This is a genomic window from Bradyrhizobium tropiciagri (genome assembly GCF_018130545.1).
Taxonomy (GTDB): domain Bacteria; phylum Pseudomonadota; class Alphaproteobacteria; order Rhizobiales; family Xanthobacteraceae; genus Bradyrhizobium; species Bradyrhizobium tropiciagri_A.
Genome location: NZ_JAFCKF010000005.1, coordinates 230687 through 288357, shown reverse-complemented (window position 1 = coordinate 288357; position 57671 = coordinate 230687). Strand labels below are relative to the sequence as shown.

The window sequence follows — 57671 nt, the reverse complement described above, 5'->3', positions numbered from 1 at the left end:
CTTACGCCGCGCTGATAGAGCGCCGCCGAGATCGCGCCGAAGGCGTAGACGCCGGTCAGCACGTCGGCGTGATAGATGCCGCAATAGTCCGGCCGGCTGCGGCCCGGCTGGTAGGCGAGATGCGCCATCTCGTAGCCCGAGGCGGCATGGATCACCGGCGCATAGGCCGGCAATTCCGCCGACGGGCCGGTCTGGCCGTAGCCGGAGATCGAGCAGAAGATCAGCTTCGGATTGATGTCGCGAATAGAGGCATAGTCGAGCTTGAGCCGCCGCATCACGCCGGGGCGGAAATTCTCCACCAGCACGTCGGCGGTCGCGATCAGCCGGCGCACGGCTTCGACGCCGGCCGACGACTTCAGGTCGAGCACCAGACTGTTCTTGCCGATATTGAGCTGGCCGAACGCCGTCGAGCAATTGTTGCGCACCGGCGGCCGCGTCCGCATCGTCTCACCCTCGGCGGGCTCGATCTTGATTACCTCCGCGCCCATGTCGGCAAGCATCCGCGTGCAATGAGGTCCTGCGATCGTGGTCGAAAAATCGAGCACGCGAAGGCCATCGAAACTCCGTGTCAAATTCCCCTCATCGTCGGCGGCTATTGTCGTTGCCAAGGCTTCCTCCACCTTCGTCATTTTGGTTGTTCGGCGTCGCGTGACCCTAGAGCATGATCCGGAAAAGTGGAAACCGGTTTTCCGAGAAGATCATGCTCAAACAACAAGATGAGATCGTGCTGCGCTTCGCGGAAGCGCAGCACGATCTCAAGTGAGCCGCCCGACAGGAAAGCGTCTCGTCCAGACCGGGACCGCGGGCGGTCTTGCATTTTACTCAAAGGCAAATTGGACCCGATCTTGCATAGCCCTGTCTCGGGCTGGAACGAGGGCGCTTGTTGAAGGTCTTATTCGTCACGACGGAGATGGACGATTTCGTCCGCGTGGGCGGGCTCGGCGCCGTTTCCGCTGCACTCCCCCGGGCGCTCCGGCCGTGGAGCGACGTCAGGATCATGCTTCCCGGTTACCGGGATGTGGTCGAGCAATTCACGCATATTGAGATCGTTGGGCAATGCGCAGCGCTTGCCGAGATGCCGGCCTGCTCGCTCGGCCGCGCATCGACCAAAGACGGGCTGCCGGTCTACGTGCTGCTCTGTCCGGAGCTCTACGACCGGCCGGGCAATCCCTACGGCGACGAGTCCGGCCGCGACTGGCCGGACAACGACATCCGCTTCGGGCGCTTTGCCTCCGCCGCTGCCGAACTTGCAGCCGGAACGCTGGACAAGAATTGGGCAGCCGACCTCGTTCACGCCAACGACTGGCAGGCCGCGCTCACACCCGCCTACCTCGCGTGGCGAGACGCGCGGATTCCATCGATCCTGACCATCCACAATCTCGCCTATCAGGGCCTGTTTCCGAAGGACTCGCTGCGGCGGATCGGCGCACCGGAAAGCTCATTCCACATCGACGGGCTGGAGTTCTACGACAAGCTCTCCTTCCTCAAGGGCGGCCTCGTCTACGCCTCGCATCTGACCACGGTCAGCGCGACCTATGCGAGGGAGATCACGTCCGCGGAGCTTGGCTGCGGGCTCGAGGGCCTCCTGCGCGTGCGCTCCGACGCCGACCAGTTGACCGGCATCCTGAACGGCATCGACGAGAGCTGGGACCCGCGCCACTGCGCCCAGCTCGCGCAGCCGTTCGGCGCCGGCGACTGGAAGGGCAAGCAAGCCAACGCCGACTACGTCCGGCGGCAATTCGGGCTTGCGGTCTCGCGCGGGCCGATTTTCGGCCTGGTCGCGCGGCTCGTGCATCAGAAAGGCGTCGACCTCGTGCTGTCGGCCGCGGACGAGATCCTCCAGGCCGGCGGCCAGATCGTGGTCACCGGCAGCGGCGAACCCGCGATCGAGGACGCCCTGGTCGCCGCGCACCGGCGCCGGCCGGACGCGATCGGCGTCATCATCGGCTTCAACGATGCGCAGGCGCGCCGGATCTTCGCCGGCAGCGATTTCACTTTGATGCCGTCGCGCTTCGAGCCCTGCGGCCTCAGCCAGATGTATGCGCAGCGCTTCGGCTCGCTGCCGATCGGCCACCAGACCGGCGGGCTTGCGGAAACCATCGCCGACGGCGAGACCGGCTTCCTGTTCTCCCAACCATCGCCGGAATCCTTCCTCGGCGGTGTCAGGCGCGCCTTCGACGCCTACCGCGCCAAAGATCGCCTCAACGCCATGCGCGCCAGCGCGATGGCCAAGTCCTACAGCTGGGACCTGTCGGCCGCTTGCTACAGCTCGCTATACAAAAAGCTCATCCTGCCACGAGCAGCGGCCTAACGCGCAACGCCTCGCAAGGTTGTGAAGTCGGCCGCTCTGGGATCCCAGGCGCTTCGTAACAATCGGCCTCTACCGCCGAACCTATCCGTGCGATGATGTCGATCCCCAAGGCTGCGTCTAAGGCTACGTCCAAGGTCGCGTGCCTGGACGAGGCTGCATGCATGAAATTGCGAATGATGAACTTTTTGCAAAACCCAATTGCGATGGAGGAACATCATGGACGTCAATGAGGAGCGTCTCAATTCATTCATGGGTAAGATGATCGGTGATGTCGGCGCGGCGATGAACGCCTCGCTGATGCTGCTGGGAGACAAGCTCGGGCTCTACAAGGCTCTCGCCCAGCAAGGACCAATGAACGCTGCGGCGCTTGCCAAGGCAACAGGAACGGCCGGGCGTTACGTTCAGGAATGGCTCTCGGCACAGGCGGCCTCCGGCTACATCGAATACGACAGCGCGACCGGAAAGTTCTCGATGCTGCCCGAGCAAGCACTGGCGCTGGCCGACGAGGACAGTCCGGTCTTCCTCGGCGCGGTAGGAAGCCTTGTCGGCGCGACCTTTCTCGACGAGCCGAAGATCACCGACGCGTTCAAGACCGGCAAGGGCGTCGGCTGGAACAAGCGCAACGAGTGCCTGTTCTGCGGCACCGCCCGCTTCTTCCGCACCAGCTACAAGCACTATCTCGTGCAGGAATGGCTGCCGGCGCTGGAGGGCGTGGTCGACAAGCTGAAGCAAGGCGCTGTTGTCGCCGACGTCGGCTGCGGCCACGGCGTCTCGACGCGGTTGATGGCGGAAGCGTTTCCGAAATCAACCTTCTACGGCTTCGACTATCACGACGGCTCGATCCAGGCGGCGCGGATCGCCGCAAAGGAAGCCGGATTGTCGGACCGCGTCCATTTCCAGACCCATTCCGCCAAGACATTCCCAGCCAACAAATATGACCTGGTGTGCTTCTTCGATTGCCTGCACGACATGGGCGACCCGGTCGGCGCCCTCAAGCACACCCGCTCCACCCTCGCCGATGATGGCACCTGCCTGTTGATCGAGCCGTTCGCCAACGACCGGCTGGAGGACAACCTCAATCCGATCGGGCGGGTCTATTACGCCGCCTCGACGATGATCTGCACGCCGGCCTCGCTGGACCAGGAGGTCGGACTTGCGCTCGGCGCGCAGGCCGGAGAGACCAGACTGCGCGAGGTCGCGCGCCAGGGTGGCTTCTCGCGCTTCCGCCGTGCGGCGGAGACGCCATTCAACCTGATCCTGGAAGCTCGCCCGTAACGCTACAACGCAATTGGACGGCGGCATCACACCGCCGTCCAATGTTCTCAATACTGATCGGATCCCTCGGCGGCTACGCCGTCAGCGCCCTGCTACCAGTCCTGCGATTGCCAGTATTGCTGGCCGCCGCGCCGACGCGGATTGGCGGCTTGCGGATTGCCATAATACGGATTGCCGTACTGGGCCGGCGCTTGAGGATTGCCGTACTGGGGATAGCCGTATTGGGTGCCGGACTGCGGATTCCAGCTGCGCTGGGAGAAGAAGCCGAAACCGTCGTCGCTGCTGGCAACCGGGTAATCCTCATCCACCGGCCGCGGTGTCGGCTTGCGCGTGATGAAACCGCCCTGGGGCTGGTTGCTCAGCACCGCAACGAACTCGGTGCGATAGTTGGTCTCGGCGCTCAGCGGCTCATCCGAGATGATGATCGAGGACCGCGGCACAGCGGTCGGCGCGATGCGGTCCAGCACATCCTGCGGGATGGTGACGCGGTCGAGCGCGTCCTTGGCGTTGTCTCCGTCGTCGATCGTCACCTGGGTCCAGCGCAGGCCGGAATCGTTGCGCGCCATCGCCGTATAGATATGCGTGCCGATCGGCTTGTCCGGATCGCGGATCGTGACCGGAACTTCGATGCTCGAGTCGAACACCTCGCCGCCGTCGGCCCATGGCTTATGGGTGTTGCGCCGGACGTAAAGCTTCTGCGTCGCGCGGCTGATGTAGACCGAGACCGGCTCCAGCGCGAGCTTGGCTTCGGTCGCCGCTTGCTGGGCGTCGGCCTTCTTGGTCTCGGCAGCCTTGAAGGCTTCCTTCGCGGCGGCCGCGGCATCGAGCTTCGGCTTCGCGTCGCCCTGGGCCGCCTCGAACTGGGTGGTCGCTTCCGCGGCCTTGGCGACCGCCTTCTGCTTCAGATCCTCGGCACGCGCCTTGGCCTGGTCGGTCTTGGCCTTGGCCAGCGACTTGTCGGCCAAAGCAACCGCGGCGTCGGCACGGATCTTGACCTGTTCCAGCTTGCGCAGTGACGCCGGCGTGGACAGTGCCGCTTCCTTTGCCGCGGCCGCGGAGGCCTTCTTCGCGTCGTCGGCAGCCTTGGCGGCGTCCGCGGCCTCGCGGGTCAGCTTCTCGGCACGTGCCGGAGCCGCCGCGATCGCCTGCGCGTTGGGCACGAACAGCGCCGGGTGGGTAAAATCGACCGGCTCCGGGTCGTTCGGCGCTATGATCACCCGCATCCCGATCCGGGTCTTGTCGAACAGCTTCTCGGCAAAGTCATAGGGCATCCGGACGCAGCCATGGGAGGCCGCATAGCCCGGCAGCGGCCCGCCATGCAGCGCAATGCCGTTCCAGGTGATGCGCTGCATGTTCGGCATCCAGGCATCGTCGTACATGGTTGAGTGATGGTCCTTGTCCTTCTCGACCAGCGCAAAGATGCCGGCTGGCGTCTCGCGTCCCTTGACGCCGCTCGAGACAGGCGCGCGATAGATCCAGCCGTCGGCGTCGTAGAAGGTGACCTTCTGGGCCTTGATCGACACGATTGCCATGATCGGCTCGCCCGCATTGCGCGGCGCGGTCGCCTCGACGGTCGCCGCCGGACGCTGCTGCTTCGCCGCCACGCCGCCGCTCAGTGACGCGAATGTGACCATCGCAGCGAATGTCACAAAGGTGGGACGCCCCCAACGCCGCATCGCTCCGATGATCTGCGCCGTCGTCGTTCGATTCATCATGCCATTCCTCGGTCGAAATGCCTGCCCGCGCTGCGTCGATCCGTACCAGAGCACGATTTTGGATTGATTAACCGCTGCCGGCATCGGCTCGTTCCAGCAGCAAATCACTCATATATGACGGCGCATGCAGGAGGAAGGGTGCCGCGCGGCCAAAACCGACCCGTGGCCGTCGAAATCCCCCGCCTGGAGGGTAACAGCCGAGAGAGCTATCCTCGCCATCATGCCGTCCGCCGCGTCTCCGGCATCACCAGCCAGATCATGAACAGCCCCAGCGCTGCGACCCCGGCGAGGCCCATGAAGGCGGTGCTGCTGCCGAGCTTGTCGCTGACATAACCGGCCAGCACCGTGCTGAGCGAGGCGCCGATGCCGACCGCGGTGCCGACAATGCCCTGCGCCAGGTTGAAATGGCCGCTGCCGAACGCCACGTCGGCCACGATCAGCGGCACCAGCACGCTGAAGATCGCCGCGGTGATGCCGTCGAATATCTGCACCACGACCAGCAGATAGGGATCACGCACCGTTGCGAACAGCAGGCCGCGGATCGCCAGCGAGGCGAAGGCCAACAGGAGCAATGGCCGCCGGCCGATGATTTGGGCCTTGCGGCCGACCGACGGCGAGCACAGCGCGACGATCGCCTGCGGCACAATGATGCAGGCCGCGATCAGGACCGGCGCCCATTGGCTCGAGCGCGTGGTGACGACGCCCGCCATCAGCGGCAGCATCGCGGCATTGGCCAGCTGGAACAGCATCATCGCGCCGGCGAAGATCAGGAGCGTCCGGTGTCGTACCAGAGTGAAGACGCTGGTGGCGCGCTTGTCGGGAACCTCACGCTTCACCTCACCGTGAGCCTGCGCGATGTCGATCTCGCGCTCGCGAATCCGTGCCAGCGACAACAAGGTCGGGATCGCCAGGATGAAGGTGACGAGGAACACGGAACGGCTCGACAGAAAATAACCGCAAGCGCCCATCAGCGCCGCAGCCGAGCCGCTGCCGAGCGAGGCGAAGCGCGCGTTGCGGCCGAGCCGCTCGCCGATCGCAAGCGGCCCGACCAGGCCGAGGCTGATCGCGGCGATCGCAGGTCCCAGCACGCAGCTTGCAAGCGCGTGCAGCGTCGCGGCGAGCGTCACGACCGGGAAGATCGGCCACAGCGCGTAGGCCAGCGCGGCCGATCCGATCGCAGCGACCGCGCAGCCTGCGACCACCCGTTCCGAGCGCGCCGCGTCGACGATCGCCCCGCCGGGCATCTGGCCGAGCAGGCCGATGATGCCGCCGATCGAGAGCACGAAGCCGATCTCGACCTGGGTCCATTTCTGCGTCGTCAGATAGACCGCGATGAACGGACCGAATCCGGTCTGCACGTCGGCCAGGAAGAAGATGAACCAGTCGAGGCCGCGCTGGCTTTCGCGCGACGGCCCGCGCGGCGGCTCCGGACTGGGCTGATCGGGGACAATCGACACAATGTTGGTGCTGCCGGCTGATCGCTCACCACGATCGTCGCCAACCGTCCCGAATGAAGAGTTCGGACGCGCGACCAGTTTCAGCCCCCTAATGCTCGTAATCCCATGGATGGAGATTGCCGGCCGCGCCCAGCACGATCAGCGGCGTATCTTCCTTGTATTCCGGTGCAGCGCTCACCTGCTGCTTGTTGAGGTCCAGCGTGATGCTGTCGCTCTTGCTGGAAACGCCGGCGAAGCGCAGCGCGTTCCAATCGACCACGATCTTGCGGCTGCCGACGCCAAGGAAGCCGCCGAAATCGATCACCGCGGCGCGCACCTTGCCGTCGCGATCGACGATGACGTCGACGATGCGGCCCATGTCCTCATTGGCGGAGCTGCGTACGTCGCGCCCGAGAATGCCGTGCGCATCGCGCGCGCCGATCACGGTCACCGACGGCGGCGGCGACTCCTTGGCCTGCTCCTTCGGTGCCGCAGGAGCTGCTGGCGGCGCTTGAGCGGCTGGCGGCGGGGATGGCGTCGGCGCCGGCGATACATCGTCCGCGGCACGGACATCTGCGCATGTCAGCAGCATCGCTGCGACCAGCATAATCATGATCCCTGGACGCATCTACCTCTCCCCACGATTGCCTGGTCCATCGCGCCACGACGCTCAATGCGTCAGCACGATCGACACCTGGATCTGGCCACGCGTGCGCAGCACTTCGAGTGACACCTCGTCGCCGTGGCGACGCAGCCGCAGATCGACACTGGACGTGCCGAGCCGGAGGTCGCGCAGCACCACGTCGTTGAGGAATTCCGGCAACCGCGGATCGCGCAACCGGATCTCGCCGCGCACGGTGTCGAATTCGAGCCCGAGCGCGGCCTCCAGCAGCGTGAACGGCGTCGCGCTCGCCCAGGCCTGCGGTGCGCAAGCGACGGGATAGAGCACCGGGCCGCGCCTTCGTTCGCGGCGGAAGCCGCAGAACAGCTCCGGCAGCCGTCGCAACTCCATGTAGCTTGCAGCGTCGAACAATCCCTTGAACAGATGCGCGACCGAATCCTTGAGGCCATAGCGGGCCAGTCCGAGTGCGATCAGCGCATTGTCATGCGGCCAGATCGAGCCGTCGTGATAGGACATCGGGTTGTAGCGCGCCTCGCCTACGGCGACGGTCCGGATGCCCCAGCCCGAGAAGAATTTCTGGCTCATCAGATCGGCGGCGACCCGTCGCGCGCGGTCCTGACTCACCATGCCGGAAAACAAGGTCTGCCCGGCGTTCGAGGTGCGCACCTTGCAGGGCCGCTTGGCGCCGTCGAGCGCCAGCGCATAGGTGCCGAGCTCTTCGCACCAGAATGCCGCTTCGAAGCGCTCGCGCAGCTGCTCGGCCTCTGCATCAAGCTTCGCCGCCTTGTCGGCGAAGCCGAGGATGCGCGCCGTACGCGCGGCGAGCTGCTTGCCGGCGAACACATAGCCCTGCACTTCCGCCAGTGCGATATTGCCCTCGGCAAGCGTGCCGTCGGCGTGGAAGATGGCGTCGAAGGAATCCTTCCAGCCCTGGTTCCGGAGGCCTTGATCGGTGGCGCGCTGATATTCGACGAAGCCGTCGCGATCCGGATCGCCCGGGCCATCGATCCATTGCAGCCCGGCCTCGACCGCAGGCCACAGCTCGCGCAACGTCTCCAGATCGCCGGTGCGCCCCAGATAGAGCCCGGCCAGCAGCACGAACAGCGGGGTCGAATCGACGCTGCCGTAATAATGCGCGAACGGCACCTCGCGAAGCGCGGCCATCTCGCCGCCGCGCATCTCGTGCAGGATCTTGCCCGGCGCGGCATCGGCCAGCGGATCGACCGCCCTGGCCTGGAACAGCGCCAGCCGCTTCAGCACGCCCTTGGCGATGCGGGGATCGACCCACAGCATCTGCAGCGCGGTGATCAGCCCGTCGCGGCCGAACGTCGTCGAATACCAGGGAATGCCGGCATACGGGTAACGGCCCTGCGGCGTTTCCGTCATCAGCATGTTGAGGTCGGCCATCGCCTGGCACAGCACCTCGTTGAAGATGTTGTTCGAGGTCTCGATCGAGGCCGCGCCGGCCGACGAGTTGCGCATCTCGCGGCGATGCGCCAACAACCCACGGAAGAACGGTACCGGTTTCTGCATGATCGGCTTGTTGCAGGACACCGCGACGAACAGCGAAGTGACCTGCGCGGGCTCGAGGTCGAAATGGTAGGTCGCAGCGTTGACCGACAACCGCGTCGGTCGCGGGTCGAAATGCAGCGCGGTGATCCGCGCCTGCTCGTCGAGGCCGCAATATTCCAGCACGACGTCGGTCGGACCGAGCAACTTGCTCGAGCCGATGCCGCGCCGCGACCGCCGCTCGCCGCGCACCTCGAACAAATCGGCGAAATCATTGTCGAACAGCAGCGTGAGATCGAAGCTCGCGGCATGATCGCCGTGGTTCTGCAGGCCGATGCGCTGATAGGCGGTGCCGCGCCACAGGAAGATCGAGCGCACGATGTGCAGCGTGTCCTTCGGCAAGGTCAGGCGGCCGTCACGATAGACGTCTGAATTGGTGAGATCGACCGTCAGCGCCGAATTGTCGTCGCGCATGTTGGAGCCGAGCAGCAGCGGCTGCACGTCCTCCAGCACCATTTCCAGCCGCGCGAGGTAGCGCGTGTCGGCGTTGAACAGGCCATCGGGGCCGCCGGCCGAGGCACCGATATCGCCATGGCTATCGAGCACGATGAAGGTGTCGTCATGCTTGAGCGAGCGCCGCGGCCGGGCTGCGGGCCCGGTCATCGGAATGTAGAACGGCGATTCGGCGACGTGCTCGGTGATGCGAGCAGTGATGATCTGCGTAACGACGTCAGCTGCCATCTGAACCTCTGGCGACCTTGCTTGGCTCAAGTCCCGACTCTCGGTTCGAACGAACGCACCGGAACGCAACGACACGCTTGATGACGCGGGGTCAGGCCGCGCTGGTGGAGAGGCGGCCCATCTCGCGCGCGACCAGGTCGCGGTAGGGGCCCCTGCCCTTCACGAGGATATCGGGCGGACCGTCCTCGACGATCCGGCCGCCCTGCAGCACAACCACGCGGTCGAAGCTGCGCAAGGTCGCGAGGCGGTGCGCGATCGCGACCACCGTACGCCCGCGCATCAGTCGCGACAACGCCTCGCGGATCGCCTCCTCGGAGTCCGCATCGAGCGCCGCAGTGGCCTCGTCGAGCAGCAGGATCGGCGCATCCTTCAGGAAGGCGCGCGCGATCGCAATGCGCTGGCGCTGGCCGCCGGACACCTTGACGCCGCGGTCACCGACGATGGTGTTCATGCCCTCGGGCAAGGTCTCGATGAAGTCGCAGCGCGCCGCAATGGCCGCCCGCAGCACCTCGTCGTCGGTGGCATCAGGCCTTCCGTAACGGATGTTCTCCAGGATCGAACGGTGGAACAGCGAGATATCCTGCGGCACCACCGAGATCGCCGCGCGCAGGCTCTGCTGGGTCACGCGCGAGATGTCCTGGCCGTCGACCGTGATGTTGCCCTGCTCGACATCGTAGAAGCGCTGCAGAAGGGTAAACAATGTTGACTTGCCGCCGCCGGACTGGCCGACCAGCCCGACCCGTTGGCCGGGCTGGATGCGCAGGCTGAAGCGCTCGAACACCTGTAGGCCGCCGGGATAGCGGAACGAGACGTTGTTGAAGGCGATCGCCGCGCCGCTCTTCACCAGCACCTCGGCTTCCGGATGGTCCTTCAGCTCATGCGGCTGCAGCAGCGTCGCCAGCGCCTCGGTCAGGCGCGCGACATGCTGGGTGACGTCGACCAGCGCGACGGCGAGATCGCGAGTGGCGCTGAGGATCGAGATGCCGAGCGTGCAGACCAGCACCACGTCGCCGGTGGTGGCCTGGCCCTGCTGCCAGAGCGAGAGCGCCCAGGCCAGCATCGCGATCGTGAGGATCACGGTCACGCCGGCGTGAACCAGCCGGAGCTTTTCGAGATAACGCAGGGAACGGCCGCGCGCGACGAGTTCCCGATTGACGGTCGCGTCGAAGCGGTCGTGCTCATAGCCGAGGCCGCAGAACGCGCGCACCAACGGCAGATTGTTGATCACATCGACCATCTCGCCATCGACGGCGGCCGCCCGGTTGGCGAAATCGTCATGCAAGGGTCGGCCGGCGGCGGCCATGCGGAACATCGCCACCACCATGGTTCCCGCGATCAGGATCAGCACGGCTGACATTGTCAGGCTTACGGTTCCAACCAAGGTGATCGCGGCAAAGGTTGCGATGCACGGCGGCAACACATTCCATACGAACATGTTCTCGACGGTGAACACCGCGTTCGATGTCGCCGTGATCCGGCTGGTCAACATGCCCGGCAGCCGGTCAGTGAAATAGCTCGGCGCGTGGCCGGTGAGATGACGGAACATGTCGCGGCGCAGGTCGCCGGTGACGCTGACAAAGGTGTAGCTCGCCGTCCAGCTCGCGATCCGCCACATGAAGTTGTCGGCAGCGATCAGCGACATGAGCAGAGCGAATGCCAGCCATACGCCATTCGCGGCCGACGGTCCGGCCGACAACGCGTCGACCAGATTCTTCACGCCGTATTGCGTGCCCACCGAACAGGCAACCGCCGCAACCACGGCCGACAAGATTACAACATGCGACGGAAGCCGCCGGCGCAGATAGCGCAGCACAAAGGGGAACGGACGGTGCGCGTATCCTGACAGATGGTCCATGACGTCCTGCAAAAGCTGTTGAAGGTGAACGAGAAAATTTTAGTCCAAGCTCTCGTGCACGATGACGTGAAGGGCGGCGGTGGGATTCCTTGATGCAGCCATCACTGCGCAACAATTTTGCAACGCTGGCGTCGGCAAAAACGTGTTGGAGCGAGATGGCATCAGCAAGACCACAGTGTGATGGAAGAAAGAAGCGGCAGATCTCTCACACATAAGGAACCTCGCACGTGCGAGAACGTTCCCGTCTTCGGCATGTCCGGTGCCATCAGAGGGCTGAGGGTCTGGTCCACTCACATTACAAACAGGAGACGGAGAAATGCGCATCGCGCAGGTTGCCCCGCTGACGGAGGCTGTTCCCCCAAAACTCTACGGCGGCACCGAACGGGTCGTGCACTGGCTGACCGAAGAACTTGTAACACTTGGACATGACGTAACGTTGTTCGCCAGTGGCGATTCACAGACCTCCGCGAAGCTCGATGCGACCTGGCCGAAGGCGCTGCGCCTCGACGGCTCCGTCCGCGATCCCAATGCGCTGCACATGGTGATGCTGGAGCGCGTCCGGCAGAAAGCCGACGATGAGGAGTTCGACTTCCTGCACTGCCATCTCGACTATTACCCCTGGTCGCTGTTCACCCGACAGCCGACGCCATTCGTGACCACGCTGCACGGCCGGCTCGACCTGCCGGAGCATCAGCCGGTCTTCAACACCTTCTCCAAGATCCCTGTGATCTCGATCTCCAACGCGCAGCGACGGCCGGTTCCGCAGGCGAATTGGGTGCGCACCATCCACCATGGCCTGCCGGAGAATCTGTTGACGCCGCAACCGGCCAAGCAGTCCTATCTCGCCGTTCTCGGGCGCATTGCGCCGGAGAAAGGCGTCGATCGTGCGATCAAGATTGCAACCCGCTGCGGCATTCCGCTGAAGATCGCGGCCAAGGTCGATCGCGCCGACCAGGAATATTACGATGAGTTGATCAAGCCTCAGATCACCAACAATCCGCTGGTCGAGTTCATCGGCGAGATCAGCGACCGCGAGAAGCCGGATTTTCTCAGCGGCGCGATCGGCCTCCTGGTTCCGATCGACTGGCCGGAGCCGTTCGGCCTCGTGATGATCGAGGCGATGGCCTGCGGCACGCCCGTGATCGCCTATAACCGCGGCTCGGTGCCGGAGATCATCGAGGATGGTCTGACCGGCTTCATCGTCGAAGACGAGATCAGCGCAATCTCCTCGGTCGGTCGGCTGTCGACGCTCAACCGCGACGCGATCCGCAAGCAGTTCGAGACCCGCTTCACCGCGCGCCGGATGGCGCTCGACTATCTCGCCGCCTATCGCGGCCTGATGGAAGCCAAGCCGCGTTTCAAGCTCGTGTCGAGCGCCGAATAGAAGGTTGCAGCGGCCGATCGAATGATCCGGCGGGCCGGCCGGCACCATCAGTGCCGGTCCGTCGGGTCATTCGATTGTCAATAATACCGTCACGTTCGGCGGCAACTCCCACACAGTGAAGCCGTTTCCATGCGCGCGTCGCGCGATTGCTGCGATGCACCAGTCATCATGCGTATCCCCATGAGTCCGTCCGATATCGCCTTTGCGATTGCCGGATTACGTGCTCTTATGCGCCTCGCTTGAGCAAAAAATAATAAGCGAGCGGGCGGAGCAACCGTGCCGCGGTCGCACAGGGGGAACGCCATGCCAGGGGACCGCAAGCCATCGGCCATTAATAATGCCGCGCCGACCAACGCCTCACGAACGAAACTGAACCGCCGTAAGTTCCTGGTCAAAACCGGCGGCGTGCTGGCGGCCGGCGCCTTCGGCGCCGTCCCGCTGCGCGGCTGGGCCGCCGATCCGATCAACATCGGCGCGCTCTATCCGAGCACCGGCAGCATGGCGCAGATCGGTATCGGCTGCGTGGCCGCGGCCAAGCTCGCGGTCGACATGGTCAACGAGGCCGGCGGCATCAAATCGCTCGGCGGCGCCAAGCTCAACCTAATCGTCTCCGACGTGCAGAGCGACACCACGGTGACGCGCACCGAGACCGACCGCCTGATCACCGGCAACAAGCTGTCGGCGATCCATGGCTGCTACGCCAGCGCGCTGACCTTGATTGCCAGCGAGGTCTGCGAGCGCGCCCGAGTTCCGATCATCACGGGATCGAGCTCCGACCAGCTCAACAAGGGCCGCAGCTACACCTTCACCCCGTTCGCGCGCGCCTCGCAATTCGCCAAGGCGCAGTTGCAGATGGCGAAGCTTGTCAGCGAACAGGCCAAGGTCGCCGTCATCTTCGAGAACACCGCGTTCGGCACCTCGACCTCGAACGGGCTGAAGGAGCTGGCGCCAGGCGAAGGCGTCGAGATCGTGATGTTCGAGCCGTACTCAGCCGGCTTCACCGATGCCAGCCCGCTGATCAACAAGGTCAAGGCCTCCGGCGCCAACACGCTGTTCTCGCTGTCCTACCTCAACGACCTGATCCTGATCGTGCGCACCGTGAAGCAGGTCGGGCTCGACATCGCGATCAATGGCGGCTCGGGCGGCTTCGTGATGCCGGACTTCTACAAGAATGTCGGCAAGGCGGCCGAGGGTCTGCAAGGCGTCGCGCACTGGAACCACGACGTCAACGAGGATGCGCAGAAGGTCAACGCCGAGTTCAAGAAGCGCACCGGCGAGTTCGCGTTCGAATATGCCGGCGGCCTGGTTGCGCAGACCTTCATGCTGGCCGACGCGCTGGAGCGCGCCGCGTCCGCCGATCCGAAGAAGGTGCGCGATGCGCTGTCGACGCTCGACGTCTCCTCCGGCTATGCGGCGATGGCGCCGGGCGGCAAGGTGAAGTTCGGGCCCGACGGCAAGAACGTCTACGGCCGTCCGGTCGGCGTGCAGTGGCAGAACGCCGATCTCGCCAGCATCTTCCCGAAGGAAGACGCCCGCGCCCCGCTGCTGAAGACCTGAGCGCGGTCGGATCAGATGTGGGAGACACTGGCCCAGGCTGTGATCAACGGCCTGCTCATCGGCGGCATCTACGCGCTTGTCAGCATCGGCGTCACGCTGATCTTCGGCGTGGTCAAGATCGTGAATTTCGCACAGGGCGAGTTCGTGATGCTCGGGATGTATATCTCGTTCTTCCTCGCCACCCAGTTCGGCATCGATCCGCTGGTCTCGCTTGTGGTCTCGATGCCGGTGCTGTTCCTCGCCGGCGTCCTGATCCAGCATTTCCTGATCCGCAGGGTGCTCGGGCCGAACGACATGCCGCAGATCTTCCTGACCTTCGCGCTGTCGCTATTGCTGCTCAATCTCTCGCTGATGCTGTTCAGCGCCAACTACCGCACCGTCCACACGTCCTATTCCGATGAAGCGTGGCACATCGGCGGGCTGTACATTCCGGTGGCAAAGCTGATCGCCTTTGCAGTCGCGATGGCGCTCAGCGGCCTGCTCTGGGTGTTCCTGCACACCACCGATCTCGGCCGCGCGATGCGCGCAGCGTCGCAGAACCGCGACGTCGCGATGCTGATGGGGATCAATCCCAACCGCGTGTTCGCGGTCGCGTTCGGCACCGCGCTGGCGCTCGCGGGCGCCGCCGGTTCGCTGCTGATGCCGTTCTACTCGGCCTATCCGTTCGTCGGCCAGGTGTTCGTGCTGATGGCGTTCGTCGCGGTCGTGATGGGCACGCTCGGCAATGTGATGGGCGCGCTGGTCGCGAGCCTGATGATGGGCGTGGCGGAATCGCTCGGCATCCAGTTCGTCGGCGCCGATTCCGGCCTGATCGTGGTGTTCGGGCTGCTGCTGCTGACGCTTGCCTTCAGGCCGAGCGGCCTCGGCGCCAGGAGGGGCCGCTGATGCAGACCTCAGGCACCATGAAATGGCTGTGGCTGGCGATCGGGGCTGTCGTCATGCTCGCCTTGCCCCAGCTCGTCACCTCGTCGTTTGCGATCGATATCTTCATCCGCATTCTCTTGTTCTCCTTCATCGGCGTCGCCTGGAACCTGATGGGCGGCTATGCCAAGCAGCTGTCACTCGGGCACGCCGCCTATTTCGGGCTCGGCGCCTACACCTCGACCATCATGCAGGTGAACTACGGCATCTCGCCGTGGATCGGGATGGTCGCGGGCGGCGTGGTCGCAATGCTCGCGAGCCTGCCGATCGGTTGGCTCTGCTTCCGCCTACGCGGGCCCTACTTCACCATCGCGACGATCGCGACGGCGCAAGTATTGATGCTGATCTTCCTCAAATTCCGCGACTTCGCCTGGGGCGCCGAGGGCACCACGATTCCGAACCTCGGCAGCGCGCCGCTGATGATGCAGTTCGAGGAGAAGTCGTCCTATTACTACGTCGTGCTCGGCCTGCTCGTCGTCGGGCTCTGGATCACCCACAGGATCGAGAAATCCTGGATCGGCTACTATCTCGTCGCGATCGGCGAGGATGAGGACGCGGCCGAGGCGATCGGCGTCAACGCGCCGAAGGTCAAGCGCGACATCTACATGATCAGCGCCTTCCTGACTGCGCTCGCCGGCACCTTCTATACCCAGTACATCTACTTCATCGATCCGGCGACCGCGTTCAGCTTCAACGTCTCGATCGAGGCGGCGCTGGTGTCGATCGTCGGCGGCATCGGCACGCTGTGGGGGCCTGTGATCGGCACGGTGCTGCTGGAGACCACTTCGGCGCTGCTGCAAAGCTGGCTCGGCAGCTCGGTCGGCGGCATCCAGCTCACGGTCTACAGCCTGATCCTGATGGCGGTCATCCTGTGGCGGCCGACCGGGCTGATCGGGTTCGCGACCGACGTCTATCACCGCTATCTCCGGCGCAAGCCGGCGCGTGCCTGAGGCAGTGGCGATGGCAGAAGCACTGGTCATCAAGGGTCTCAGCAAGCGCTTCGGCGGCCTGCGCGCCGTGCAGGACGTCAGCTTCACCGTGCAAGAGAACGAAACGGTCGCACTGATCGGGCCGAACGGCGCCGGCAAGACCACGAGCTTTCATTTGATCACGGGATTTCACCGCCCGGACTCCGGCTCGGTGCTCGCCTTTGGCCAGGAGGTCGTGGGGCTCAAGCCGCACGATGTCTGCGCGCTCGGGATGGCCCGCACGTTCCAGGTTGCAAAACCGTTCGGCGCGATGACGGTGCTTGCCAATGTGATGACCGGCGCCTTCCTGCGTGACCGCCACGTCGCCGCCGCGCAAAAGAAGGCGCGCGAGGCGATCGAGTTCGTCGGCCTCGGCCCCAAGGAGCAGATACCGGCCAAGGACCTCACCACCATCGACCAGCGCCGCCTCGAGATGGCCCGCGCGCTGGCGACGCAGCCGAGGATCCTGCTGCTCGACGAGGTGATGGCCGGACTCAACCCGGCCGAGATCGACCAGGCGGTGGCGCTGGTGAAAAAACTCTCCGCCAGCGGCCTGACCATCGTGATCGTCGAGCACGTGATGCGCGCGATCATGGCGGTGGCCCGCCACATCGTGGTGCTCGACCACGGCCAGAAGATCGCCGAGGGCGCGCCGAAGGAGATCGTGGAGAACCCAGAGGTGATCCGCGCCTATCTCGGCTCCTACGTGCATCCGCCGGCGCAGGGAGACGCCCATGCTTGAGCTCTCCGGCGTCAGCGCGAGCTACGGCTCGGTCCCCGCCATCACCAATGTCAGCATCTCCATTGGCGAAGGCGAAGCCGTCGGCTTGTTAGGAGCCAACGGCGCCGGCAAGAGCACAACGCTGCGCGCGGTCTCCGGCCTCGTCAGACTGTTCGGAGGCAAGGTCACGTTCGACGGCGTCGACCTCGCCACGCTGCCGCCGTACCGGATCCCGGAGCTCGGCATCGCGCATGTCCCGGAAGGCCGCCAGGTGTTTCCGGAAATGACCGTGCAGGAGAACCTCGAGATCGGCGCCTATACGCCGAAGGCCAAGGCGGATCGGGCGCGCACGATGGAGCTCGTCTTCAGCATCTTCCCGCGGCTCGCCGACCGCAGGAAGCAGCTTGCCGGCACCATGAGCGGCGGCGAGCAGCAGATGGTCGCGGTCGGCCGCGGGCTGATGCTGAAGCCGCGCCTCTTGATGCTGGACGAGCCCTCGCTCGGCCTGGCGCCGGTCATGACCGACGTCACCTTCGAGAAGATCGGCGAGATCCACAAGATGGGCACAGCGATCCTGCTGGTCGAGCAGAATGTCAGCCGCGCGCTGTCACTGGTGCAGCGCGCCTACGTGCTGGAAAGCGGCAACGTGATCATGCAGGGCTCGAGCGCCGAGCTCGCCGACAACAAGCAGGTGCAGGCGGCGTATCTCGGGATTTGAGATACGAGTGAAATTCGTAGGGTGGGCAAAAGCGCAAGCGTGCCCACCACAGCGAGCACGACATGGATGGTGGGCACGGCGCTTCGCGCCTTTGCCCACCCTACGCGGCCTTACGTCACCACCGTCCGCTTTGGCTCGACGATCTCGAACATCCGCGGGAATTCATCCATCAGCATCATCAATTCGCCGAGCCGCAGCGGCTCGCCTGTTACCTTGACTTTCCCGGCGCCGACGGCGTCCGGGAACGTGGTCAGCTTGGCGATGACCTCATCGAGTACGCTGCGCGCCAGCGTGAAGCTCGCATGCGCATCGGCGGCCTGCGCGCCCGCAACGTAAGTCAGCGCCGAATTCTCGAGATTGAGGACAAAGGTCTCACCGGTGTCGGTAAAGCTCCAGTTCAGGACGATGCGCTTGCCTTCGGCCTTGGGGCCGTTGAGGCGGACGCCGAGCACGTCCCAGAGCTGCTCGGTGCGCAGCGCTGCCAGCGTCTCGCGCGGCATTGGCGAGCGGGGCGGAGTCTTCGGCATGCCTTGCCGCAGCTCCTGCGCGCCGAACAGATAGGCGTTGCGCCAGGTCGAACTTTCGGCGGCGTAGCCGAGCTGCTCGAACGTATCGGCCAGCAGCGCGCGGGCAGCCTGATTGTCCGGCTCGGCGAACACGAGATGGCTGACGGCTTGCGCCACGAAGCGGAATTCGCCCTTGGCGAAGTCGCCGGCAGCGCGTTTCAGGATCGCATCGGCACCGCCCATATACTCGACATACTTCTTGCCGGCCTCGACCGGCGGCAAGGCATCGAGATTGACCGGATTGGCGTCGTACCAACCAAGATACTTCTGGTAGATCGCCTTCACATTGTGCCTGATGTGGCCGTAATAGCCGCGGCCGTGCCAGGCGCCCTCGAGACTCTGCGGCAGCCGGATCGTCTCCGCGATCTCGGCCGCGTTGAGCCCGTGGTTCATCAGCCGGATGGTCTGATCGTGCGCGTATTTATAGAGATCGCGCTGCTCGCGGATCATGGTGTCGATCCGCTCGCGCCCCCACACCGGCCAGTGGTGCTGGCCGCACATCGCCTCGGCCTTGCCGCCCCACATCTGCAAGGCTTCGCCGAGATATTTCGACCACGCCAGCGCGTCGCGCACGTCGGCGCCGCGGAACGGCAGCAGGTTGTGGAAATTGTGCGTGCAGTTTTCCGCGAGGTTCAGGAGCTTGTAGCGTGGGATGAAGAAATGCATCTCCGCCGGCGCCTCGCTGTTCGGCGCCATCTGGAATTCGAACTCGACGCCGTCGATCACGCGCTTGTCGCCGGTCGCGATGATCAGATCGGACGGTCGCAGCAACGCGACGCCGCCCGCCGCCATGGTCTTGCCGAGGCCGCAATCGACATGGCCGCGCACGCCCTTGGCGAGGAACGGCCCGAACTGGTACTGCGCGCGGCGCAGCATCGCGGGTCCCGCGATGATGTTCTCGGAGACCGCGTGCTCCATGAAGAAGTTCGGTGCGATGATCGGCACGCCCGCCGCCAGCATGGCATCGTCGAGCACACCGCGGGCGCCGCCCCAATGGTCGGTGTGGGTGTGGGTGAAGATCACGGCGGCGACCGGCCGCTTGCCGCGATGCTGGAAGTACAATTCCATCGCGGCGCGCGCGCCCTCGATCGAGGTCAGCGTGTCGACCACGATGACCCCCTTGTCCCCCTCGATCAGCGTCATGTTGGCGATGTCGAGGCCGCGCACCTGGTAAACGCCCGGCACCACCTCGAACAGGCCGTGATGCATATTGAGCCGCGACTGCCGCCACAGGCTCGGATCGACGGTCGCGGGCGCTTTCTCGTCGGACAGGAAGCCGTAAGGCTCGAGGCTCCAGACCACCCTGCCCTGCGCCGAGGTGACGCGCGCATTCTCGATGGTGCCGAGGAAGCCGCGTGCGGCGTCGTCGAAATCCCTGGCGTCGGCGAACGGCAGCGCCTTCAGCGTCGCCTCGTGCTGCGCGATGACCGGCGCGGATGCCGCCTTTGGACCTTGAGGCGACGTTTCACCTGCATTTGTCTGGGTCATTGCTCAAGCACTCCTCGTCAGACGGTCATCGGTTTCGATCGTGCGTCGCTCAGCGGAACTGCACGCCTTCGAACTGGCCGTTGCTGCGCCAGCCGTCGATATATTTGAAGTAGGCCAATGCACCGGCCGGATAACCCACATTGAGCTTGGCCGCAGGCCCCGGCTCGCGTCCCTCATTGTTGTAATAGCCGGGCGTGCAATCGGGGCCACCGATCATCCGGCCGACCGCAGTCAACAGCAGCTCGACCCAGCGATCCTCGGCTTCCTTGCTGACCTCGATTTCCTTGAGGCCGTTGTCCTGCGCATGCGCGACCATCAGCGCGATGGTCCGCGCCGCTTCGGTCAGATTGTGCGGCACGTTGGAGATCAGATTGGCGCCCTGCGTCGGCTGCACGAAGAACACGTTGGGGAAGCCGTGCACGTGGATACCGTGCTTGCTGCGCATGCCCTGCGCCCAGTGCTCCGACAGCTTGATGCCGCCGCGGCCGGTCAGATCGAAGCCGGCGCGGCGCTTGTACTCGGTGCCGACCTCGAAGCCGGACGCATAGATGATGCAGTCGAGCTTGTATTCCTTGCCCGCGACGACGATGCCGTTCTCGGTGATCTCCTCGACGCCCTTGCCGTCGGTATCGACCAGATGGGTACCAGGGGTGTTGAATGCCTGAAGATAGGCGTCGTGGAAGCACGGCCGCTTGCAGAGCTGGCCGTACCAGGCCTTGAGATCCCTGGCCGTCTTGGGATCGCCCACGATGGTGTCGACCCGGTTGCGGATCTCCTCCATCTTCTCGAAGTCGGAATCCTCGAACACCGCCCGCATATTCTCCACGGTGCGCTGCTCGCGCGGCAGCAGCATCACCTTGGCGCGGATCCGCTTCGACAGATCGGTCCAGCCGTCCTGCACCAGATCTTCCTCGGCCGATCCGCCGGCCTGGTTGGCGGTGAAATTCTCCAGCCAGCGCTGTTGCCAGCCCGGCGTCGCGATATCGGCAAACCAGGCGGGATCGATCGGGCCGTTGCCGCGCACGTCGACCGACGACGGCGTGCGCTGGAACACGTAGAGCTCCTTGCAGGCTCGCGCGAGGTGCGGAATGCACTGGACCGACGTCGCGCCGGTGCCGATGATGCCGACGCGCTTGTCGGCAAGCTTATCCATCAGCGCGCCCGCAGGGTTACCGCCGGTGTAGTCGTAATCCCAGCGGCTGGTGTGGAACGAGTGGCCCTTGAAGCGCTCGATGCCGGGAATCCCGGGCAGCTTCGGCACATGCAGCGGCCCGGTGCCGATGCCGACATATTGCGCGGTGAAGGCATCGCCTCGGGTGGTGCGGATGATCCAGCGCGATTGCGACGCGTCCCAATCAAGGCTCGTCACCTCGGTGTGAAACAGCGCGTTGTCATAGAGATTGAACTGCCTGCCGATCCGTTGGCAATGCGCCAGGATTTCCGGCGCATGCGCGTATTTCTCCGACGGCATGTGGCCGGTTTCTTCGAGCAGCGGCATGTAGACCATCGACGCGGTGTCGCATTGCGCGCCGGGATACCGGTTCCAGTACCAGGTGCCGCCGAAATCGCCGCCCTTCTCGACAATGCGGACATCCTTGACCCCGGCCTCGGTCAGCCGTGCCGCGGTGGCGAGCCCGGCAAAGCCGCCGCCGATGAAGGCGAAGGTGACGTGGTCGGTCTTCGGCCCGCGCTCGACAACCGGCGTGTAGGGATCGTCGAGATAATGCGCGAGCTGGCCCTTGATCTGGAGATACTGGTCATTGCCGTCCGCGCGCAGCCGCTTGTTGCGCTCCTGCTGATACTTCAGACGCAGCCGCTCCTTGTCGATCGCGGAGGGATTCGCGTCTCGGGCTTGCTCGGTCATCGTCATCGGCGGGCGCCTCGCTCCAGCGGTTCTTTGTCCTTATTTCCCGCAGATAAACCGATATCGACACGATTTGCAAATTCATTCCGATATATTGACAAAACAAGCCATCCGAGACCAATATTCCGTATGACAGCATCTTCCCCTGCCGAAATTCAGGCGGATCCGTCCTTTGCGACCACTCTGGCGCATGGGCTCGACGTGCTGGCGGCATTCCGCCGCCACCCCGGGTCGCTATCGAATGCCGAGCTCGCGCTGCACACCGGGCTGTCGCGGCCGACGGTGTCGCGGCTGACCTACACGCTTGAGCAGCTCGGCTATCTCAGGCGCGACGCCAAGGGCCGCTTCGTGCTCGGGCTCGGCGCGCTCGCTGCCGCCTATCCCGTGCTGTCGGCGCTGAAGGTGCGCCAGCTCGCCCGTCCGCTGATGCGCGACTTCGCGACCTATGCCGGCGGCACGGTGTCGATCGCGATGCCGTTCGGGATCGACTTCATCTATGTCGAGACGCTGCGCACGACGGACACCGCGCCACATGTGCCCGACGTCGGCTTCGTCAGCACCCTGGCTCCGACCGCGGTCGGGCGCGCGCTGCTGTCATTGTTCACCGAGGACGAGCTCGGCGGCTATGTCGCGCGCGTCAAGGCCGAGCGCCCCGACGAGTTCGATTACGTACAGAAGCGCACCTTGCCGGACGTCGAATTGTGCCGCGAGCGCGGCTTTGCCGTCTCGCTCGGCGAATGGCGGCGCGAGATCTTCGGCGTTGCCGCCCCGCTCTATCGCACGCCGAGCGGCGAATGTCTGTCGGTCAATTGTGGCGTTCCGTCCTACCGCTTCAGCGCCGAGCAGATCGAACGCGAATGCGGCCCGCGCATCCTTGGCCTCGCGCGAAGCATCCGCGCGCTGGTGGAGGAAGGCTAGCCGGCGCATCGGGCAGCACGGCTAGTCCTGCAACGCCGTCCCAGTATCGCGATAGGCCCACAGGCATTCACGCGGCAAGGCGACCTGTGCCTCGACGCCGACCTGATGCCGCGCGGCGGTGCCGAGCTCGATCGCTTCCAGCCGCTTGCCGAACAGCTCGAGCCCGTAGGCGGTCTGCGTGCCCTGATAGCGGCGGTCGAGCACCTTTGCCGAGAATGTATTGGCGCCATCGGGCCGGCCGATCGCGATATTCTCGGGCCGCAGCGCGACGCGCACTTTCTCGTCAGGCGTAAGCGGCTGGAACAGGGCGACCTCGCCTCGCCGGCCGTCGCCGAAATCGACCGTGCCATATCCATCGTTGCAGGCGACAAGCCGGCCGGCAAGCTCGTTGATGGCGCCGGTGAAATTGGCGACGAACAGATCGGCCGGACGGTTGTAGATCACGTCGGGTGTGTCCATCTGCAACAGCTTGCCGTCGCGCATCACGCCGATCCGGTCACCAAGCACGACCGCCTCGGCCTGATCATGGGTGACATAGAGCGCGGTCATCCCGGTCTGCTTGAGGATGACGCGAAGGTCGTCGCGCAGCCGCAGGCGCAATTTGGCATCGAGGTTCGACAGCGGCTCGTCGAGCAACAAGAGTTGCGGCCGGTACACCATGCTGCGCGCCAGCGCGACGCGCTGCATCTGTCCGCCGGACAGCGCCACCACCGGCCGGTCGGCATAGTCGGACAGACCGACCAATTCCAGCGCCTCCTCGACCATGCGGGCGGCATCGGTGCGTCCGACCGTGCGGTGCTTCAGCGGATAGCTCACGTTCTGCCGCACCGTCATATGCGGCCATACCGCATAGGACTGGAACACCATGCCGAGATTACGCGCGCGCGGCGGCACCAGGATGCCGCGCGCCGGCGACGACACCACGCGCCCGGAAATGCTGATCTCGCCGCCAGTCGGATGCTCGAGCCCGGCGACGCAGCGCAGGGTCGTGGTCTTGCCGCAGCCGGATGGTCCGAGCAGCACCACGATCTCGCCGGCCGGCACGCCAAAGCTGACACCGTCGACCGCCGGACGGCCGATCGCAAACTGCTTCCTGAGATCGCTGACCTCGAGCGTTGCCGTCATCGCCTGCCTCGCCGCCTATTGCCGGTAACCGAACGTCTTGTCCCACTCCGCCACCCACGCCGCATGCAGCTTCACATACTCGTCGAACTTCGGGTACCAGAGCTTGACCACCTTGGGATCGAACCCCTCCGGATATGCCGGCGGATCCTTCAAGGAGGTGAGATTGCCGAGTTCCTTGATCATGAAGGTCTGTCCTTCCTTCGACAGACACCAGTTCAAAAACAGTTTTGCCGCATTGGGATGCGCTGCCGTCTTCGGAATGCCGCTTGCATAGGGATTTACCGGAGATCCCTCCGGCGGAAAGAAGATCTCGATCGGCGCGCCGTCCTTCTTCTTCTGGTAGATCACGTTGTAGAGCAGCGGCGCGATCGCGATCTCGCCGCGCACCAGCGCATCGGCCGTCGGCGCGCCGGAGGGATATAGCACGGGGTGGGTCGCGGCCTGCTTGGCCCAGTAATCCTCACCGAGCACCTGGCGCTCGAACATGATCCGCGTCCACGTGGTGCCGCCGGACTGCGCGAACACCTGCCCGATCAGCTTGTCATATTGCGGCTTGGTCAGATCCATCCAGGATTTCGGTGGGTCCTTCACAAGCTCGGTGTTGTAGCCGATCGACCATGCGATCGTGGCGCGCGGCCAAAGCTTCGGCGAGATCAGCGCGTCCTTGCTGTAGTCGGCCGCATTCGGCGGCGCGTAGTCCTGGAACAGATCCTCGAGCGGCTGCATCAGCGCGCGATCGGAGTGGTCGACGACATCAGCGATCAGCTTGCCGGCAGCGGCCTCCGTTTTCACACGGGTGATGAGCTGGCCACCGGGCGCGCGGACCATTTCGACGTTGATCTCGGGAAAGCGCTTGTTGAAAGCCTTGATCACCTGCTGCTCGATCTCGGCGAAGTTCGCGGTGTAGAACACGAGCTTGCCTTCGGCCTTGGCCGCCGCGATCAGCTCTGCCGATCCGAATTCCTGTGCCCGCGCGGCCGGTGCCAGCGCAAGCGCTGCAACGCCCGTCAAGGCCATTGTGGTGAAGGTTCGTCTATCCATCGCCCATCCCTCCCTCATTTACTATTATCCGGTCCGCGCCACGTTGCCTTGCGCCGCCCCGCGCGACAGCCAGTTGGCGCCGCCGATCAGGACACCAAGCAGCACGGTCTGCACCAGGCTGAAGGCCGCGGTCTTTCCGATATTGCCGCCCTCGTAATAGTCGAGCAGCAGCACCGACATCACCATGGTGTTGCTGGTGTAGAGAAACAACGACGAGCCGAGCTCGCGGATCGCCAGCACGAACAGCAGCGTCATTGACGCCAGCACGCCCGGCCGCGCCAGCGGCAGCACGATCGACGTGATGGTGCCGAGCATGCCGCGGCCGCAAACCCAGGCGGCCTCCTCGAGCTCGCGATGGATCTGCAGGAACGAGGTCGACAGCGCCTTCACCGTGTCGGGCATGAAGCGCGCGATGAAGGCGAGCGCCAGAATCCAGATCGTGCCGTAGAGCCCGCCGGGCACGCCGATCCAGGCCCAGAGATAGGCCACGCCGACCACGAGCCCGGGAATCGCGACCGGCAGCGTCGAGATCAGGTCGATGGCGCCGCGCCCGGCGACGCGGGTGCGATGGATGGTGTAGCCGATCGCAAAGGCGAGCGCGCCACCGACAACCGCCGTGATGATTCCGACCTCGAGCGCGTTGTAGATCGACTTCAAGGTCAGCGGATTGTCGAAGATACTCTCGAAATGCATCAGCGAGTATTGCCGCATGTCGAAGAGAGCAGCGGCGTCGCGGATGAACATGAACTTGCGGAACGCCGCGACGATCAGCGCCAGCGACGGCAGCACCACCACGATGAGGAGATAGATGACACCGACGGCGAAGGTCAACCAGCGCCACGGCCCGAGATCGAGGCTGCGCGGCCGGAACGCCTTGCCGGCGACGGTCGTGTAGCTGCGCCCGCTGAGCAGCTTCTGCTGCAGATAGACCAAGAGCCCCGTGACCACCATCAGGATGATCGCGACCGCGGCGGCGGTGTTGTAGAGCGGCGGCGACCAGTTGGTGAGCTTGAAGATATAGGTCGTGAGCACGCTCAAATTGGTCGGCGCGCCGAGCACGGCCGGGATGCCGTAGATGCCGAGCATCACGATGAACGACAGCAGCATGCCCGAGACGATCGCCGGCATGATCAGCGGGAACGTGACCGTGAACAGCGTCGCGAACGCACTGGCGCCCGAGATTTCCGCGGCCTCCTCCAGGCTCGGGTCCATGTTACGCAACGCCGAGGAGGTGAACATGTAGACATAAGGCGCGTAGTAGATGCCGAACACGAACACCAGGCCCCACATCGAATAGAGATCGATGCGCAGGTCCGATCCCATCCACTTGAACATCGTGTTGATCAGGCCGGTCTTCGGCGAGCCGAGGATGGCCCAGGCGACGCCGGCCACCAGCGGCGGGGCGAACAGCGGCAGGATGCTGGCCGCGGCGATGAAGCCTTTGAACGGCGTATTGGTGCGAACCACGATCCAGGAGAACAAGAGCCCGATCACGACCGCGATCAGCGTGCCGCCGCCGCAGGCGATCAGCGTATTGAGCAGCGCTTCGCCGACATTCGGATTGGCCAGCACCGCGAGGAAATTGGCGATCGACAGGTGACTCAGGCTGAGACGGATGCCGTCGACCACCGGATTGGTGTCGGTGAGCGCGCCGAGCAGCAGCATGAAGACGGGATAGATCACCAGGAAGGTGAGGATCGCCAGCAACGTTGCGACCCAGAGACCGGTGAGCGTGCGGCGCCGGCTTCCCTCGCCGGCGCTTCGCATGGCTTCGCTGCGCCGGTCGCTCGGTCCGTGCAATGCGCGCTTCCCCTAGTTGCGGCGCGATCTGACGTCGCGCCTGCTCGTATGCCAAGCGTAGTCGATCGCGACTGTGACGCAAGCTATCCGAAAGTCGCCTGCGTGCGGTTGTGTGACACATTGCGGGAACATGAATTCGGAATGATCGCGCTCACGCGCCGCCCCCACCGCTGTCGTCCCTGCGAAAGCAGGGACCCATATGCCGCGGCGGTTGTTGTGAACGGGACTCGTCGTCCCAGCTTCGTTCAACAATGACCATTTGTGGTTATGGGTCCCTGCTTTCGCAGGGACGACAATGAGGACGGGTCTCGATTCATCATCTCAATCAGGCGGCGTCATCACCCGCGAAATCGGGTGATCCAGTATTCCAGAGACAGCAGTGCTTGAGCCGAGCGGCCGCGGCGTACTGGATCGCCCGATCGAGCCGGACGCTGACGGGCTTGGGTGGGGACGTAGTCTCGCATCTCGCGACATGAATCGTCCTTCCGCCGCGACCGCCCCTGGCCACAAGCTGCCGGCGCGCCCCGGCAAGGCCACTTCGCATACGCATCATGCAATGGCGCGACTGGGGAACGGGAAAACGGCGTAGTACATGGCGGCCTGGAGACATTTTCAGGCATGCTCGAGAAGACCCCGACCACCGCGGCAGCGGCGCCGATCACCGATGGATTGCCCTGGGAGACCCGGCGCTGGGCGGTGGCCGCGATCTTCACGGCGCTGGCGATGGCCTCGCTCGACACCGCGATCGCCAATATCGCGCTGCCGGCGATCGCCAGCGATCTGCATGTCAGCCCTGCGGAAGTGGTCTGGGTCGTCAACGTCTATCAGATCGCCCTGGTCGCAACCTTGCTGCCGCTCGGCGCGCTCGGCGAGATCGTCGGCCACCAGCGAATCTATCTCGGTGGCCTGCTGCTGTTCACGTTGGCGTCACTTGGCTGCGCGCTAGCATGGTCGCTACCGAGCCTGTTGGTCGCGCGGACGCTACAGGGTCTCGGCGCCAGCGGCCTGATGAGCGTCAATACCGCGCTGGTGCGGTTCGTCTATCCGAGCCGGATGCACGGCCGCGGCTTCGGGCACAATGCACTCGTGGTCGCGACCGCCTTTACGCTCGGGCCGACGATCGCTTCCGGCATCCTCGCGCTCGGGACCTGGCCCTGGCTGTTCGCCGTGAACATTCCCTTTGGCGTCATCGCTGTGCTGATCGGCATGAAGACGTTGCCGAAGACGCCGCGCGCCACCCACGCCTTCGACTTCACCGGCGCGGCGCTCGCCTGCGCCTGCCTCGGCCTGTTCATCATCGGCATCGGCAGTGCCGCCCACAAGGCCGCGCCTGCGCTGGTCATCGCGGAGCTTGTCGGCGCGTTGCTGTTGGGCTGGATCCTGACCCGGCGGCATGCCGATCACCCGGCGCCGATGCTGCCGATCGACCTGTTCCGCCGGCCGATCTTCGCGCTGTCGGCCGCGACCGCGGTCTGCTCATTCGCTGTGCAGGGCCTCGCCTTCGTGTCGCTGCCATTCTACTTCGAGGACATCCTGCACCGCTCGCAGGTCGAGACCGGCTTCTTCATGACGCCGTGGCCGCTGGTGGTCGCCTTCATGGCGCCGATCGGCGGCCGGCTGTCGGATCGCTATCCGGCCGGCATCCTCGGCGGCATCGGCATGCTGCTGCTGGGGCTCGGTATGGTGCTGCTCGCCACGCTGCCGACGGAGCCCAGCGTCGCCAACATCGTCTGGCGCACGATGATCTGCGGCATCGGCTTCGGCTTCTTCCAGACCCCCAACATGAAGGCGATCATGTCGAGCGCGCCGTCGCATCGCAGCGGCAGCGCCAGCGGCATCGTCGCGACCGCGCGGCTGACCGGGCAGACCACCGGCGCCGCCCTCGCTGCGCTCTGCTTCGCATTGGCCGACCGCGAGGGCGCCACCGTGGCCCTGGCGCTGGGTGCCGGATTTGCCGCGCTCGGCAGCGTCATGAGCTTCCTGCGCCTCGCGGTTGCCTCACCGCAAAAGACATGACAGGCATGTCGCGCGCGAGGGCGTGACCAAACACCGCGCGATCGACTTTCTTCCGCGCTGCAAACGCGTTTTCTTGATTTGAAACGTTCCAGTTTCAGGGCCAACATCGCATCGGAGTCCAATCGGAGGATTGGACCATTCAGGGGATCGCGATGGCAAACCTCAAAATCAACGGCAAGACAATCACAGTAGACGTCGAGGACGACACCCCACTGCTCTGGGCGATCAGAGAGAATGTCGGACTGACGGGGACCAAGTACGGCTGCGGCATCGCACAATGCGGCGCCTGCACCGTGCATATCGACGGCGTCGCGATGCGCTCCTGCGGCGTCACGGTCAGCGAAGCGGCCGGCAAGGAAATCACCACCATCGAGGGTCTCGAGGTCAACGGCGTGATGCACAAGGTGCAGCTCGCCTGGATCGCGAACGACGTGCCGCAATGCGGCTATTGCCAGAGCGGCATGATCATGGCCGTCGCGGCGCTGCTGAAAGAGAACCCGAAGCCGAACGACAGCGACATCAACGACGCCATCACCAATATCTGCCGCTGCGGCACCTTCCAGCAGGTGCGCGAGGCGATCCATGCTGCCGCGAACGCGTGAGGAGGCAGCCATGAATCAGCACGTGATGCCAAAGCTCAATCGCCGCGCCTTCGTGATCGGTACGGCAACCGCCGGCCTCGCGCTCGGCCTCGATCTTCCGTTTGGTGGCCCCTCCGTGGTCCGCGCAGCCGACGGTGCACCTGAGGTCAACACGCCTGAAGTCAACGCTTGGGTCGTGATCCGGCCCGACGACACCGTGGTGATCCGCATCGCCCGCTCCGAAATGGGCCAGGGCACGCTCACCGGCCTCGCCCAGCTCGTCGCCGAAGAACTGGAATGCGACTGGTCGAAGGTCACCACCGAATATCCGACGCCCGGCCAGAGCGTCGCCCGCAAGCGCGCCTGGGGCGATTTTTCCACCGGGGGCAGCCGCGGCATCCGCACCTCGCAGGACTATGTCCGCAAGGGCGGCGCCACTGCGCGCGTGATGCTGATCCAGGCCGCGGCCAATGAGTGGAAGGTGCCGCCCGCGGAGTGCAAGGTCTCCAACGGCGTCATCACCCATACGCCGTCAGGCAGGACGACGACCTACGGCAAGGTCGCGGAAGCGGCCGCCAAGCTCGAGCCGCCGGCCGACGTCAAGCTGAAGGACCCGAAGGACTGGACCATCGCCGGCAAAGGCCTGAAGCGTCTCGACACCGTCGACAAGACCACCGGCAAGATGATCTACGGCATCGACGTCAAACTGCCGGGCATGCTGAACGCCGCGATCAAGGACTGCCCGGTGTTCGGCGGCAAGGTGAAGAGCTTTGACGAAGCCAAGATCGCCGGCATGAAGGGCGTCAAGAAGGTGGTGCCGGTCGGCGACAGCGCCGTTGCCGTCGTCGCCGACACCTGGTGGCACGCCAAGACTGCGCTCGACGCGCTGCCGATCGTCTGGGACGAAGGCGACAACGCAAAAGTCTCCAGCGAGACGATCGCGAAATGGCTGGCCGAAGGGCTCGACAATGCCCAGCCGGCCTATGTCGGTAACCAGAATGGCGACGCCAAGGCTGCGATCGCAGGCGCGGCCAAGAAGGTGGAAGCTGTCTACAGCTACCCCTACCAGAACCACGCCACGATGGAGCCGATGAACGCCACCGTGCTCTACACGCCGGACAAATGCGAGGTGTGGTGCGGCACGCAGAATGGCGAGGCGGCGTTCGCGGCGGCGCTCGAAGCTTCCGGCCTGCCGGCCGACAAGGTCGACGTGCACAAGCTGATGCTCGGCGGCGGCTTCGGCCGGCGCGGCATGACCGACTATGTGCGGCAGGCGGTGGCGATCGCCAAGCAGATGCCGGGCACGCCGATCAAGCTATTGTGGTCGCGCGAAGAGGACATGCAGCACGGCAAGTATCACCCGATCACGCAGTGCAAGCTGACCGGCGCGTTCGATGCCGACAACAATCTGGTCGCGTTGCACTACCGGCTGTCGGGTCAATCCATCCTGTTCTCGGTACGCCCCGAAGCGCTGCAGAATGGCATGGACCCCGCCGCATTCCAGGGCGTCGCGCAATCCGGCGAGGCTGCGATCGGCTATTCGGTACCGAACCTGCTGGTCGAGCATGCGATGCGCAATCCGCATGTGCCGCCGGGCTTCTGGCGCGGCGTCAACGTCAATCACAACGCGATCTACATGGAATGCTTCATAGACGAGCTGGCCCAGGCTGCAGGCCAGGACCCGCTCGAATTCCGCCGCAAGCTGATGGGCAAGCACCCCAAGCATCTCGCCGTGCTCAATGCCGTGGCCGAGAAGATCGGCTGGGGCACGCCGGCACCGCAGGGCGTCTATCGCGGAATCGCGCAGGTGATGGGCTATGGCAGCTATGTTGCCGGCGCCGCCGAGATCTCGGTGACCGACGGCAGCAAGATCAAGGTGCATCGCATCGTCGCCTCCACCGATCCCGGCTATGTCGTCAATCCGGCGCAGGTGGAGCGGCAGATCGCGGGCTCCTTCGTCTACGGCCTCAGCGCACTGTTCTATGGCGGCTGCACCGTGAAGGACGGCCGCATCGAGCAGACCAATTTCGACACCTACAACTCGATGCGCATCAACGAAATGCCGAAGGTGGAATCGGTGATGGTGCCGAGCGGCGGGTTCTGGGGCGGCGTCGGCGAGCCGACCATCGGCGTTGCGGCGCCGGCGGTGCTCAACGCCTATTTCGCCGCGACGGGAAAGCGCATCCGCTCCTTCCCGCTGCGCAACCAGAACATCTCCTTCGCCTGATCAACCGGAAGCGGCGGCCCGACTGGCCGCCGCTTCCTTATTTCCGGATTGTCGTGCATGGCCGTCTCGCGTCATCCGACGCGCAGGGATGTGATCCGTGGCGCCGCTGCCGTCGCAGCGGCGGCTGCACTTGCGCGTCCGGCGCTGGCGCAAGCGGCACCGCGCATCGCGGTGATCGGCGGCGGCTTCGGCGGCGCGGCCTGTGCGCGGGCGCTGCGGCGGCTCGATCCCAAACTCCAGATCGCGCTGATCGAGCCGAACAAGACCTTTACCGCCTGCCCGTTCAGCAACGAGGTGATCGCGGGCCTGCGTGAGCTCTCCGCGCAGCAATTCACTTACGACAAGGTTGCGGCCGACGGCATCACCGTCGCCGCGCAGGCGGCCAGCAAGGTCGATGCGCAGGCGCGCAGCATCACGCTCACCGATGGCACGACGCTGTCCTACGACCGGCTTGTGCTCGCCCCCGGCATCGACATGCGTTTCGACGCCCTGCCCGGCTATGACGAGGCGACCGCCGAGAAGATGCCGCATGCCTGGAAGGCCGGCGCGCAGACCATGCTGCTGCGCAAGCAGCTCGAGGCCATGGACGATGGCGGCCTCGTGGTGATTGCGGTGCCGGCTGCGCCGCTGCGCTGTCCGCCCGCCCCCTACGAGCGCGCCAGCCTGATCGCGCATTATCTGAAGGTGAACAAACCGAAGTCAAAAATCCTGGTGCTCGACGCCAAGGACAATTACTCGCAGCAGAAGCTGTTCGAGAAGGCCTGGGCAGAGCTCTATCCCGGCATGATCGAACGGATCGCGCTGTCGCAGGGCGGCCGCGTGACGTCGGTCGATCCGGCGACCAACGAGATCGTCACCGACTTCGGTAACTATACCGCCGCAGTCGCCAATGTGATTCCGCCACAACGAGCCGGGCGTATCGCTGAGATCGCCGGTGCCGCCGACCACACCGGCTGGTGCCCGATCGATCCGGTCAGCTTTGCCTCGAAGCTCGTGCCGAACATCCACGTCATCGGCGACGCCGCGATTGCCGGCGGCATTCCGAAATCCGCTTCCGCCGGAGCAGCGCAAGGCCGGGCCTGCGCAGCCGCGATCGTGAATTCACTTGCGGGCAAGCCGCCGGAGACACCACGGCTCGATGGCGCCTGCTACAACACGGTCGCTCCCGGCTACGCCTTCTCCCTGACGGGCATCTACCAGCCCAAGGAAGATCAATACGCCGAGGCCGAGGTGACCACGAGCCCGGTCGACGCGCCGCGAGAGGTGCGTCAGCGCGAGGCCGACCAGGCGCTCGACTGGTTCAAGACCATCACGGGAGATGCCTTTGGCTAGGCTCGCCCCCGTAACGCTGCTCGCGGCGGGACTGCTCGCTGCCTGCACGCCGGCCGGTGCCGAACAGCTGCGCCCGTACACGGTCGTGGGCGACGCAATTCCAGCGTCGCTGACGGGAACCAACGGTGACGCCACCCGCGGCCGAGCGCTGGTCGTCGAGCGTTCCTCCACTTGCATCCTCTGCCACAGCGGCCCATTTCCCGAGCAGGCGTTCCAGGGCGACCTCGCGCCGAACCTCTCCGGGAGCGGCGCACGCTGGTCGGAAGGGCAGTTACGGCTCCGCTTGGTCGATGCGTCGCACCTCAATGCGGCGACGATCATGCCGTCCTATTATCGTGTCGATGGGCTCACGCGCGTCGGCAATTCGTGGCGCGGCAAGCCGATCCTGTCGGCGGAGCAGATCGAGGATATCGTGGCGTATCTTGTGACGTTGCGGAACTAGGACCAAGTAATGGCGAATTCGGACCACACTACACGCCGCACATTCCTGGGCCTCACCGGCGGTGCCGCCGTGCTGGTGATCGTGCGCCCGGCCGATGCGACGCCGGCGATGCTGCAAGCGGCGATCCGCAACGTCGTCGGCGAGGCCAATGTGCGCGCCGGCAAGGTCAAGCTCGATATTCCGCCGCTGGTCGAGAACGGCAACACGGTGCCGATGACGGTCAGCGTCACTAGCCCAATGACCGCGGACGAGTATGTGAAGAGCATCCACGTCTTCAACGAGAAGAATCCGCAACCGAATATCGGCAATTTCCATCTCGGGCCGCGCGCCGGACGTGCGCAGGTGTCGACCCGGATCCGCCTCGCCGACAGCCAGAAGGTCACTGCCATCGCGCGCCTCTCGGACGACACCTTCTGGTCGGCAACCGCTGACGTCGTGGTGACGCTCGCCGCCTGCACCGAGGAGGCGATCTGATGCCGTCGGCCCTGATCAACGTGCCGAAGAAGGCCAAGCGCGGTGACGTCATCGAAATCAAGACGCTGATGTCGCATATCATGGAGACCGGCTATCGCCACACCGCGTCCGGCGACGTGGTGCCGCGCGACATCATCACGAGCTTCACCTGCCGCTTCAACGGCACGGAAGTGTTCCGCGCCGATCTTTATCCGGCGATCGCGGCCAATCCGTTCATCACCTTCTTCACCACGGTGACCGAGAGCGGCAAGTTCGAGTTCGAATGGATCGGCGACAAGGGATTTTCGGAGACCGCGCAGGCTTCGATCACGGTCGAATGAGGATTGGGGCCTGCATCGTGCTGCTGACGGCAATGGCGGGCGCGGCGCTCGCCACCGAGATCCCGCCCGATCAGCGCCGCTCCGGCTATAGCTTCATGAGCCCGGACACCAAGGCGATGCAGGACGAGGACACCGCCAATCCCGGCATGCTCTCGGTGCTCGACGGCGAAGCGCTATGGAAGCGCAAGGCGGGCAGCGCGGACAAGGCCTGCGCCGACTGCCACAATGATGCGCGGGTCAGCATGAAGGGCGTCGCGGCGCATTATCCCGCCTTCGCGAAGGCGCTGGGCAGGCCGGTCGACCTCGAAGGACGGATCAATCTCTGCCGCACCAATCATCAGCAGGCGTCACCCTTTGCCTATGAAAGCCGTGAGCTGCTGGCGCTGACCGCTTTCGTCGCGCAGCAGTCGCGTGGCCTGCCGATCGCAGCCGGCGACGATCCGCAGCTCGCGCCGTTCGTCGACAAGGGCCACGCGCTGTTCATGCAGCGGCAGGGTCAGCTCAATCTGGCCTGTGCGAACTGCCACGACGACAATTGGGACAAGAAGCTCGCGGGCAGCGCGATCACGCAAGGTCAGCCGACCGGCTATCCGCTCTACCGGCTGGAATGGCAATCGCTCGGGTCGCTGCAACGGCGGCTGCGCGCCTGCATCACCGGCATCCGCGCGCAGGCCTATGATTATGGCTCACCCGAGCTGGTCGAGCTCGAGCTCTATCTGATGTCGCGGGCGCGCGGCATGCCGATCGAGACACCGGCGGTCAGGCCCTAATCCGCACCAGACTATCGCAAGCGACGGGAAGCAATCCATTGCTCTCGGCTGTACCGAAAGATGGATTGCTTCACCGCTTCGGCGCAAAATTGCTGGGCAATGTTGCGCGAACTCTCCGCAATGCCGGGGCTGGAGGCCAGTGCGAAGAAACCAGGATCAGCGCTCGGCGAACGCCTTCTCGACCACGAACTGCGCAGGCTCGCCGTGATTGCCCTCGACGAAGCCGCGGCCATTCAGCAGCGTGCGGGTGTCGGCAACCAGCGCCGGCGAGCCGCAGATCATCACGCGATCATGCGCGGCATCGAGTGCCGGCAGGCCGATATCGGCGAACAGCTTGCCCGAGGTGATCAGGTCGGTGATGCGGCCACGGTTGCGGAACGGGTCGCGCGTCACGGTCGGATAGTAGATCAGCTGGTCGCGCACCAGCTCGCCGATCAGTTCGTCCTGCGGCAGCTTCTCGGTGATCATCTCGCCATAGGCGAGCTCCTTGACGCGGCGGCAGCCGTGCAGCAGCACGACCTTCTCGAAGCGGTCATAGGTCTCGGGATCCTTGATCACGCTGAGGAACGGCGCCAGCCCGGTGCCGGTGCCGATCAGGTAAAGGTTGCGGCCGTCCTCGAGGTTGTCGATGACCAGCGTGCCGGTGGCCTTGCGGCTGACGATGATCTCGTCGCCCTCTTTGAGATGCTGGAGGCGCGAGGTCAGCGGGCCGTCCGGAACCTTGATCGAGAAGAACTCAAGCGTGTCTTCATAGTTCGCGCTGGCGACGCTGTAGGCACGCAGCAGCGGCTTCTCGCCGACCTTGAGCCCGATCATCGTGAACTCGCCGTTGCGGAAACGGAACGACGGATTGCGCGTGGTCTTGAAGGAGAACAGCGTGTCGGTCCAGTGGTGGACGCTGAGGACGCTTTCCTGGTTGAAATTGCTCATCGCACCAATCCCTGATTTGTGCTGCGGCGGGGAAGGACTTGAACCCTGTTGACCGGCCGGATCGTTTGTATACGATCATTCGTATACAAACGAATAATCCGGCTTGATCCAAAAGTCAAGCCGGGCTCAAATTCCCGGGCAATTCGGCAGAAACAGAAGGAAAACACCCATGGCTCACGACGCGCCCCAGGCCGCCGGCCCCAGCAAGCTGGTGATCCGCAATATCGGGCTCTTGCTGTCGGGAGCGCTGGAGAAGCCGATCCTGGATGCCGATACCATCGTCGCCGAGAACGGCAAGATCACTGCAATCGGCCGCCTCAAGGACGTCGACACCGAAGGCGCCACCACGATCGTCGACGCCATGGGAACGACGGTCGCGCCCGGCCTGATCGACAGCCACGTCCACCCCGTCGCCGGCGACTGGACGCCGCGGCAGAACCAAATCAACTGGATCGACAGCTATCTGCATGGCGGCGTCACCACCATGATCTCCGCCGGCGAGGTGCACATGCCCGGGCGGCCGCGCGACGTGGTCGGCGTCAAGGCGATGGCGATCTTCGCGCAGCGCGCGTTCTGGACCTTGCGGCCGGGCGGCGTGAAGGTGCATGCCGGCGCGCCCGTGATCGAATGCGAGATGGTCGAGGACGATTTCAAGGAAATGGCCGCGGCCGGCGTCAAGCTGCTCGGCGAGGTCGGGCTCGGCGGCGTCAAGGACGGCCCCACTGCACGCAAAATGGTCGGCTGGGCGCGCAAATACGGCATTCAAAGCACGATCCACACCGGTGGCCCGTCGATCCCGGGCTCCGGCTTGATCGACAAGGACGTGGTGCTGGAGGCCGACACCGACGTGGTCGGCCACATCAATGGCGGCCACACTGCGCTGCCCGACGACCAGATCCGCTGCATCTGCGAGGGCTGCAAGCGCGGACTCGAGCTGGTGCATAACGGCAATGAACGCTCGGCGCTGTTCACGCTGCGCACCGCGCGCGAGATGGGCGATCTGCACCGTGTCATCCTCGGCACCGACGCGCCCGCCGGCTCCGGCGTGCAGCCGCTCGGCATTCTGCGCATGGTGTCGCTGTTGTCTTCGCTCGGCGAGCTGCCTGCCGAGCTCGCATTCTGCCTGGCGACCGGCAATACCGCGCGGATGCGCGAGCTCGATTGCGGCCTGATCGAGGTCGGTCGCTCGGCCGATTTCGTGCTGATGGACAAGGCGCAGCATTCGCCGGGCAAGAACATCCTGGAGAGCGTTCAACTCGGCGATCTCCCGGGCATCGGCATGACCATCATCGATGGCATCGTCCGCACCCAGCGCAGCCGCAACACCCCGCCCGCGGGAAAAGTACCGGAGATCGTGGCGAAGTAGGCGGCGGCAGGCGCCCCGTCATCCTGAGGAGCGCCAACGGGTCCGCGCAAAGCGCGGCCCGATGACAGGCTCCGCGCGTCTCGAAGGATGTACGGCCCGGCTGGTGGCCGTCGCCCCTTCGAGACGCCGCGCTTCGCGCGGCCCCTCAGGGTGACGGTGATGGATTTGGAATCACCGCAGCTTCTCGAGCAGCGCCATCAGCGTCTCGCGTTCCTTGGCGTCGAGCGGTGCCAGCGTTTCCCGGGAGATCACGAGCGCATTCGGCGCGGCCTTGTCGGCCATCTGCTGGCCGGCGCGCGTCAAACTCACCAACAGCCTTCGGCCGTCGTCGGGATCGGGCGAGGTCTCGGTCAGGCCGCGCGCGGTCAGGCGATCGATCACGCCCTTGATGGTCGCAACGTCCATCGAGGTCAGCCGCCCCAGTTGGTTCTGCGAGCAGGCGCCGACCTCCGACAGCTTCGACAGCGCCGCCCATTGCGTCGGCGTCAAATTGATGCCGATCTCGCGGGCGAAGATCACGGCGTGCCGCTGCGACACTTGGCGCAGGATGAAGCCGATCTGCTCGTCCAGCACGTAGCCGGGCTTGGTCGCCTTGACGCTTCGCTTCTGTACAGCGCTCCTCGCCATTGTCCACCCCGCCCGTTACAGCGACAGATGCGCGTCACGGATATCCGGACGCGCATCGAGTTCCGCCATGGTGCCGCCAAAACAGATCCGGCCGCGCTCGATGATGTAGGCGCGATCCGAGATCAGCCGGGCGAAATGCAGATTCTGCTCTGACACGACGATGCTGACGCCCTCTTTCTTCATCGCCAGGATCGCATCGACCATCTGCTCGACGATCTTGGGCGACAGGCCTTCCGAAGGCTCATCGAGCAGCACCAGCGACGGGTTGCCCATCAGCGTGCGCGCGATCGTCAGCATCTGCTGCTCGCCGCCGCTCATGCGCCCGCCGGGCCGGCCGCGCATCTCGCCGAGATTGGGAAACAGCTTGAACAATTTCTCGCGGTCCCATTGCGGCGCGCCCGCCCGCTTCGGCTGGCGGCCGACCTCGAGATTTTCCTCGACCGTCAAATCCGTGAAAATACGCCGCTCCTCCGGCACATAGCCGAGCCCGCCGCGCACGATCGCATGCGTCGGCAGCTCCGAGACGTCCCTGCCCTCGAACATCACGCGGCCGGAGCGGTTCTCGACCAGGCCGACGATGGAACGGAACGTGGTCGACTTGCCGGCGCCGTTGCGGCCAAGCAATGCCACCACCTCACCCTCGCCGACCTCGAGCGCGATGTCGAACAGGATATGCGCCGGGCCATAGAAGCTGTTGAGATCCTTCACCGTGAGCTTCATGCCGATGCTCCCTCGCGGTGCCGGGCGTCATAGAGCAGGCCTTCGCCGAGATAGATCGCCCGCACCTGGGCGTTGCCGCGGACCTCTTCGGGCGAACCTTCGGCGATCAACGTACCGCGGTTCAGCACGAGGATGCGGTCGGCATGCTCGAACACCACGTCCATATCGTGTTCGGTGAAGAGAACGCCGATCGACTGCTCGCGCGCGATCCGCGCCGTCAGCCGCATGAGCTCGACGCGCTCGCGCGGCGCCATGCCGGCGGTCGGCTCGTCCATCAAGAGCAATTTTGGCTGGTTGGCGAGCGCGATCGCAAGCTCCAGCCGCTTGACGTCGCCATAGGCAAGCTCGCCGCAGGGCCGCTCCGCATAGGCGCCCATGCCGACCAGATCGAGCAGCCGCCCGGCTTCGTCGCGCGCCTGACGCGCAGTCGAGGCCCACAGATTGCACAGCTGCCCGCCATGCGAGACAAGCGCGACCTGCACGTTCTCGCGCACCGTCATGGTCGGGAATGTCGCCGCGATCTGGAAGGTGCGACCGACACCCATCCGCCAGATCACGCGCGGCTTCTTGCCGGTGGTCTCGGCGCCCAGCACGCGGATGCGGCCGCTGTCGGGGATGTTCTGGCCGTTGAGCATGTCGAAGCAGGTGCTCTTGCCCGCGCCATTCGGCCCGATCAGCGCCAGGATCTCGCCAGCGCGCAGTTCGAACGAGACGCCGCGCACGGCATGCACGCCGCCATAGGATTTGGTCAGCCCCTCGACCGACAGCAATGTGGGGACCATGCTCATTCTGCGCTCTCGATGCGGGAGGTCAGCAATGGCGACGACGCCGATGACGAGGATTTGCGGCGGCGATGCATGAAGGCTTCCAGCGTGCCGACGATACCCTTGGGGAACGCAACCACGATCAGCACCACAAAGCCGCCGAGCACGAGCTTGGAGAGATCGGTCTGGCTGACCAGCCAGATGTTGAGCGCCTTGTAGACGATGGCGCCGACCACCGCGCCCGACACCGTCTCGACGCCCCCGAGCAGCACCATGACCAGCGCATCGACCGAGAGCGAGATACCCATATTGTCGGGGAATACACTGCCCTTGAGATAGGCGAACAGCGCGCCGGCAAGACCCGCGACCGTGCCCGCGATCACGAAGGCGGTCCACTGGATGCGCTTGCCGTTGATGCCGACGGCTTCGCTGCGCAGTGGAGAGTCGCGCGTGGCGCGCAGCGCGAAGCCGAACGGCGAGAACACGATGATGCGCAGGATCACCACCGCGAGCGCGGCGACGCCGAGCGACAGCCAGTAGAAATGCGACGGGCTCGCCGCCCATTTTTCCGGCCAGACGCCGAGAATGCCGTTGTCGCCGCCGGTGACCGACACCCACTGGAACGCGATCGACCAGACGATCTGCGCGAAAGCCAAGGTGAGCATCGCGAAATAGACGCCCGAGAGCTGCACCGCGAAGAAGCCGAACACTGCCGCGCCCAATAGTCCGAGCAGCGGGCCGAGCAGCAGGCAGGCAATCATCGGCAAGCCGGCCATCTTGGCGAGCAGCGCCACACCATAGGCGCCGAGACCGAAATAGGCGGCGTGGCCGAACGAGGCGAGCCCGCCGACCGACATCAGGAAGTGCAGGCTGACCGCGAAGATCACGAAGATCGCAATCTCCGAGCCGACGGTGAGCAGATAGTTGCCGCCGACGAATGGCAGGGCGGCGGCGACCACGAGCACGGCGATCGCGGCAAGTCGTTCATTCGTGGTCAGCGGCCGCCACGGATTGACGGTCAGGCCCGGCGTACGCCGTGCCGGCGCCTCCGGCTTGCCGAACAGGCCCCACGGTCGGACGATCAGCACCACCGCCATCACCAGGAACACCAGGATGATGGAGATCTTCGGGAAGATCAGGATGCCGAAGGCGTTGAGCTCCGACACCAGCACCGCCGCGACGAAGGCGCCGATGATGCTGCCGAGGCCGCCGATCACGACCACGACGAAGACCTCGACGATGACGCGCAGATCCATCGCGTGGTTGACCGCATCGCGCGGGATCTGCAGCGCGCCGCCGAGCGCGGCGAGGAAGACGCCGAGCGCGAACACGCTGGTGAACAGCCATTTCTGATTGACGCCGAGCGCTGCGACCATGTCGCGGTCCTGCGTCGCCGCACGCACCAGGACGCCCCAGCGGGTGCGCTGGAACAACAGCCAGAGCACGCCGAGCACCACCGGCCCGAGCACGATCAGGAACAGATCGTAGCTTGGAATGTTCTGGCCGAAGAAATCGATCGCGCCCTTGAAGCCGGGCGCGCGGCGGCCGACCAGGTCGTCCGGGCCCCAGATCAGCACCACCAAGTCCTCGACCATCAGCGTCAGGCCGAAGGTCGCGAGCAATTGAAACAGCTCGGGCGAATGATAGATCCGGCGCAGCAGCACCATCTCGACCAGCACGCCGATCGCCGCGACGACGAGCGCCGCAACGACGATGCCGCCCCAGAAGCCGAACGCGCCCGAGAAGCGCTCGGTCAGCGTGAACGCGACATAGGCGCCGAGCATGTAGAACGCGCCATGCGCGAAGTTCACGATCCGCGTCACGCCGAAGATGATCGACAGACCCGATGCGACCAGGAACAGCGACGCCGCGCTGGCAAGACCGGTCAGGAACTGGACGACGTAGAAGGCCATGGGCGGTCCGCGTTGGAGATAACAAGCGTCACTTTCCTTAACCTCGCCCCGCTTGCGGGGAGAGGTCGAAACTCAAGCGCCAGCTTGAGTTTCGGGTGAGGGTGACTCTCCGCGAACACAACTCGTGGAGATAGCCCCTCACCCCGCCCCTCTCCCCGCAAGAGCGGGGCGAGGGAGAAGATGAGATCAATCCTTCGGCCGCAGCTTCTCGATCTCGGCATCGCTCGGCAGATAATCCGAGCCCTTGCGATAGGCGGTATCGACCATGATGCCCTTGCCGTCCTTCAGCGCGGTCTTGCCGGTGAAGGCGCCAAGCGTCGACTGGTGATCGATCTTGCGGAAGGTGATCTCGCCGAACGGCGACGGCATCGAGATGCCCTCCGCCGCCGCGATCAGCTTCTCCGGATCGCTCGAGCCGGCCTTGGCGAGGATCGCCGCCGCTGCCTTGATGGTCTGGTAGCCGACGATGGAGCCGAGCCGCGGATAGTCGTTGTATTTGGCCTGGTAGGCCTTCAGGAACGCGTCGTGCTCCGGCGTCTTGATCGAGTACCAGGGATAACCGGTGACGATCCAGCCCTCCGGCGTCTCGTCCTTCAGCGGGTCGAGATATTCCGGCTCGCCGGTCAGGAAGCTCACCACCGTGCGGCCCTTGAACAGGCCGCGGGTGTTGCCCTCGCGCACGAGCTTGACGAGGTCGGCACCGAAGGTGACGTTGAGGATCGCTTCCGGGTTCGCCGCGGCAGTCGCCTGCACCACCGGACCGGCGTCGATCTTGCCCTGCGGCGGCCACTGCTCGTCGACCCATTGGATATCGGGCCGCTTCTCCGACATCAGCTTCTTGAACACTGCGACCGCCGACTGGCCGTATTCGTAGTTCGGCGCGATCGTCGCCCAGCGTTTTGCGGGCAGCTTTGCCGCCTCCTCCACCAGCATCGCGGCCTGCATGTAGTTGGAGGGACGCAGGCGGAAGGTGTAGCGATTACCCTTCGACCAGGTGATCGCGTCGGTCAGAGGCTCCGCGGCGAGGAAGAACACCTTCTTCTGATTGGCGAAGTCAGAGACGGCGAGACCGATATTGGAGAGGAACGTGCCGGTGAGCATCGCGACGTTTTCGCTCGACACCAGCTCGTTGGCCGCGGTCTGCGCGTCCGCCGGCTTGCCGCCGTCATCCTTGGAAATGACGACGAGCTTCTTGCCGTTGATGCCGCCGGCCGCGTTGATCTCCTCCACCGCAAGCTGCCAGCCCTTGCGATAGGGCTCGGTGAACGCCGGCAGCAGCGAATAGGAGTTGATCTCGCCGATCTTGATTTCACTCTGCGCCGAGGCCTGCGTCGTCATGGCGCTCGTTGCCATGGCCGCGACCGCGATCGCCAATCCCGCCCCTACGAAATAACCACGCATCCCGTCCTCCAGTTTTCTTGAAAGAGATTATCGCAATCCGTCTTCGCCTTTGACTTCAGAAACCGTCAGCCCGCCGACGCGGGGCAGCGGCCGACCGCTGTCGGTCACCGCGACCGCGACCATGATCTCGTTGGCCCGCGGCGCGTCGTTGATCTGCACCTCCATGCCGTCGAAATGGCTGCGCACGAAGGCGGCATCCTTGTGCCCGAGCGGAATATCCAGCGTGGTGCCGGGGCCCGAGCGCTTCTTCGACGACGGGATCAGCGCCGCGCCCTTCGACAGCACCTTGCGCACCGGCGCACCCATCTTCGGATGCAGGATCGCGGCCGCATGCTCGAGCTCGCCATTCTCGCCAACGGCGGCGGCTTTGCCGTAGCTGTGCGCCTTGGCGCCGTCGATGCCGAGCGCGACGACCGCCCGCTTGGAGAGCAATTCACCGAGTTCCTCGCCGATCGCGATCAGCGGCGACAGATCTTCGACATAGCGGCCGGCAAAGGGGTTTTCGATCACGGCAATCGCGGCGGCGCGCCTTGTCGGCGGCGCGATGGTCTTGCCCATCTCCAGATGGGTCTCCTCGACCACGGTGACGATCTTGCGAATGACGGCGCTCATCTTGCCTCGCTCCCGGTCATGCCTGCAGCATGTTGTTTATCGTTCGTCCCTGAAACGCGTGCGACGCCGGCGCGCCAAACCCAGTTGCACCGACAATTCGCGTTTCGCCCAGTAGACGCAATGCCGCGCCCTCGATCAATCCCGACGTCAGGAGCATGCGCGCCCGCGCCGCCCCCGCCTCGAGCGCCTGCTCGATCTCGTGTTCCGCAAGGCGCCCCACATCCCGCGTCACCAGCCGCGCGCCAAGATCGCTATCCGGCTGCAATTCGCTCGCCGGAACCCGCAGGATCGCGGGATGCCCCGGCAGATCAACCGCATTCGCGATCACCGTCGCGGCGGCATCGGCCTGCGACGCCGTCCGCGCCAGCACGGTGACGGCATCGGCGATACCTAGCGAGAAGCTGCGGCCGTGGCGGCCGCTGGTCGCGATGCCGCGGACCGGCATGTCGGCATCGACCGATATCGTGCGCATCACGCCATCACGATCGGGCCGGTCCATCAGGCCGACGATGAATTGTTCGCCGTCGGCGAGATGTAAGGCGATGTCGCCACCATTATTAACATAGGCGCGATCGAGCGTTGCCGACTGCAAGATCGCGCCGAGGATTTCCTCGGCAACCGACCCTGCGACCGCCGCCATCGGCGTGATGAAGCAATCGGCGACGAACGGCGCGACCGCCGCATGCATGCGCCGCGCGACCACACCATTCAGCGCGCAATGGCTGGGATCGGCCGGGCTACGCAGCTCGGCCAATTCCGCGCAGAGTTCGTCAAGCAAGCCGGTGAAACGCTCAGCCGCAGCCTGATAAGCAGCGACGACGTCCGCGTCCCTGCCTTTGGCCTCGATCACCAGATCAATCGGACCGTCCTGCAAATGCAGCCGCTTACCGTCAGGAAGAAGCGCGATTTGCGGGAGCCGGCTCATGCGCGCCGTCCTGGCAGATGCGGCATCGGCCGGACCTCGGCGCTGTCCCGCAGCGATGACAGCGGCCGGACATAGTCCATATGGCCGCCGAGCGCCGCATAATCGGACATCCGCATCGTGAACTCGATCGGCGCCACCAGCGCTGGAGTCGGCACGTAACCGAAGGCACCGGCCGGCATCTGCGTGACATCGACCATGTAGGTGATGCCGCCGCCCGGCCAGACATAAACCGGCGCGCCGCCGCTTGTGACCCTTGTAAGCGCGTCCTTGACCGAGCGCGTCAGCCGCACCGGATTGTCGGTGACGCCGGCGCGCAACGATCCGCCCGCGCCGCCCATGAATAGCACGGTGCACAGCGCCGGTTCGCAATTCTCCTGGATGCGCTCGACGGAGAATCTGAGATCCGCCGGCATCTCGGTCTCGACCGGCTTCAAGGCCTCGTCGAGCACGTAATAGGACGCATGCTCGCCAGTCGTCGACACCATCAGCATGGTGAGCCCGGGCCGCGCCTCCTTGGCATTGAAGGGGCCGAGGATCGACAGCGGATCGGAGATATTGGTGCCGCCCCATCCGGTGCCGGGATCGGCGACCTGGAAGTAGCGGCCGGGCGTCGAACGCCGGCCCTTCATCTTGATGCCGGTGTCGGCGATGTCGAGCAGCTTGCCGGCCTGATGCTCGCTCAGCACGCCGGTGATGTGGTCGTCGACCACGACCACCTCGTCGACCTTGCCGTGCCACTGCTTGGCGAACATGCCGATCGTCGCCGAGCCGCAGCCGACCCGCATGCGCTCTTCCGCCACACCGTTGACGATCGGCGGCTTGCCCGCCTGCACCACAACGGTGGCGCCGCCATCGATGGTCAGCTCAACCGCCTTGCAGTTGGAGAGATCCATCAGCGTGTCGCAGGTGACGCGGCCCTCCTTCTTGGAGCCGCCGGTCAGATGATGCACGCCGCCGAGCGAAAGCATCTGCGAGCCATATTCGCTGGTCGTGACGTGGCCGACCGCCTCGCCGTCCGCGCGCACAGTCGCGGTCTCCGGGCCGAGATAGCGGTCGGTGTCGATCTTCACCTTGACGCCGCAATAGGAGAAAATGCCCTCGGTCACGACGGTGACCATGTCGACGCCGTCGACCTCGGACGACACGATGAAAGGCGCCGGCTTGTAGTCCGGATAGGTGGTTCCGGCGCCGATCGCGGTGACGAAGAGTTCGGGCTGACGGACGATCTTGCCGTCCCAGTCGCCGCTCACCTGGAACGGCACCAGCTTGCCGCCATGCGAGACGGTGCGCTCCAGCACGACATGCGGATCGACCCGCACCAGCGTGCCGTCGTGGTTGGCGTAGCGATCGCAGGCGCCGGCCGCGCCCGGCTTGATGTAGCACATCACCGGACAGGCATCGCAGCGGATCTTGTCGCCGGCGGCGACGGTCAATGTGTCAGCCATCGTGACCAAGCCTGGACTTGTGGTGGCGGTCGATCATACTGCGCTTCCGCCTCCCTGCCTATATCGTTCGTATACGAATGATCCTGCGCGCGAGCCTCAAGCCTGTCAAGCGGCCTTTGCAATCAAACCCTGCCATTCGCTTGCGCACCCTGTTCATAAAGCGTGCACTCGCTGCAGCGCGGCATGCCGCCGCTTGCACGTTTGTATACAAACGTTATCCTCATTCGCGATTGGACGCTGACATTGCAGCGCAAACATCAGGGGAGAACCGGAGCAATGCGCCTGACCGTGAACGGCAGGAATCATGACGTCGATGCCGCTCCCGACACCGCATTGCTTTACGTGCTGCGCAACGACCTCGCATTGAACGGACCGAAATATGGCTGCGGGCTCGGCGAGTGCGGCGCCTGCGCGGTGCTGATCGACGGCGTCGCCGCGCGCGCCTGCGTGATCCCGATCGAAGGCTGCGCGGGGCGCAGCATCGTCACGCTCGAAGGTCTCGGTAGTCGCGAGCACCCGGATCCGGTGCAGGATGCCTTCATCCGCGAACAGGCCGCGCAGTGCGGCTATTGCCTCAACGGCATGATCATCACCACCAAGGCGCTGCTCACGCGCAACCCAAATCCATCCGAGCACGAGGTGCTGGAAGCGCTGCGCTACAATCTCTGCCGCTGCGGCGCGCATATCGAGATCATCCGCGCGGCGATGCGCGCCGCCGGCCACGCGCTCGAGGCGCGCGATTGATGGCGGACGCACGCTTTCCAGAGCAACGCAAGCCTGGCTCGCTGTCCGTCGTTCGCCCCGCGGTGCTCGGCACCGAAGGCGCGTTCGAGACCTTCATCACGATCACATCAGACGGTTCAGTCAACGCCTATAACGGTCATGTCGATCTCGGCACCGGCATCCGCACCGCGCTCGGACAGATCGTCGCCGAAGAGCTCGACGTCTCCTTTGCCCGCGTGGTCGTGATCCTCGGCGATACGGCGGTGGTGCCGAACCAGGGCGCAACGATCGCGAGCGAGACGATCCAGATCACCGCTGTCCCCTTGCGCAAGGCCGCCGCGCAAGCGCGACATTTTCTGCTCGCGCGCGCGGCCGAGCGACTGGAGCTGCCGGCCGACGAGCTCACGATCGAAGACGGCCTGATCCGCGGTCACGACAACCGCAGCGTCAGCTATGGCGAGCTGATCGCGGACGAGACGATCCGGCTCGAGCTTGCCGATGACGTACCGGTCAAGGCAGTCGACACCTATTCGGTCGTCGGCAAGTCGGTGCCGCGGGTCGACTTGCCGGCGAAGGCCACCGGCGAACTCGTCTATGTCCACGATGTGCGCGTGCCCGGCATGCTGCATGGCCGTGTCGTTCGTCCGCCCTATGCCGGTGTCGATGCCGGACCGTTCGTCGGAACCAGCCTGATCGCGGTCGATGAGGCCTCGGTGCGGGATATTCCCGGGCTGGTCGCGGTGGTGCGGATCGGCGATTTCGTCGGCGTCGTCGCCGAGCGCGAGGAGAATGCGATCAAGGCCGCCGCACAGCTCAAGGTGAGTTGGAAGCCGGGACCTGAGCTGACCGATCTCTCCGACATCGAGCAAGCGCTGCGCGCCAATCCATCGACGCCACGCCAGCTGATCGATAAGGGCGACGTGGATGCCGCGATCAAGGCCGCTGCCAAGCCGATGCAGCGGACATACGTCTGGCCGTACCAGATGCACGGCTCGATCGGCCCGTCCTGCGCGGTCGCCGACTACGGCGACGGTGCAATCCGCGTCTGGTCCGGCACCCAAAACCCGCACATCCTGCGCGGCGATCTGGCGCTCTTGATCCAGCGGGCTGAAGCCGAGATCGAAGTGATCCGGATGGAGGCCGCCGGCTGCTACGGCCGCAACTGCGCCGACGATGTTTCCGCCGATGCATTGCTGCTGTCGCGCGCCGTCGGCCGCCCCGTGCGCGTGCAGCTCACCCGCGAGCAGGAGCATGCGTGGGAGCCGAAGGGCACCGCGCAGCTGATGGACGTCAATGGCGGCCTCAACGCCGACGGCAGCGTCGCCGGCTATGATTTCAATACGCGCTATCCTTCGAACGGCGCGCCGACCTTGGCGCTGCTGCTTACCGGGCGGATCGCGCCGACGCCTGCCGTGTTCGAGATGGGCGACCGCACCGCGATCCCGCCCTACGACTACGAGAACATGCGCGTGGTCGCCAACGACATGCCGCCGATCGTGCGCGCGTCGTGGTTTCGCGGCGTGTCGGCGCTGCCCAACACCTTTGCGCATGAATCCTACATCGACGAGCTTGCGGCCGAAGCCGAAGTCGATCCGATCGAATACCGGTTACGCTACCTCAAGGACAAACGCGCGATCGACCTCGTCAACGCAGTCGCTGAGCGCGCCGGCTGGACGCCGCGCCCGGTGTGGAAAGAGCCCGAGGCGGACGGCGACATCGTCCGCGGCCGCGGCTTCGCTTATGCGCTCTACGTGCACAGCAAGTTTCCGGGCTACGGCGCGGCATGGTCGGCGTGGATCGCCGACGTCGCCGTCAACAAGGCGACCGGCGATGTCAGCGTGACGCGCGTCGTCGCCGGCCAGGATTCCGGATTGATGATCAATCCGGAGGGCGTGCGGCATCAGATCGAAGGCAACGTCATCCAGTCGACCAGCCGCGCGCTGATGGAGCAGGTCTCCTTCGAGCGCGGAGCGGTGACGGCGCGGGAATGGGGCGCCTACCCCATCATCAAATTCCCCGAGCTCCCTGAGATCGATGTGCTGATGCTGCCGCGGCAGGACCAGCCGCCGCTCGGTGTCGGCGAGTCCGCCTCGGTGCCGAGTGCGGCTGCGATTGCCAATGCGATCTATGATGCAACCGGCGTCCGCTTCCGCGAGCTTCCGTTCACACCCGAGCGCATTTTGAAAGGCCTGCGCGGCGAGCAGCTTGTCGCGCCGGCGCCGCTTCCGCCGCCCACGCAGCCGGCGGACCTCAATCGATGGCCGAATCCGTTTGCGAGGCGCGGCGGCATGCTCGCCGGCATGGCCGCGCTCTGCGCCGCGGCGATCGGGATCGGCGCGGCCGTGCTGCCCTGGCGCGCGATCGCGCCGATCGCCCGGCCCGATGCCTCGGTCTATTCCGCCGCAACGATCGCGCGCGGCAAGGAGCTTGCGGCGCTCGGCGCCTGCGCCGTCTGCCATACCTCGGAGCATGGCATAGCGAACGCCGGCGGCCGGCCGCTCGAGACGCCGTTCGGCACGATCTACACCACCAACATCACGCCCGATGTCGACACCGGCATCGGTGCCTGGTCCTATCCCGCCTTCGAGCGCGCGATGCGCGAGGGCATTCATCGCGACGGGCGCCATCTCTATCCGGCGTTTCCCTACACGCATTTCGCCAGGACCAGTGATGCCGACCTGCAGGCGCTCTATGCTTATCTGATGGCACAGACGCCGGTGCGCGCCGAGACGCCGGCGAACGCGCTGGCCTTTCCGTTCAACCTCCGGCCGCTGCTCGCCGGATGGAATGCGCTATTCCATCAGCCGAACCCACTCCAACCCGATCCCTCGAAATCGGCAGTCTGGAATCGCGGCGCCTATCTGATCGAAGGTCTCGGCCATTGCAGCGCCTGCCACTCGCCGCGCAATGCGCTCGGCGCCGAACGGCAAGCCGCCTATCTCGCCGGCGGCTTCGCTGAGGGCTGGGAAGCGCCGGCGCTGACATCGTTATCGAAGGCGCCGATTCCCTGGAGCGAGGACGAGCTCTTCGCCTATCTGCGCACCGGCGAGTCGCGCCTGCACGGCGTTGCCGCGGGACCGATGGCGCCGGTCGTGCAAGAGCTCGCCGCGCTGCCCGACCAGGATATCCGCGCGATGGCGGTCTACCTCGCCTCGTTCAACGAGGGCACCGACCGACCGGCGCACGATGCGTTGGCCGCCAAACTCGAGACAAGCACCGCCGTCACCACCGCCGCGTCGGCAGGTGCCCGAATCTATCAAGGCGCCTGCGCCGTCTGCCACGAGGTTGGCGGCCCGCCGCTGTTCGGCAGCCGGCCGTCGCTGGCGCTCAACAGCAATCTGCACAGCGACGCGCCGGACAATCTGATCCAGGTGATCCTGCACGGCATCGCCAAGCCGGCCGTGACCGACCTCGGCTACATGCCGGCCTTCAAGGACAGCATGACCGACGGCCAGGTCGCCGAGCTCGTCTCCTTCCTCCGGCGGCAGTTTGCCCCCGGCAAGCCGGCCTGGACCGACGTCAGCGCCACCGTCGGCCGTATACGGCAGACCATAGCGCGCTGACCTGCCATGTTCCGCCCGATACCCACTGGGCGGGCGCCGCGGGGCAGGCTAAGGTTCCCGCATGACCGTGACAGACATCGCGACCCGGACCTACAACCACGGCTGGCGGCTCGACCCAATCGTGCGCAGCCTGCTGGACACCGATTTCTACAAGCTGTTGATGCAGCAGATGATCCGGGAATGCTATCCGGACACCCGCACGACCTTTTCGGTGATCAACCGCTCGACCCATATCCGGCTCGCCGAGGTCATCGACGAGGGCGAGTTGCGCGCCCAGCTCGACCACGCCCGCACCATCCGCTTCTCCAAGAAGGAGCTGATCTGGCTCGCCGGCAACACGTTCTACGGCAAGACCCAGATGTTCTCGCCTGATTTCATCAACTGGCTCGCGGCCTTCCGCCTGCCCGAATATGAGCTGCACAAGGTCGACGGCCAGTATGAGCTGCATTTCCACGGCCCGTGGACCCACACCACGATGTGGGAGATCCCGGCGCTCGCGATCCTCAACGAGTTGCGCTCGCGCGCGGCAACCAAGGCCTATGGCCGCTTCGCGCTCGATGTGCTCTATGCCCGCGCCAAGGCCAAGCTGTGGGCCAAGGTCGAGCGGCTGCGCAAGCTCGACGGATTGCGGCTGTCCGATTTCGGCACGCGCCGCCGCCACGGCTTCCTGTGGCAGCGCTGGTGCGTCGAGGCGGTGAAGGAAGGCCTCGGCCCGTCCTTCACCGGAACGTCGAACGTGCTGCTGGCGATGGACAACGATCTCGAGGCGATCGGCACCAATGCGCATGAGCTGCCGATGGTCGCCGCCGCGCTCGCCAACGACGACGAGGCGCTGCGCTGGGCGCCCTATCGCATCCTCGACCAATGGCGCCACACCTATGGCGGTAACCTGCTGATCGCCCTGCCCGATGCCTTCGGGACAAAACCGTTCCTGCGCGACGCGCCCGACTGGGTCGCCGACTGGACCGGCTTTCGTCCCGACAGCGCGCCGCCGATCACCGCCGGCGAAGAGATCATCAAGTGGTGGAAGCAGAAGGGCCGCGATCCCAAGGAGAAGCTCCTGGTGTTCTCGGACGCGATGGATGTCGGCTCGATCGAGGACACGTTCCATCACTTCAAGGGCCGCGTGCGCGTCAGCTTCGGCTGGGGCACCAACCTCACCAATGATTTCGTCGGGTGCGCGCCCGACGGCACCGCCGCGCTCGATCCGATCTCGATCGTCTGCAAGGTGACGTCGGTCGACGGCCGCCCGGCCGTGAAACTCTCCGACAATCCGGAGAAAGCGACCGGCATCCCCACAGAGGTCGAGCGCTATTTGCGCGTGTTCGGCAATGTCGGCCGCGTTCGTACCGCAGTTCACGTTTAACAAAGCGTTTTCAAGCGAAGTGGACACCGGTTCGCGTGAAGAAAACGCGTCAAACAAAAGACTCCGAACCCACCATCCTCATCGACTGACCTGACGAGCTTAGCATGCCCGCACCCAAGCCGCCTGCCTTCGAAACCCTGAGCCTGCATGCCGGCCAACGGCCTGATCCCGCGACCGGCGCGCGCGCGGTGCCGATCTATCAGACCACGTCCTACGTGTTCCAGGATGCCGACCATGCCGCGGCGCTGTTCAACCTCGAACGCGCCGGCCACATCTATACGCGCATCTCCAACCCGACGACTGCCGTTTTGGAAGAGCGCATCGCCGCGCTCGAATGCGGCGTCGGCGCGATCTGCACCGCCAGCGGCATGGCCGCGATGCATCTTGCGATCGCAACCCTGCTCAATGCCGGCGACCACATCGTCGCCTCCGCCTCGCTCTATGGCGGCACCATCAATTTGCTCGCGCACACGCTGCCGCGGTTCGGCATCACCACGACCTTCGTGAAGCCGCGCGCGCTCGACGAATTCCGTGCCGCGATCAAGCCGAACACAAGGCTCGTGATCGGCGAGACCATCGGCAATCCCGGCCTCGAGGTGCTCGACATTCCCGCGGTGGCGCAGATCGCGCATGATGCGAAGATTCCGCTCTTGATCGACAACACCTTCGCGACGCCCTATCTGAGCCAGCCTATCGAGCTCGGCGCCGACATCACGATGAACTCGGCGACCAAGTGGATGGGCGGCCACGGCATTGCGATCGGCGGCGTCATCGTCGATGGCGGCCGGTTCGACTGGCGCGGCTCCGGCAAATTCCCGCAGCTCACCGAGCCCTATGCCGGCTATCACGGCATCGTCTTCGACGAGCAGTTCGGCAAGGCCGCCTTCATCATGCGCGCCCGCACCGAGGGCCTGCGCGATTTCGGCGCCTGCCTGTCGCCGACCAACGCGTTCCAGCTGTTGCAGGGCATCGAGACGCTCGGCGTCCGCATGGACCGCCATATCAGCAACACCCATGCGGTGCTGGACGCGCTTGCCGCGAACAAGGCGGTCGACTGGGTGTTGCATCCGTCGCTGGAAACGCATCCGGACTACGCGCTGGCGAAGAAGCTGTTGCCGCGCGGCGCCGGCTCGATCATCAGCTTCGGCATCAAGGGCGGCCGCGCCGCCGGCAAGAAGTTCATCGAGAACCTGAAGCTGATCAGCCATCTCGCCAATGTCGGCGACGCCAAGACGCTGGTGATCCACCCCGCCAGCACCACGCATCAGCAGATGGATGCCGAGCAGCTCAAGGCCGCCGGCATCGGCGAGGAGCTGGTGCGGCTGTCGGTCGGCATCGAGACCGCGCAGGACATCATCGACGATCTCGGCCAGGCGCTGCGCGCCTCGCAAAGGACTTGAGCACCATGCAGCTTTCCGTCAACGGATCAGACACCTTCATCGCCACCGGCGGCAAGCCGTTCGATCCAGCGCTTCCTGCGGTGGTGATGATCCACGGCGCCGGCTTCGATTCCTCGACCTGGGCCTTGCACAGCCGCTGGTTCGCCCATCACGGCTACTCCGTGCTGGCGCCTGATCTGCCCGGCCACGGCCGCTCCGCCGGCAAGCCGCTTGCGACGATCGCCGAGATGGCCGACTGGACCGCGGCGCTGATCACGGCTTCAGGCGCATCGAAGGCCCGGCTGATCGGCCATTCGATGGGCTCGCTGATCGCGATCGAGACCTCGGCGCGGCATCCCGACAAGGTCTCGGGCCTGGCGCTGATCGGCACCGCTGCGACCATGACGGTCGGCCCTGATCTCCTGAAGGCCGCCGAGGCCAATGATGTCTCGGCGATCGACATGGTCTCGATCTGGGGCCTCGGCTTCAAGGCCGAGCTCGGCGGCAGCCTCGCGCCGGGCCTGTGGATGCACCAGGGCGCGCAGCGGGTGCTGCAGGAGGCGAAGCCCGGCGTGCTGTATAACGACCTCAACGCCTGCAACGCTTATCAGAACGGGCTGACCGCCGCGGCCGCGGTCAAGGTGCCCGCGACCTTCATCCTCGGCGAGCGCGACATGATGACCCCCGCCAAGGCCGGCAAGACGCTCGCCGCCGCGACGCCGAACGCCCGCACTGTGGTGCTGCCGGGCGCCGGCCACATGATGATGGTCGAGCAGCCCGACGAATTGCTGGCGGCGTTGCAGTAGGGCCGCTCTTGCCTTCTCCCCTCATGTCCGCCGAAGCCTTGGCGAAGGCGGATGTGGGAGAAGGTGGCATAGGCGGCCAACGGCCGCTGTTTCTAAGTAACGCCGACGCGCAGCGTCGGCTACCGCGCCGGATCAGGGGTTCCCTCGCAAGCAAACTCGCGGAGAGAGACCCCTCACCCGGCTTCATCTCGCTCCGCTCGATTTCGCCACCCTCTCCCACAAGGGAAGAGGGTGCATCCCGCGCGCGGCTAGCATCACTGCTTCACCGCCTTGCGCTCGATCGGGAACATCCGTCGAAGGTGCGCGTCCCCAAAATATCGAAAAACAACCCCATGCAAAGTAACTGGGTGGTCGCCGGCACCCGGACTAGCGGCTTGACTCGTCGGGCAACTCAGCGATATATTCTATTATTCCGAATTCTCGCGAACGCTCCGCTCGCCTATGCAACAGCGTAAGCGTCCGCCGCGACTGCGGCCGACTATTCTCGCCCACCATGCCATTGCAAGGCGACTTGGCGGGTAAGCACGCGATCCGTATCGATGGCCAATGCCGGGTCGTGCTCCGGCTAACCGACGCGGGTCCGGAGAACACTGAGATAACCGACTATCGCGAGCCAGGTCGCACGCTGCAAAATCGAGACCGCCCGGACCACGCGCGCTGGACGTCTGCGATGGCCGTGACAGGAGCGCGAAAGTTGCCGCAAGTCCGAGAAATGGCCAGATCCGGACAATCCGCTATTGCCAATTAACATGCCGTAGCGCGCGCCTTGGAAGTTGCGGACGCCGCCGAATGCGATAGGCGGAGGCAGGAGGAACATTCAGTGCCGTGCGCCCGACGAGGCTGGCTTTCAACCCGAGCCGGTCCAGGATCGGGCGAGGCACCGGGCAGCGCGGCCCGTAGGTGAACTGATAGAACGCCCCGTCTTCGCGCATGTGACGGAACGCGCCAGTCAGGATGGCGATGACCTTGCGCGGCGACATCGTCAGGAGCGGAAGTCCGCTCACGGTCGCGGCGGCAGGCGCCATGAATGGTTCGTACTGCGAAAGCTGCCGCGCATCCATCCAGAGCACCTTCGCCCTCGGAAATCGTTGTTGCAACAGGCGCATAAAATCGGAACCATACTCGACAAGAAGCAAATCCTGCTCGGCAACGCCGCGCTGAAGCAGCGCCTTAGTGAAAACACCTGTACCAGGTCCGAGTTCGATGACCGGCCCGGCCCCTGGCACGATTTCCTGCGTCATCAGCCGCGCCAACGACTGCCCCGAGGGAGCTATCGCCGAAACCTGACCCGGATTGGAGACGTAGGAGCGGAAGAACTGAAGGAAATCTACAACAGCGCTGGCGTTCATATCGAACACTCCCTTGCGTTGACCGATCAGGACGCGATGTTGTGCTGCCGTGCTTCACCTTGCGCGGCGTTCGAACTTGTCTCCCATGCTTCCCACGTCCTAAGGCGTTCGGCGTAGGCAGCCCGGGCGCGCGGCAGACCTTCGGTGCCAACGAAGAAGCGCAATGGAGGGGTCTCGGCATCGACGATCTTCAGGATCGCTTCCGCCGTTGCTTCTGGATCGCCGAACGGGGTTGCGGCGCCCGCCGCGAAGACTTCCGCCCTGGTCGCGCTATAAGCCTCGATCGCGGTTGCGATCCTAAGCGAGGCCATGCTGGCAAACCCTGTCGCATAGGCACCGGGTTCAAGCATCGTCACCTTGATCCCGAAGTGCTCGACCTCTTGTGACAGGCTGTCATGGAGTGCTTCGAGCGCGAACTTCGAAGCGTTGTAGAAACCCGTGATGGGACCGGCGACGATTCCGGCAACGCTGGACACGCCGATGATGTGACCGCTGCGCTGACGCCGCAAGATCGGGAGCGCGGCCTGGATCACGCGGAGCGAGCCGAAGAAGTTTGTGTCGAACTCGGCCCGAACCTCCGTCTCGTCGGCTTCCTCGATCGCGCCGACCAAGGCATAACCGGCGTTGTTGAGAACGACATCCAGCCTTCCGAAATGCCCGTAGGCCTTCGAGACGGCATTCCGTACCGCATGGGCATCGGTTACATCGAGCGCGATGGGCAGCACATTCTCTCCAAAGCGCTTCGCAAGCTCGGCAAGGTCTGCCGCAATTCGTGCGGTGGCTGCGACCTTGTCGCCCCGCTTGAGCGCGGCTTCGGTCCAGATGCGGCCAAAACCGCGTGATGCGCCCGTGATGAACCAGATTTTGCCAGACATGCGGTGTTCCTTCCGTGAAGAGTGCTTGATCCGTCGCATTTGCTCTAGCGCTGGCTCCGGCAAGCGGCAGTGACCGACCGCGCCAATGAACTTGCGGCAAGCGCCAATGATGATGCAGCAGACACGCGGCGCTTAGTGCTTGAGGAGGTAGATGAAATACGGTCGATGTGCGGCCAGTCGTGCCTGCTCGGGCGGTCCCGCGAGCTGACCCATGTAAGCCGACAGCGCGCTGTCCGTGAAATAGAGCGAGCCATCGGGCCCGGTTACGACCCCATCGGGCCAAATCACGTCATGCGAGCGCACAAGGGTTCTGGCCTTTTTGGTATTGAGATCAAACGCCATGAGGCCGCCATGCTCGACGTCGGTCAGAATGACATCGCCCGACTTGTCTGTGGTGATGCCGTCGCTGAGGGGTTTGCGCCCGAGATCTTCGACCTTGTTGGCAATTTCCGAAGGAACGATTGTGGGATCGAGCACGGCTGAAAGGGGCACCCGGCAAAGATGTGAATTCGTCATGCCCGCGAGGTAGACCCATTGCTGATCCGGGCTGATCTCGATGCCATCAAGACCGACGGCTACGTTCACGAGACCAAAGCCCATGCGATACGGGCCGAACGGCGTTTGCATCAACCAGTCTTCGGGCGAGGTGCACGTATGCGCTCCAAGCGCGGTCCGGTACGTGTGATCCGCGACCGAATAGACGATCAGCTTCGGTGCCGTGAATCGCATGATACCGGTGTCGGCGAGCACAATGTATTTGCCGTCGGCGGTAACGCGCAAATCCTGCGCGAACTGCGCGTCCCTGCCGGGGAACTCGAAATAGTCGACACGCTTGTGTGTCGTAAGGTCAAACGCCCACAAGCGGGTGTGCTGAAAATCGAAGCTCGCGGGCTCGATCAACCAGATGCGGTTCTGGTTGTCGATGGTCATGCCGAAACTGCCTTGAAACTCCTTCTGCATTTCTTCGGACGGAAACGGCGTGATCTTGCCGTCAGCCCATTCGAACATCGTGTTCGGCGAGAACCGGCCCGCGCGCGCGATCGGATGATAGTTGAAATAAACATGGCCATTGCTTGCGACCGCCACGTTGCCCGGAGGGTAATCGAGGGTGATGAGCTTTTCGAGCTTCGCAAGGCCGTCGGGATTGTCCGAGCCAATATCCGGATAGGGCGTGCCCCGGCCATACTCGAACTTGACGAACGCCAGCGGGCCTAAAATCGCCAGCATCAGAGCAGCGGCAAGGCCAAGGAGAGTGCGGCGGCTTGATATTTTATTCATGTTGTTTGCTCCCAAGTAATGGCAAGCCTCCGGCATTCATGGAGAAGCCGCGCGCGGCGGCCCCGTCCATGTTCGATGTTTCGGATTGCCTAGTTAGTGAAGCTTGTCGCTCCTCAACTCCCGCCAGCGGCTCGGCGTCACGCCTTCCCGATCCCGGAACGCGCGATAGAAAGAACTCGTATCCTGGTAGCCCAGAAGACAGGCCACCTCGTCGATCTCAGCGGAAGGGTCCAGAAGAAGCTGCCGCCCGAGTTCTTGCCGCGCTTCGGCAAGTAGTTCGCGGAAACTCGCGCCTTCTTCGGTAATCCTTCGTTGCAGTGTGCGTTCGCTCAAGCCGAGATCGCGCGCCACGTCGGACAGCTCCGGCCGTCCGCTTGCGAGGCTTCGCTTGAGAACGACCTTCACCTGTTCCCTGATCGAGCTGCGCGCCTGCAGCTCGCCAAGCGCTGAAGCCAGCGCCGGCGTGAGGATTTCGAGAAGTTCCTGATTATGTCCTGGGAACGGGCGATCAAGGTCGGACGGGTTCAGAATCAGGCGGTTTTGCGCCGCGCCGAAGCGAACCGGGCATTCAAAATATTTCTGGTAAACCTCGCTCTTTGGGCGCTCACGGATCAGTTCGACACGCAAGGGAGCAAGCGGCTGCCCGGTGCCGCGCCGCCCAAGCTCAACGAGTGAGGCAAAGGTCACGTCCGTTGAGATCGCGGGCTCGGGCTCGGTGGCGTAAGGCCATTCCACCGTGACCGCACATTCCTCCTTGCCTTGCGCCACACGGACCTGTTCGGGCGAGCAGAGACGCTTGAAGCGCGCGATGCGGAGCAACCCATCGCGGTAGTCCCGCGCATAGAACGCGGCAAGGCTCGATGGCGGGTGTACTGCCGTGTCCGTCCGCTGAACGAGCGTGAGGCCGAGGCCCGGCTCCGGCTTCAATTCCT

At 64.9% G+C, this 57671-nt stretch carries 47 protein-coding genes (2 of these 47 running past the window's edge); 23 read left to right on the top strand and 24 right to left on the bottom strand.

Annotated elements, in window-relative coordinates; all coding sequences use genetic code 11:
- On the bottom strand, positions 1-629 hold the 5' portion of the coding sequence (locus JQ616_RS22975) for a CaiB/BaiF CoA transferase family protein (RefSeq protein ID WP_212018307.1). 604 nt of this gene lie to the left of the window's left edge; 629 of the gene's 1233 nt are visible here — the first part of the coding sequence; its start codon is at positions 627-629; its stop codon lies off the left edge, out of view.
- A 254-nt stretch (positions 630-883) separates the two neighbouring features.
- On the opposite strand from JQ616_RS22975, the gene glgA reads away from it, so the two are divergent.
- Both glgA and JQ616_RS22965 read left to right on the top strand, forming a co-directional pair.
- Complete coding sequence (glgA, locus tag JQ616_RS22970; RefSeq protein ID WP_212018305.1) at positions 884-2311, top strand: glycogen synthase GlgA; 1428 nt, start codon at positions 884-886, stop codon at positions 2309-2311.
- Between the two features lie 216 nt (positions 2312-2527).
- A complete protein-coding gene (locus tag JQ616_RS22965) occupies positions 2528-3586 on the top strand; it encodes a class I SAM-dependent methyltransferase (protein WP_212018303.1) in 1059 nt (352 codons plus the stop codon).
- Between the two features lie 92 nt (positions 3587-3678).
- On the opposite strand, the gene JQ616_RS22960 is transcribed toward JQ616_RS22965, so the two are convergent.
- The 5 genes from JQ616_RS22960 to JQ616_RS22940 all read right to left on the bottom strand — a co-directional run bounded on the left by JQ616_RS22960 (position 3679) and on the right by JQ616_RS22940 (position 11464).
- Complete coding sequence (locus JQ616_RS22960; protein WP_349630046.1) at positions 3679-5220, bottom strand: L,D-transpeptidase; 1542 nt, start codon at positions 5218-5220, stop codon at positions 3679-3681.
- A 299-nt stretch (positions 5221-5519) separates the two neighbouring features.
- Positions 5520-6758, bottom strand: coding sequence for an MFS transporter (locus JQ616_RS22955; RefSeq protein ID WP_212018300.1), 1239 nt, complete (start codon positions 6756-6758; stop codon positions 5520-5522).
- 88 nt (positions 6759-6846) lie between these two features.
- Positions 6847-7365, bottom strand: coding sequence for a PRC-barrel domain-containing protein (locus JQ616_RS22950; protein WP_212018298.1), 519 nt, complete (start codon positions 7363-7365; stop codon positions 6847-6849).
- A gap of 42 nt (positions 7366-7407) precedes the next feature.
- Positions 7408-9609 carry an amylo-alpha-1,6-glucosidase gene (locus JQ616_RS22945; protein WP_212018296.1) on the bottom strand — a complete coding sequence of 734 codons (2202 nt, stop codon included), beginning with the start codon at positions 9607-9609 and terminating at the stop codon, positions 7408-7410.
- Positions 9610-9700: 91 nt separating this feature from the next.
- Positions 9701-11464 carry an ABC transporter ATP-binding protein gene (locus JQ616_RS22940; RefSeq protein ID WP_212018295.1) on the bottom strand — a complete coding sequence of 588 codons (1764 nt, stop codon included), beginning with the start codon at positions 11462-11464 and terminating at the stop codon, positions 9701-9703.
- A gap of 316 nt (positions 11465-11780) precedes the next feature.
- Between JQ616_RS22940 and JQ616_RS22935 the strand changes: the two genes are divergently transcribed.
- From JQ616_RS22935 to JQ616_RS22910, 6 genes are all read left to right on the top strand, one after another.
- Entirely contained in the window at positions 11781-12848 is a 1068-nt protein-coding gene (locus JQ616_RS22935; RefSeq protein ID WP_212018293.1) for a glycosyltransferase family 4 protein, read from the top strand.
- Between the two features lie 303 nt (positions 12849-13151).
- The gene (locus tag JQ616_RS22930) at positions 13152-14405 is read left to right on the top strand and encodes an ABC transporter substrate-binding protein (RefSeq protein WP_212018291.1); all 1254 of its coding nucleotides are present in this window, start codon (positions 13152-13154) and stop codon (positions 14403-14405) included.
- Between the two features lie 15 nt (positions 14406-14420).
- Positions 14421-15290 (top strand): branched-chain amino acid ABC transporter permease, encoded by an 870-nt coding sequence (locus JQ616_RS22925; protein WP_212018289.1) that lies wholly within the window; start codon positions 14421-14423, stop codon positions 15288-15290.
- Positions 15290-16276: a branched-chain amino acid ABC transporter permease gene (locus JQ616_RS22920; protein ID WP_212018287.1), complete on the top strand. Its 987-nt coding sequence runs from the start codon at positions 15290-15292 to the stop codon at positions 16274-16276. The genes JQ616_RS22925 and JQ616_RS22920 overlap by 1 nt, the downstream gene beginning before the upstream one ends.
- Positions 16277-16286: 10 nt before the next feature.
- Positions 16287-17036, top strand: a complete 750-nt coding sequence (locus JQ616_RS22915; protein ID WP_212018285.1) for an ABC transporter ATP-binding protein — start codon at positions 16287-16289, stop codon at positions 17034-17036.
- Positions 17029-17733: an ABC transporter ATP-binding protein gene (locus JQ616_RS22910; protein WP_212018283.1), complete on the top strand. Its 705-nt coding sequence runs from the start codon at positions 17029-17031 to the stop codon at positions 17731-17733. Before JQ616_RS22915 ends, JQ616_RS22910 begins: the two co-directional genes overlap by 8 nt.
- Before the next feature lie 110 nt (positions 17734-17843).
- Here JQ616_RS22910 and JQ616_RS22905 read toward each other — a convergent pair whose 3' ends face one another.
- Both JQ616_RS22905 and JQ616_RS22900 read right to left on the bottom strand, forming a co-directional pair.
- Positions 17844-19787, bottom strand: a complete 1944-nt coding sequence (locus JQ616_RS22905; protein WP_212018281.1) for an alkyl/aryl-sulfatase — start codon at positions 19785-19787, stop codon at positions 17844-17846.
- Positions 19788-19836: 49 nt separating this feature from the next.
- Positions 19837-21657, bottom strand: coding sequence for a flavin-containing monooxygenase (locus tag JQ616_RS22900; RefSeq protein WP_212018279.1), 1821 nt, complete (start codon positions 21655-21657; stop codon positions 19837-19839).
- A 123-nt stretch (positions 21658-21780) separates the two neighbouring features.
- Between JQ616_RS22900 and JQ616_RS22895 the strand changes: the two genes are divergently transcribed.
- A complete protein-coding gene (locus tag JQ616_RS22895; protein ID WP_212018278.1) occupies positions 21781-22569 on the top strand; it encodes an IclR family transcriptional regulator in 789 nt (262 codons plus the stop codon).
- A 21-nt stretch (positions 22570-22590) separates the two neighbouring features.
- Here JQ616_RS22895 and JQ616_RS22890 read toward each other — a convergent pair whose 3' ends face one another.
- The 3 genes from JQ616_RS22890 to JQ616_RS22880 are packed head-to-tail and all read right to left on the bottom strand — an operon-like array spanning position 22591 to position 26502.
- Positions 22591-23694 carry an ABC transporter ATP-binding protein gene (locus JQ616_RS22890; RefSeq protein ID WP_212018276.1) on the bottom strand — a complete coding sequence of 368 codons (1104 nt, stop codon included), beginning with the start codon at positions 23692-23694 and terminating at the stop codon, positions 22591-22593.
- A gap of 15 nt (positions 23695-23709) precedes the next feature.
- A complete protein-coding gene (locus JQ616_RS22885) occupies positions 23710-24735 on the bottom strand; it encodes an ABC transporter substrate-binding protein (protein ID WP_249137147.1) in 1026 nt (341 codons plus the stop codon).
- Positions 24736-24759: 24 nt separating this feature from the next.
- The gene (locus JQ616_RS22880) at positions 24760-26502 is read right to left on the bottom strand and encodes an ABC transporter permease (protein ID WP_212018274.1); all 1743 of its coding nucleotides are present in this window, start codon (positions 26500-26502) and stop codon (positions 24760-24762) included.
- Positions 26503-27153: 651 nt separating this feature from the next.
- On the opposite strand from JQ616_RS22880, the gene JQ616_RS22875 reads away from it, so the two are divergent.
- The 8 genes from JQ616_RS22875 to soxA all read left to right on the top strand — a co-directional run bounded on the left by JQ616_RS22875 (position 27154) and on the right by soxA (position 34697).
- The gene (locus tag JQ616_RS22875; RefSeq protein WP_212018272.1) at positions 27154-28551 is read left to right on the top strand and encodes an MFS transporter; all 1398 of its coding nucleotides are present in this window, start codon (positions 27154-27156) and stop codon (positions 28549-28551) included.
- Between the two features lie 152 nt (positions 28552-28703).
- Positions 28704-29153, top strand: a complete 450-nt coding sequence (locus tag JQ616_RS22870; protein ID WP_212018270.1) for a (2Fe-2S)-binding protein — start codon at positions 28704-28706, stop codon at positions 29151-29153.
- A 10-nt stretch (positions 29154-29163) separates the two neighbouring features.
- Positions 29164-31359 (top strand): xanthine dehydrogenase family protein molybdopterin-binding subunit, encoded by a 2196-nt coding sequence (locus JQ616_RS22865; RefSeq protein ID WP_212018268.1) that lies wholly within the window; start codon positions 29164-29166, stop codon positions 31357-31359.
- A gap of 57 nt (positions 31360-31416) precedes the next feature.
- On the top strand, positions 31417-32691 hold the full coding sequence (locus tag JQ616_RS22860) for an NAD(P)/FAD-dependent oxidoreductase (protein ID WP_212018266.1): 1275 nt from the start codon (positions 31417-31419) through the stop codon (positions 32689-32691).
- Entirely contained in the window at positions 32678-33133 is a 456-nt protein-coding gene (gene soxX / locus JQ616_RS22855) for a sulfur oxidation c-type cytochrome SoxX (RefSeq protein ID WP_212018264.1), read from the top strand. Before JQ616_RS22860 ends, soxX begins: the two co-directional genes overlap by 14 nt.
- Positions 33134-33142: 9 nt before the next feature.
- Positions 33143-33607, top strand: coding sequence for a SoxY-related AACIE arm protein (locus JQ616_RS22850; protein ID WP_212018262.1), 465 nt, complete (start codon positions 33143-33145; stop codon positions 33605-33607).
- Positions 33607-33927 (top strand): thiosulfate oxidation carrier complex protein SoxZ, encoded by a 321-nt coding sequence (gene soxZ / locus JQ616_RS22845; protein ID WP_050629677.1) that lies wholly within the window; start codon positions 33607-33609, stop codon positions 33925-33927. The genes JQ616_RS22850 and soxZ overlap by 1 nt, the downstream gene beginning before the upstream one ends.
- Positions 33924-34697, top strand: coding sequence for a sulfur oxidation c-type cytochrome SoxA (gene soxA / locus JQ616_RS22840; protein WP_212018260.1), 774 nt, complete (start codon positions 33924-33926; stop codon positions 34695-34697). Before soxZ ends, soxA begins: the two co-directional genes overlap by 4 nt.
- A 156-nt stretch (positions 34698-34853) precedes the next feature.
- On the opposite strand, the gene JQ616_RS22835 is transcribed toward soxA, so the two are convergent.
- Positions 34854-35627, bottom strand: coding sequence for a ferredoxin--NADP reductase (locus tag JQ616_RS22835; protein WP_212018258.1), 774 nt, complete (start codon positions 35625-35627; stop codon positions 34854-34856).
- Positions 35628-35796: 169 nt separating this feature from the next.
- On the opposite strand from JQ616_RS22835, the gene JQ616_RS22830 reads away from it, so the two are divergent.
- Positions 35797-36993 carry an amidohydrolase family protein gene (locus JQ616_RS22830; protein ID WP_212018256.1) on the top strand — a complete coding sequence of 399 codons (1197 nt, stop codon included), beginning with the start codon at positions 35797-35799 and terminating at the stop codon, positions 36991-36993.
- Between the two features lie 171 nt (positions 36994-37164).
- Here the strand turns inward: JQ616_RS22830 and JQ616_RS22825 are convergent, their stop codons facing one another.
- The 8 genes from JQ616_RS22825 to JQ616_RS22790 all read right to left on the bottom strand — a co-directional run bounded on the left by JQ616_RS22825 (position 37165) and on the right by JQ616_RS22790 (position 45400).
- Positions 37165-37620: a MarR family winged helix-turn-helix transcriptional regulator gene (locus JQ616_RS22825; RefSeq protein WP_212018254.1), complete on the bottom strand. Its 456-nt coding sequence runs from the start codon at positions 37618-37620 to the stop codon at positions 37165-37167.
- A gap of 15 nt (positions 37621-37635) precedes the next feature.
- Positions 37636-38340, bottom strand: a complete 705-nt coding sequence (locus JQ616_RS22820; RefSeq protein WP_212018252.1) for an ABC transporter ATP-binding protein — start codon at positions 38338-38340, stop codon at positions 37636-37638.
- Positions 38337-39128, bottom strand: coding sequence for an ABC transporter ATP-binding protein (locus JQ616_RS22815; RefSeq protein WP_212018250.1), 792 nt, complete (start codon positions 39126-39128; stop codon positions 38337-38339). Before JQ616_RS22815 ends, JQ616_RS22820 begins: the two co-directional genes overlap by 4 nt.
- Complete coding sequence (locus tag JQ616_RS22810) at positions 39125-41017, bottom strand: ABC transporter permease (protein ID WP_212018248.1); 1893 nt, start codon at positions 41015-41017, stop codon at positions 39125-39127. The genes JQ616_RS22815 and JQ616_RS22810 overlap by 4 nt, the downstream gene beginning before the upstream one ends.
- A gap of 186 nt (positions 41018-41203) precedes the next feature.
- The gene (locus JQ616_RS22805; RefSeq protein ID WP_212018246.1) at positions 41204-42418 is read right to left on the bottom strand and encodes an ABC transporter substrate-binding protein; all 1215 of its coding nucleotides are present in this window, start codon (positions 42416-42418) and stop codon (positions 41204-41206) included.
- 27 nt (positions 42419-42445) lie between these two features.
- Positions 42446-43030, bottom strand: a complete 585-nt coding sequence (locus JQ616_RS22800; RefSeq protein ID WP_212018245.1) for an amino acid synthesis family protein — start codon at positions 43028-43030, stop codon at positions 42446-42448.
- Positions 43031-43046: 16 nt separating this feature from the next.
- On the bottom strand, positions 43047-43955 hold the full coding sequence (locus JQ616_RS22795) for a UPF0280 family protein (RefSeq protein WP_212018243.1): 909 nt from the start codon (positions 43953-43955) through the stop codon (positions 43047-43049).
- Entirely contained in the window at positions 43952-45400 is a 1449-nt protein-coding gene (locus JQ616_RS22790; RefSeq protein WP_212018241.1) for a 6-hydroxynicotinate reductase, read from the bottom strand. The genes JQ616_RS22795 and JQ616_RS22790 overlap by 4 nt, the downstream gene beginning before the upstream one ends.
- 276 nt (positions 45401-45676) lie before the next feature.
- Here JQ616_RS22790 and JQ616_RS22785 point away from each other — a divergent pair, with 276 nt between their 5' ends.
- From JQ616_RS22785 to JQ616_RS22765, 5 genes are all read left to right on the top strand, one after another.
- Complete coding sequence (locus JQ616_RS22785; RefSeq protein WP_050405892.1) at positions 45677-46144, top strand: (2Fe-2S)-binding protein; 468 nt, start codon at positions 45677-45679, stop codon at positions 46142-46144.
- Positions 46144-49686 carry a molybdopterin cofactor-binding domain-containing protein gene (locus JQ616_RS22780; protein ID WP_212018239.1) on the top strand — a complete coding sequence of 1181 codons (3543 nt, stop codon included), beginning with the start codon at positions 46144-46146 and terminating at the stop codon, positions 49684-49686. The genes JQ616_RS22785 and JQ616_RS22780 overlap by 1 nt, the downstream gene beginning before the upstream one ends.
- Positions 49687-49747: 61 nt before the next feature.
- Positions 49748-51052, top strand: a complete 1305-nt coding sequence (gene pncB, locus JQ616_RS22775; protein WP_212018237.1) for a nicotinate phosphoribosyltransferase — start codon at positions 49748-49750, stop codon at positions 51050-51052.
- 104 nt (positions 51053-51156) lie between these two features.
- Positions 51157-52452 (top strand): O-acetylhomoserine aminocarboxypropyltransferase, encoded by a 1296-nt coding sequence (locus JQ616_RS22770; protein ID WP_212018235.1) that lies wholly within the window; start codon positions 51157-51159, stop codon positions 52450-52452.
- Positions 52453-52457: 5 nt separating this feature from the next.
- Positions 52458-53237: an alpha/beta fold hydrolase gene (locus JQ616_RS22765; protein WP_212018232.1), complete on the top strand. Its 780-nt coding sequence runs from the start codon at positions 52458-52460 to the stop codon at positions 53235-53237.
- Positions 53238-53971: 734 nt separating this feature from the next.
- On the opposite strand, the gene JQ616_RS22760 is transcribed toward JQ616_RS22765, so the two are convergent.
- From JQ616_RS22760 to JQ616_RS22745, 4 genes are all read right to left on the bottom strand, one after another.
- Complete coding sequence (locus JQ616_RS22760; RefSeq protein WP_212018230.1) at positions 53972-54586, bottom strand: class I SAM-dependent methyltransferase; 615 nt, start codon at positions 54584-54586, stop codon at positions 53972-53974.
- A 26-nt stretch (positions 54587-54612) separates the two neighbouring features.
- Positions 54613-55461 (bottom strand): SDR family NAD(P)-dependent oxidoreductase, encoded by an 849-nt coding sequence (locus JQ616_RS22755; RefSeq protein WP_212019124.1) that lies wholly within the window; start codon positions 55459-55461, stop codon positions 54613-54615.
- Positions 55462-55593: 132 nt separating this feature from the next.
- Positions 55594-56739 carry an L-dopachrome tautomerase-related protein gene (locus tag JQ616_RS22750; RefSeq protein ID WP_212018228.1) on the bottom strand — a complete coding sequence of 382 codons (1146 nt, stop codon included), beginning with the start codon at positions 56737-56739 and terminating at the stop codon, positions 55594-55596.
- A gap of 93 nt (positions 56740-56832) precedes the next feature.
- On the bottom strand, positions 56833-57671 hold the 3' portion of the coding sequence (locus JQ616_RS22745; RefSeq protein WP_212018226.1) for an AraC family transcriptional regulator. It continues 178 nt past the right edge of the window; the window shows 839 of its 1017 coding nt (coding positions 179-1017); the start codon falls outside the window, past its right edge; its stop codon occupies positions 56833-56835.

Excerpts from the sequence above, each read along its gene's own strand:
- JQ616_RS22965 (WP_212018303.1), top strand. The coding sequence starts at position 2,528 with ATGGACGTCAATGAGGAGCGTCTCAATTCATTCATGGGTAAGATGATC.
- JQ616_RS22960 (WP_349630046.1), bottom strand. The coding sequence starts at position 5,220 with ATGGTCACATTCGCGTCACTGAGCGGCGGCGTGGCGGCGAAGCAGCAG.
- JQ616_RS22950 (WP_212018298.1), bottom strand. The coding sequence starts at position 7,365 with ATGCGTCCAGGGATCATGATTATGCTGGTCGCAGCGATGCTGCTGACA.
- JQ616_RS22945 (WP_212018296.1), bottom strand. The coding sequence starts at position 9,609 with ATGGCAGCTGACGTCGTTACGCAGATCATCACTGCTCGCATCACCGAG.
- JQ616_RS22940 (WP_212018295.1), bottom strand. The coding sequence starts at position 11,464 with ATGGACCATCTGTCAGGATACGCGCACCGTCCGTTCCCCTTTGTGCTG.
- JQ616_RS22935 (WP_212018293.1), top strand. The coding sequence starts at position 11,781 with ATGCGCATCGCGCAGGTTGCCCCGCTGACGGAGGCTGTTCCCCCAAAA.
- JQ616_RS22930 (WP_212018291.1), top strand. The coding sequence starts at position 13,152 with ATGCCAGGGGACCGCAAGCCATCGGCCATTAATAATGCCGCGCCGACC.
- JQ616_RS22925 (WP_212018289.1), top strand. The coding sequence starts at position 14,421 with ATGTGGGAGACACTGGCCCAGGCTGTGATCAACGGCCTGCTCATCGGC.
- JQ616_RS22920 (WP_212018287.1), top strand. The coding sequence starts at position 15,290 with ATGCAGACCTCAGGCACCATGAAATGGCTGTGGCTGGCGATCGGGGCT.
- JQ616_RS22915 (WP_212018285.1), top strand. The coding sequence starts at position 16,287 with ATGGCAGAAGCACTGGTCATCAAGGGTCTCAGCAAGCGCTTCGGCGGC.
- JQ616_RS22910 (WP_212018283.1), top strand. The coding sequence starts at position 17,029 with ATGCTTGAGCTCTCCGGCGTCAGCGCGAGCTACGGCTCGGTCCCCGCC.
- JQ616_RS22905 (WP_212018281.1), bottom strand. The coding sequence starts at position 19,787 with ATGACCCAGACAAATGCAGGTGAAACGTCGCCTCAAGGTCCAAAGGCG.
- JQ616_RS22900 (WP_212018279.1), bottom strand. The coding sequence starts at position 21,657 with ATGACGATGACCGAGCAAGCCCGAGACGCGAATCCCTCCGCGATCGAC.
- JQ616_RS22895 (WP_212018278.1), top strand. The coding sequence starts at position 21,781 with ATGACAGCATCTTCCCCTGCCGAAATTCAGGCGGATCCGTCCTTTGCG.
- JQ616_RS22890 (WP_212018276.1), bottom strand. The coding sequence starts at position 23,694 with ATGACGGCAACGCTCGAGGTCAGCGATCTCAGGAAGCAGTTTGCGATC.
- JQ616_RS22885 (WP_249137147.1), bottom strand. The coding sequence starts at position 24,735 with ATGGATAGACGAACCTTCACCACAATGGCCTTGACGGGCGTTGCAGCG.
- JQ616_RS22880 (WP_212018274.1), bottom strand. The coding sequence starts at position 26,502 with ATGCGAAGCGCCGGCGAGGGAAGCCGGCGCCGCACGCTCACCGGTCTC.
- JQ616_RS22875 (WP_212018272.1), top strand. The coding sequence starts at position 27,154 with ATGCTCGAGAAGACCCCGACCACCGCGGCAGCGGCGCCGATCACCGAT.
- JQ616_RS22870 (WP_212018270.1), top strand. The coding sequence starts at position 28,704 with ATGGCAAACCTCAAAATCAACGGCAAGACAATCACAGTAGACGTCGAG.
- JQ616_RS22865 (WP_212018268.1), top strand. The coding sequence starts at position 29,164 with ATGAATCAGCACGTGATGCCAAAGCTCAATCGCCGCGCCTTCGTGATC.
- JQ616_RS22860 (WP_212018266.1), top strand. The coding sequence starts at position 31,417 with ATGGCCGTCTCGCGTCATCCGACGCGCAGGGATGTGATCCGTGGCGCC.
- soxX (WP_212018264.1), top strand. The coding sequence starts at position 32,678 with ATGCCTTTGGCTAGGCTCGCCCCCGTAACGCTGCTCGCGGCGGGACTG.
- JQ616_RS22850 (WP_212018262.1), top strand. The coding sequence starts at position 33,143 with ATGGCGAATTCGGACCACACTACACGCCGCACATTCCTGGGCCTCACC.
- soxZ (WP_050629677.1), top strand. The coding sequence starts at position 33,607 with ATGCCGTCGGCCCTGATCAACGTGCCGAAGAAGGCCAAGCGCGGTGAC.
- soxA (WP_212018260.1), top strand. The coding sequence starts at position 33,924 with ATGAGGATTGGGGCCTGCATCGTGCTGCTGACGGCAATGGCGGGCGCG.
- JQ616_RS22835 (WP_212018258.1), bottom strand. The coding sequence starts at position 35,627 with ATGAGCAATTTCAACCAGGAAAGCGTCCTCAGCGTCCACCACTGGACC.
- JQ616_RS22830 (WP_212018256.1), top strand. The coding sequence starts at position 35,797 with ATGGCTCACGACGCGCCCCAGGCCGCCGGCCCCAGCAAGCTGGTGATC.
- JQ616_RS22825 (WP_212018254.1), bottom strand. The coding sequence starts at position 37,620 with ATGGCGAGGAGCGCTGTACAGAAGCGAAGCGTCAAGGCGACCAAGCCC.
- JQ616_RS22820 (WP_212018252.1), bottom strand. The coding sequence starts at position 38,340 with ATGAAGCTCACGGTGAAGGATCTCAACAGCTTCTATGGCCCGGCGCAT.
- JQ616_RS22815 (WP_212018250.1), bottom strand. The coding sequence starts at position 39,128 with ATGAGCATGGTCCCCACATTGCTGTCGGTCGAGGGGCTGACCAAATCC.
- JQ616_RS22810 (WP_212018248.1), bottom strand. The coding sequence starts at position 41,017 with ATGGCCTTCTACGTCGTCCAGTTCCTGACCGGTCTTGCCAGCGCGGCG.
- JQ616_RS22805 (WP_212018246.1), bottom strand. The coding sequence starts at position 42,418 with ATGCGTGGTTATTTCGTAGGGGCGGGATTGGCGATCGCGGTCGCGGCC.
- JQ616_RS22800 (WP_212018245.1), bottom strand. The coding sequence starts at position 43,030 with ATGAGCGCCGTCATTCGCAAGATCGTCACCGTGGTCGAGGAGACCCAT.
- JQ616_RS22795 (WP_212018243.1), bottom strand. The coding sequence starts at position 43,955 with ATGAGCCGGCTCCCGCAAATCGCGCTTCTTCCTGACGGTAAGCGGCTG.
- JQ616_RS22790 (WP_212018241.1), bottom strand. The coding sequence starts at position 45,400 with ATGGCTGACACATTGACCGTCGCCGCCGGCGACAAGATCCGCTGCGAT.
- JQ616_RS22785 (WP_050405892.1), top strand. The coding sequence starts at position 45,677 with ATGCGCCTGACCGTGAACGGCAGGAATCATGACGTCGATGCCGCTCCC.
- JQ616_RS22780 (WP_212018239.1), top strand. The coding sequence starts at position 46,144 with ATGGCGGACGCACGCTTTCCAGAGCAACGCAAGCCTGGCTCGCTGTCC.
- pncB (WP_212018237.1), top strand. The coding sequence starts at position 49,748 with ATGACCGTGACAGACATCGCGACCCGGACCTACAACCACGGCTGGCGG.
- JQ616_RS22770 (WP_212018235.1), top strand. The coding sequence starts at position 51,157 with ATGCCCGCACCCAAGCCGCCTGCCTTCGAAACCCTGAGCCTGCATGCC.
- JQ616_RS22765 (WP_212018232.1), top strand. The coding sequence starts at position 52,458 with ATGCAGCTTTCCGTCAACGGATCAGACACCTTCATCGCCACCGGCGGC.
- JQ616_RS22760 (WP_212018230.1), bottom strand. The coding sequence starts at position 54,586 with ATGAACGCCAGCGCTGTTGTAGATTTCCTTCAGTTCTTCCGCTCCTAC.
- JQ616_RS22755 (WP_212019124.1), bottom strand. The coding sequence starts at position 55,461 with ATGTCTGGCAAAATCTGGTTCATCACGGGCGCATCACGCGGTTTTGGC.
- JQ616_RS22750 (WP_212018228.1), bottom strand. The coding sequence starts at position 56,739 with ATGAATAAAATATCAAGCCGCCGCACTCTCCTTGGCCTTGCCGCTGCT.